Annotated in this window: 54 protein-coding genes and 2 riboswitches (2 of these 56 running past the window's edge); of the genes, 32 read left to right on the forward strand and 22 right to left on the reverse strand. The window is 74.0% G+C overall.

Translation table 11 applies throughout. From position 1 onward, the window contains the following. From WAB14_RS01215 to WAB14_RS01230, 4 genes are all read left to right on the forward strand, one after another. Positions 1–1,902 carry the 3' portion of an ATP-binding protein gene (locus WAB14_RS01215; protein ID WP_340266574.1) on the forward strand. The gene continues 1,542 nt to the left of window position 1, outside the view, so 1,902 of the gene's 3,444 nt are visible here — the last part of the coding sequence; its start codon lies off the left edge, out of view; it ends in the stop codon at positions 1,900–1,902. Continuing rightward, a complete protein-coding gene (locus WAB14_RS01220) occupies positions 1,899–3,092 on the forward strand; it encodes a Wadjet anti-phage system protein JetD domain-containing protein (protein ID WP_340266575.1) in 1,194 nt (397 codons plus the stop codon). Before WAB14_RS01215 ends, WAB14_RS01220 begins: the two co-directional genes overlap by 4 nt. 111 nt (positions 3,093–3,203) lie before the next feature. Then, the gene (locus WAB14_RS01225) at positions 3,204–4,121 is read left to right on the forward strand and encodes a nuclease-related domain-containing DEAD/DEAH box helicase (protein WP_340266576.1); all 918 of its coding nucleotides are present in this window, start codon (positions 3,204–3,206) and stop codon (positions 4,119–4,121) included. An 86-nt stretch (positions 4,122–4,207) separates the two neighbouring features. Continuing rightward, positions 4,208–4,867: a DUF7669 domain-containing protein gene (locus tag WAB14_RS01230; RefSeq protein ID WP_340266577.1), complete on the forward strand. Its 660-nt coding sequence runs from the start codon at positions 4,208–4,210 to the stop codon at positions 4,865–4,867. Between the two features lie 252 nt (positions 4,868–5,119). Here WAB14_RS01230 and WAB14_RS01235 read toward each other — a convergent pair whose 3' ends face one another. Next, complete coding sequence (locus tag WAB14_RS01235) at positions 5,120–6,175, reverse strand: DUF4190 domain-containing protein (protein ID WP_340266578.1); 1,056 nt, start codon at positions 6,173–6,175, stop codon at positions 5,120–5,122. Between the two features lie 289 nt (positions 6,176–6,464). Between WAB14_RS01235 and WAB14_RS01240 the strand changes: the two genes are divergently transcribed. Both WAB14_RS01240 and WAB14_RS01245 read left to right on the forward strand, forming a co-directional pair. Further along, positions 6,465–7,304 carry a nuclease-related domain-containing protein gene (locus WAB14_RS01240; RefSeq protein WP_340266580.1) on the forward strand — a complete coding sequence of 280 codons (840 nt, stop codon included), beginning with the start codon at positions 6,465–6,467 and terminating at the stop codon, positions 7,302–7,304. Beyond that, a complete protein-coding gene (locus WAB14_RS01245; protein WP_340266582.1) occupies positions 7,304–8,083 on the forward strand; it encodes an NYN domain-containing protein in 780 nt (259 codons plus the stop codon). The genes WAB14_RS01240 and WAB14_RS01245 overlap by 1 nt, the downstream gene beginning before the upstream one ends. Before the next feature lie 771 nt (positions 8,084–8,854). On the opposite strand, the gene WAB14_RS01250 is transcribed toward WAB14_RS01245, so the two are convergent. Further along, positions 8,855–9,529 carry a hypothetical protein gene (locus WAB14_RS01250; protein ID WP_340266583.1) on the reverse strand — a complete coding sequence of 225 codons (675 nt, stop codon included), beginning with the start codon at positions 9,527–9,529 and terminating at the stop codon, positions 8,855–8,857. Positions 9,530–9,855: 326 nt separating this feature from the next. Here WAB14_RS01250 and WAB14_RS01255 point away from each other — a divergent pair, with 326 nt between their 5' ends. Then, positions 9,856–13,974 (forward strand): nSTAND1 domain-containing NTPase, encoded by a 4,119-nt coding sequence (locus tag WAB14_RS01255; protein WP_340266584.1) that lies wholly within the window; start codon positions 9,856–9,858, stop codon positions 13,972–13,974. A gap of 67 nt (positions 13,975–14,041) precedes the next feature. Here the strand turns inward: WAB14_RS01255 and WAB14_RS01260 are convergent, their stop codons facing one another. Further along, positions 14,042–14,752, reverse strand: a complete 711-nt coding sequence (locus WAB14_RS01260) for a hypothetical protein (RefSeq protein ID WP_340266586.1) — start codon at positions 14,750–14,752, stop codon at positions 14,042–14,044. Positions 14,753–14,937: 185 nt separating this feature from the next. Between WAB14_RS01260 and WAB14_RS01265 the strand changes: the two genes are divergently transcribed. After that, positions 14,938–16,104, forward strand: a complete 1,167-nt coding sequence (locus tag WAB14_RS01265; protein WP_340266588.1) for a sensor histidine kinase — start codon at positions 14,938–14,940, stop codon at positions 16,102–16,104. Beyond that, entirely contained in the window at positions 16,101–16,781 is a 681-nt protein-coding gene (locus WAB14_RS01270; protein WP_340266590.1) for a response regulator, read from the forward strand. The genes WAB14_RS01265 and WAB14_RS01270 overlap by 4 nt, the downstream gene beginning before the upstream one ends. Here WAB14_RS01270 and WAB14_RS01275 read toward each other — a convergent pair. Next, on the reverse strand, positions 16,726–17,226 hold the full coding sequence (locus tag WAB14_RS01275) for a GNAT family N-acetyltransferase (protein ID WP_340266592.1): 501 nt from the start codon (positions 17,224–17,226) through the stop codon (positions 16,726–16,728). The genes WAB14_RS01270 and WAB14_RS01275 overlap by 56 nt on opposite strands. 119 nt (positions 17,227–17,345) lie before the next feature. On the opposite strand from WAB14_RS01275, the gene WAB14_RS01280 reads away from it, so the two are divergent. From WAB14_RS01280 to WAB14_RS01290, 3 genes are all read left to right on the forward strand, one after another. Further along, a complete protein-coding gene (locus WAB14_RS01280) occupies positions 17,346–18,890 on the forward strand; it encodes an HNH endonuclease signature motif containing protein (RefSeq protein ID WP_340266594.1) in 1,545 nt (514 codons plus the stop codon). A gap of 59 nt (positions 18,891–18,949) precedes the next feature. Beyond that, a riboswitch (guanidine-I (ykkC/yxkD leader) is annotated at positions 18,950–19,055 on the forward strand. 48 nt (positions 19,056–19,103) lie between these two features. Beyond that, positions 19,104–20,270: an agmatinase family protein gene (locus tag WAB14_RS01285; protein WP_340266596.1), complete on the forward strand. Its 1,167-nt coding sequence runs from the start codon at positions 19,104–19,106 to the stop codon at positions 20,268–20,270. 48 nt (positions 20,271–20,318) lie between these two features. Next, positions 20,319–21,842, forward strand: a complete 1,524-nt coding sequence (locus tag WAB14_RS01290; RefSeq protein WP_340266598.1) for a high affinity choline transporter 1 — start codon at positions 20,319–20,321, stop codon at positions 21,840–21,842. Between the two features lie 7 nt (positions 21,843–21,849). Here WAB14_RS01290 and WAB14_RS01295 read toward each other — a convergent pair whose 3' ends face one another. From WAB14_RS01295 to WAB14_RS01310, 4 genes are all read right to left on the reverse strand, one after another. Continuing rightward, on the reverse strand, positions 21,850–23,172 hold the full coding sequence (locus WAB14_RS01295) for an LLM class flavin-dependent oxidoreductase (RefSeq protein ID WP_340266599.1): 1,323 nt from the start codon (positions 23,170–23,172) through the stop codon (positions 21,850–21,852). A 17-nt stretch (positions 23,173–23,189) separates the two neighbouring features. Then, positions 23,190–24,545, reverse strand: a complete 1,356-nt coding sequence (locus WAB14_RS01300) for an O-acetylhomoserine aminocarboxypropyltransferase/cysteine synthase family protein (protein ID WP_340266601.1) — start codon at positions 24,543–24,545, stop codon at positions 23,190–23,192. A 206-nt stretch (positions 24,546–24,751) separates the two neighbouring features. Continuing rightward, positions 24,752–24,840: riboswitch (SAM riboswitch) on the reverse strand. Between the two features lie 102 nt (positions 24,841–24,942). Then, a complete protein-coding gene (locus WAB14_RS01305) occupies positions 24,943–25,065 on the reverse strand; it encodes a hypothetical protein (RefSeq protein ID WP_340266603.1) in 123 nt (40 codons plus the stop codon). A gap of 2 nt (positions 25,066–25,067) precedes the next feature. Next, positions 25,068–25,223, reverse strand: a complete 156-nt coding sequence (locus tag WAB14_RS01310) for a hypothetical protein (RefSeq protein WP_340266605.1) — start codon at positions 25,221–25,223, stop codon at positions 25,068–25,070. Positions 25,224–25,369: 146 nt separating this feature from the next. Between WAB14_RS01310 and WAB14_RS01315 the strand changes: the two genes are divergently transcribed. Beyond that, a complete protein-coding gene (locus tag WAB14_RS01315; RefSeq protein WP_340266607.1) occupies positions 25,370–26,020 on the forward strand; it encodes an HhH-GDP family DNA glycosylase in 651 nt (216 codons plus the stop codon). Positions 26,021–26,030: 10 nt separating this feature from the next. Here WAB14_RS01315 and WAB14_RS01320 read toward each other — a convergent pair whose 3' ends face one another. Genes WAB14_RS01320 through WAB14_RS01345 form a run of 6 tightly spaced genes read right to left on the reverse strand, consistent with a single transcriptional unit; the run spans position 26,031 to position 30,768 of the window. Beyond that, entirely contained in the window at positions 26,031–27,467 is a 1,437-nt protein-coding gene (locus WAB14_RS01320; protein ID WP_340266609.1) for a dihydrolipoyl dehydrogenase family protein, read from the reverse strand. Beyond that, the gene (locus tag WAB14_RS01325) at positions 27,464–28,069 is read right to left on the reverse strand and encodes a hypothetical protein (RefSeq protein ID WP_340266611.1); all 606 of its coding nucleotides are present in this window, start codon (positions 28,067–28,069) and stop codon (positions 27,464–27,466) included. Before WAB14_RS01325 ends, WAB14_RS01320 begins: the two co-directional genes overlap by 4 nt. Beyond that, entirely contained in the window at positions 28,062–28,607 is a 546-nt protein-coding gene (locus tag WAB14_RS01330) for a redoxin domain-containing protein (protein ID WP_340266613.1), read from the reverse strand. Before WAB14_RS01330 ends, WAB14_RS01325 begins: the two co-directional genes overlap by 8 nt. Further along, the gene (locus tag WAB14_RS01335; RefSeq protein WP_340266615.1) at positions 28,604–29,830 is read right to left on the reverse strand and encodes a cation:proton antiporter; all 1,227 of its coding nucleotides are present in this window, start codon (positions 29,828–29,830) and stop codon (positions 28,604–28,606) included. The genes WAB14_RS01330 and WAB14_RS01335 overlap by 4 nt, the downstream gene beginning before the upstream one ends. Positions 29,831–29,860: 30 nt before the next feature. Next, entirely contained in the window at positions 29,861–30,127 is a 267-nt protein-coding gene (locus tag WAB14_RS01340; protein ID WP_340266617.1) for an anti-sigma factor family protein, read from the reverse strand. Then, positions 30,124–30,768, reverse strand: coding sequence for an RNA polymerase sigma factor (locus WAB14_RS01345; protein ID WP_340266619.1), 645 nt, complete (start codon positions 30,766–30,768; stop codon positions 30,124–30,126). The genes WAB14_RS01340 and WAB14_RS01345 overlap by 4 nt, the downstream gene beginning before the upstream one ends. A gap of 76 nt (positions 30,769–30,844) precedes the next feature. On the opposite strand from WAB14_RS01345, the gene WAB14_RS01350 reads away from it, so the two are divergent. Next, entirely contained in the window at positions 30,845–31,564 is a 720-nt protein-coding gene (locus WAB14_RS01350) for a flavodoxin family protein (RefSeq protein WP_340266621.1), read from the forward strand. A 61-nt stretch (positions 31,565–31,625) separates the two neighbouring features. On the opposite strand, the gene WAB14_RS01355 is transcribed toward WAB14_RS01350, so the two are convergent. From WAB14_RS01355 to WAB14_RS01365, 3 genes are all read right to left on the reverse strand, one after another. Then, on the reverse strand, positions 31,626–33,404 hold the full coding sequence (locus WAB14_RS01355) for a bifunctional metallophosphatase/5'-nucleotidase (RefSeq protein WP_340266623.1): 1,779 nt from the start codon (positions 33,402–33,404) through the stop codon (positions 31,626–31,628). Between the two features lie 120 nt (positions 33,405–33,524). Continuing rightward, entirely contained in the window at positions 33,525–34,733 is a 1,209-nt protein-coding gene (locus tag WAB14_RS01360; RefSeq protein WP_340266625.1) for a metal-dependent hydrolase family protein, read from the reverse strand. Between the two features lie 23 nt (positions 34,734–34,756). Beyond that, positions 34,757–35,218 carry a YdeI/OmpD-associated family protein gene (locus WAB14_RS01365; RefSeq protein WP_340266627.1) on the reverse strand — a complete coding sequence of 154 codons (462 nt, stop codon included), beginning with the start codon at positions 35,216–35,218 and terminating at the stop codon, positions 34,757–34,759. 168 nt (positions 35,219–35,386) lie between these two features. On the opposite strand from WAB14_RS01365, the gene WAB14_RS01370 reads away from it, so the two are divergent. Beyond that, positions 35,387–35,554, forward strand: coding sequence for a zinc transporter permease (locus WAB14_RS01370; protein ID WP_340266628.1), 168 nt, complete (start codon positions 35,387–35,389; stop codon positions 35,552–35,554). Positions 35,555–35,602: 48 nt separating this feature from the next. Here WAB14_RS01370 and WAB14_RS01375 read toward each other — a convergent pair whose 3' ends face one another. The 4 genes from WAB14_RS01375 to WAB14_RS01390 form a co-directional block, all read right to left on the reverse strand. Continuing rightward, positions 35,603–36,115 (reverse strand): DsrE/DsrF/DrsH-like family protein, encoded by a 513-nt coding sequence (locus WAB14_RS01375; RefSeq protein WP_340266629.1) that lies wholly within the window; start codon positions 36,113–36,115, stop codon positions 35,603–35,605. A gap of 20 nt (positions 36,116–36,135) precedes the next feature. Then, positions 36,136–36,450 carry a TusE/DsrC/DsvC family sulfur relay protein gene (locus WAB14_RS01380; protein WP_340266631.1) on the reverse strand — a complete coding sequence of 105 codons (315 nt, stop codon included), beginning with the start codon at positions 36,448–36,450 and terminating at the stop codon, positions 36,136–36,138. Between the two features lie 3 nt (positions 36,451–36,453). Further along, positions 36,454–37,710: a type III sulfide quinone reductase, selenoprotein subtype gene (sqr, locus tag WAB14_RS01385; protein WP_340266632.1), complete on the reverse strand. Its 1,257-nt coding sequence runs from the start codon at positions 37,708–37,710 to the stop codon at positions 36,454–36,456. A 78-nt stretch (positions 37,711–37,788) separates the two neighbouring features. Next, positions 37,789–39,291, reverse strand: a complete 1,503-nt coding sequence (locus tag WAB14_RS01390) for a helix-turn-helix domain-containing protein (protein ID WP_340266634.1) — start codon at positions 39,289–39,291, stop codon at positions 37,789–37,791. Between the two features lie 180 nt (positions 39,292–39,471). Between WAB14_RS01390 and WAB14_RS01395 the strand changes: the two genes are divergently transcribed. The 15 genes from WAB14_RS01395 to WAB14_RS01465 all read left to right on the forward strand — a co-directional run bounded on the left by WAB14_RS01395 (position 39,472) and on the right by WAB14_RS01465 (position 54,497). Then, a complete protein-coding gene (locus tag WAB14_RS01395; RefSeq protein WP_340266636.1) occupies positions 39,472–40,509 on the forward strand; it encodes an amidohydrolase family protein in 1,038 nt (345 codons plus the stop codon). Further along, a complete protein-coding gene (locus tag WAB14_RS01400) occupies positions 40,509–41,345 on the forward strand; it encodes a metal-sulfur cluster assembly factor (RefSeq protein WP_340266638.1) in 837 nt (278 codons plus the stop codon). The genes WAB14_RS01395 and WAB14_RS01400 overlap by 1 nt, the downstream gene beginning before the upstream one ends. Beyond that, entirely contained in the window at positions 41,342–42,376 is a 1,035-nt protein-coding gene (locus tag WAB14_RS01405; RefSeq protein ID WP_340266640.1) for an NAD(P)-dependent alcohol dehydrogenase, read from the forward strand. The genes WAB14_RS01400 and WAB14_RS01405 overlap by 4 nt, the downstream gene beginning before the upstream one ends. Positions 42,377–42,467: 91 nt before the next feature. Next, on the forward strand, positions 42,468–43,544 hold the full coding sequence (locus tag WAB14_RS01410) for an alpha/beta fold hydrolase (RefSeq protein WP_340266642.1): 1,077 nt from the start codon (positions 42,468–42,470) through the stop codon (positions 43,542–43,544). A gap of 31 nt (positions 43,545–43,575) precedes the next feature. Then, on the forward strand, positions 43,576–43,902 hold the full coding sequence (locus tag WAB14_RS01415) for a putative quinol monooxygenase (protein ID WP_340266644.1): 327 nt from the start codon (positions 43,576–43,578) through the stop codon (positions 43,900–43,902). A 35-nt stretch (positions 43,903–43,937) separates the two neighbouring features. Then, positions 43,938–45,275 carry an FAD-binding oxidoreductase gene (locus tag WAB14_RS01420; RefSeq protein ID WP_340267383.1) on the forward strand — a complete coding sequence of 446 codons (1,338 nt, stop codon included), beginning with the start codon at positions 43,938–43,940 and terminating at the stop codon, positions 45,273–45,275. 104 nt (positions 45,276–45,379) lie between these two features. Continuing rightward, positions 45,380–46,054 carry a GntR family transcriptional regulator gene (locus tag WAB14_RS01425; RefSeq protein WP_340266646.1) on the forward strand — a complete coding sequence of 225 codons (675 nt, stop codon included), beginning with the start codon at positions 45,380–45,382 and terminating at the stop codon, positions 46,052–46,054. 94 nt (positions 46,055–46,148) lie between these two features. Next, the gene (locus WAB14_RS01430; protein ID WP_340266648.1) at positions 46,149–47,177 is read left to right on the forward strand and encodes an ABC transporter substrate-binding protein; all 1,029 of its coding nucleotides are present in this window, start codon (positions 46,149–46,151) and stop codon (positions 47,175–47,177) included. Between the two features lie 10 nt (positions 47,178–47,187). Then, on the forward strand, positions 47,188–48,054 hold the full coding sequence (locus tag WAB14_RS01435) for an ABC transporter permease (RefSeq protein WP_340266650.1): 867 nt from the start codon (positions 47,188–47,190) through the stop codon (positions 48,052–48,054). After that, complete coding sequence (locus WAB14_RS01440; protein ID WP_340266653.1) at positions 48,051–48,851, forward strand: ABC transporter permease; 801 nt, start codon at positions 48,051–48,053, stop codon at positions 48,849–48,851. Before WAB14_RS01435 ends, WAB14_RS01440 begins: the two co-directional genes overlap by 4 nt. A 28-nt stretch (positions 48,852–48,879) precedes the next feature. Next, positions 48,880–49,632 (forward strand): ABC transporter ATP-binding protein, encoded by a 753-nt coding sequence (locus WAB14_RS01445; protein ID WP_340266655.1) that lies wholly within the window; start codon positions 48,880–48,882, stop codon positions 49,630–49,632. A gap of 36 nt (positions 49,633–49,668) precedes the next feature. Next, positions 49,669–51,204 carry an aldehyde dehydrogenase gene (locus WAB14_RS01450; RefSeq protein ID WP_340266657.1) on the forward strand — a complete coding sequence of 512 codons (1,536 nt, stop codon included), beginning with the start codon at positions 49,669–49,671 and terminating at the stop codon, positions 51,202–51,204. Next, positions 51,204–51,935, forward strand: a complete 732-nt coding sequence (locus WAB14_RS01455) for an enoyl-CoA hydratase/isomerase family protein (RefSeq protein ID WP_340266659.1) — start codon at positions 51,204–51,206, stop codon at positions 51,933–51,935. Before WAB14_RS01450 ends, WAB14_RS01455 begins: the two co-directional genes overlap by 1 nt. Then, positions 51,928–52,950 carry an amidohydrolase family protein gene (locus tag WAB14_RS01460; RefSeq protein ID WP_340266661.1) on the forward strand — a complete coding sequence of 341 codons (1,023 nt, stop codon included), beginning with the start codon at positions 51,928–51,930 and terminating at the stop codon, positions 52,948–52,950. Before WAB14_RS01455 ends, WAB14_RS01460 begins: the two co-directional genes overlap by 8 nt. Then, positions 52,947–54,497: a CoA-acylating methylmalonate-semialdehyde dehydrogenase gene (locus WAB14_RS01465; RefSeq protein WP_340266663.1), complete on the forward strand. Its 1,551-nt coding sequence runs from the start codon at positions 52,947–52,949 to the stop codon at positions 54,495–54,497. Before WAB14_RS01460 ends, WAB14_RS01465 begins: the two co-directional genes overlap by 4 nt. Before the next feature lie 86 nt (positions 54,498–54,583). Here the strand turns inward: WAB14_RS01465 and WAB14_RS01470 are convergent, their stop codons facing one another. After that, on the reverse strand, positions 54,584–55,327 hold the full coding sequence (locus WAB14_RS01470; protein ID WP_340266665.1) for a GntR family transcriptional regulator: 744 nt from the start codon (positions 55,325–55,327) through the stop codon (positions 54,584–54,586). Between the two features lie 79 nt (positions 55,328–55,406). Between WAB14_RS01470 and WAB14_RS01475 the strand changes: the two genes are divergently transcribed. Both WAB14_RS01475 and WAB14_RS01480 read left to right on the forward strand, forming a co-directional pair. Then, positions 55,407–55,721 carry a rhodanese-like domain-containing protein gene (locus tag WAB14_RS01475; protein WP_340266667.1) on the forward strand — a complete coding sequence of 105 codons (315 nt, stop codon included), beginning with the start codon at positions 55,407–55,409 and terminating at the stop codon, positions 55,719–55,721. Continuing rightward, positions 55,718–56,431, forward strand: partial view of an MBL fold metallo-hydrolase gene (locus WAB14_RS01480; protein ID WP_340266669.1) — the 5' portion only. Its footprint extends 657 nt past the window's final position; 714 of the gene's 1,371 nt are visible here — the first part of the coding sequence; its start codon is at positions 55,718–55,720; its stop codon lies off the right edge, out of view. The genes WAB14_RS01475 and WAB14_RS01480 overlap by 4 nt, the downstream gene beginning before the upstream one ends.

The following is a 56,431-nucleotide window of genomic DNA, read 5'->3' on the forward strand; positions in this document are numbered from 1 at the left end:
CACGCCTACCAGCGGGTCGCGCGCTGGGTCGACGCAACGGACCTGCGGGGACGGCTCGTCTACCTACGGGTGCCCGAGCGGGCCGAATCCAGGCCACTGCCCGAGGCCGACGACGGTCACGGCGCGGTCCGACTGTGGCAGCAGCTCGAGGTGCGTCGCGACGGACCTGGCGGAGGGTCGCTCGGCGAGTGGGTCCAGGGCGAGCTCGCACGCCGCGCGTCGCACGTCTGCGTGGCCGACGCGGCGGAGTTCCGCGCGCACGAGCGTGCCATCACCGCTCGCGGTCAGGTCAAGCATGACCGCACGCGGCACGAGAAGGACGACCGCCGCGGCATCGGCCAGCGCAGCAGTTATGTGCTCGGCTGGTCCAACCGGCGCAAGATGGACGCCCTGCTGGAAGAGCATCAACGGCTGCGCGGCCTCCTCGACGCATGCAAGGAGGAACAGCTCGGCCTCGGCAGGCGGGACCGCGGCCTCCGCGAGCGCGAGGATGCGTGTGCCCGGCTGAGGCCGGTGCGGGTCGACGACATCGACTGGTGGTCGGCCGTCCGGCGCATCGACGAGCTGGAGCGGGAGGCCGAGCGGCTCCGGGCCGCCTCCACCGAGCTCAGGCGGGTCGATGAGGAGCTCGCGGTGTGCCGAGCGGCCCTGGCGGACCTCGACGAGCGCCGCTCCACGCTGGACCGCGAGCACGGCCAGGTGGAGCAGGCGCGAGGCCAGGCCGAGCGTGACATGGACGCCGCCGATCGTGTGCTCCAGCGGTCCGGAGCGGAGGCGGCCCGCGGCGTGTTCGCAGAGCTCGACGAGGCGGCTGCCCGCGCGGGAGCGGATCTGGCCGACGATCGGGATCCTGCCGACCTGTGCAGTGCCATCGAGGACGCAGGAGCGGCGCTGGGCGTGGCCTACGCCGAGGCCCTCGACCGCCGCCTCAAGCGGCAGAGCAGCCTCACCGCGACCCTGGTCCGTCAGATGGGCGACTTCCGCCGCACCTACCCGCAGGCCACGGAGGAGCTCGACGACTCCGCTGCGGCGGTGCCCGGCTACCGCGAGCTGCACGTGCGGCTCCGCGACGACGATCTCCCACGCTTCGAGCAGCAGTTCCGCAGCTACCTCACAACCAACGCGATCCGGGAGATCGCCGGCTTCCACTCCAGGCTGCGCCAGCACGAAGAGCTGCTCCGCGACCGAGTCGGGCTCATCAACGACTCCCTCGCGGGCATCGAGTACAACCCCGGCCGCTACATACGCCTGCTCGTCGAGCGCACCCCGAATACCGAGGTCCGGCAGTTCCTCGAGGATCTCCGGGCCTGCACCGACGGCGCCCTCGACGACGACGGCGGCCAGGAGTACGCCGAGCGAGCCTTCGAGCAGGTGCGGCTCATCGTCGAGCGCTTCCGCGGCCGCGAAGGGCACACCGAGGCCGACCGCGCCTGGACTCAGCGGGTCACCGACGTCCGCAACTGGTGCGTCTTCGCCGCGTCCGAGCGATGGCGCGACGACGACAGCGAGCACGAGCACTACACCGACTCCGGCGGGAAGTCTGGCGGCCAGAAGGAGAAGCTCGCCTACACGATCCTGGCGGCCTCCCTCGCATACCAGTTCGCGATCGAGTGGGGCGCCGCGACGTCTCCTGGGTTTCGGTTCGTCGTCATCGACGAGGCCTTCGGACGCGGCTCGGACGAGTCCACCCGGTATGCCCTGCGGCTGTTCGCCCGGCTGGGGCTCCAGCTGCTGGTGGTCACGCCGCTGCAGAAGATTCACGTGATCGAGCCGCACGTGTCCGTGGTGGGCCTCGTCGACAACATCGAGGGCCGCCAGTCGCGGCTGCGCACCATGACCATCGAGGAGTACCGCAGCGAGCGCGAGGCCCACCGGCAGCGGCAGGGCGTCGTCGCCGGGTGAGCGCCGCGGCCCGCTGGACCACGCGCGCCGACGTCGTCGCCGCCCTGCGGCGCCGGTGGGACCGGGGTGAGTGGTTGCTCGCCGCGGTCGATGAGGCGCCCTTCGCGCCTGTCGCGATCCCCTTGCGGAGGCCCACGGCGACGCAGGTTCGCGACCGCTTTGACGAGTGCCTCGAGTGGGTCGAGGGCTGGCGCGACGAGCGCGCCCGCCCGCTTCGCATCGACAGGTCGCCGGTCGGGGGACGGGTGTCGGGGGTGCAGCATCTCCCGGCCCACGCAACTCTGGACTCGGTCGCCGACCTGGTCAGGCTCCTCGGCCGCGGGCCCGAGGTGCAGGCCTTCCGTGGCGTGCTCGACGCCACTCGCGAGCACGACCCCGAAGTGCTGCCGTGGGTCTGTGCCCGGGGCCGGGCACTGCTCCCGCACGCCGAGGAGTGGCCATCGGTTCTGCGCGCCCTCGCCTGGCTGCGCGATCCCGTCAACGCTGGCCGCTACCTCCGCGAGATCCAGGCGCCGGGTGTGGACACCAAACTGGTGGAGCGGCACCGCCCCGTGCTGGCCGCCCTGCTCGAAGCCACCCTGCCGCGGGAGCGGATCGACCGGTCGGCCCCGAGGGCCGACATCGCGACCCGGTTCGGGTTCGCGCGCCGGCCGGTGCTCGTGCGCTGGCGGTGGCTGTCGCCCCCGCCGCCTGGCTGGTCCTACGGGGACCAGGCCATCCGCGCCGATGAGCTGGCGGCCGCGCCGCCCCCGGCTCGGACCATCGTCGTGGTCGAGAACGAGGTGACGTTCCTCGCTCTCCCCGCGCTGCCGAACACGGCGGCCGTGTGGGGCAAGGGCTACTCGCTGGACGGCCTCCGCGAGCAGCGCTGGCTGGCCGACAGGCGCGTCCTGTACGCAGGCGACCTCGACACCCACGGCTTCGCCATTCTCGACCGGCTCCGCTCGTGGTTCCCCGACGTGGTGTCCGTCGCCATGAACGAGCGGACTCTCTTGGCCCACCGGGACCGATGGGGTCAGGAGCCCAGCCCCTCGCGCGCCGAGCTCACACACCTGAGCCGCGAGGAGGTCGCCCTGTACCGGGACCTGCGCGACGACCGCATGGGACCCGCCGTCAGGCTCGAGCAGGAGCGCATCGACTTCGGTTGGCTATTGGCCGAACTTCGAGCCGCGATAGGCAGGTCGTTGTGACCCTCGCTTTCTCCGCTCCGCGAACCGAACCCGTGCCGAATGGGCACTTTGCCTGCAACGCTTACCGGCGTCGAGTCGCACTGACCGCCATGCCGGTGGGGGTGTGGTGACGTGGCAGCCCGGTGCATCCCGGAACAGCCGTCGTTCGCCTCGGACGCGGAGCGGGTGGTGTGGGAACGCCTGCGCGAGCAGCTGCCGGACGACGCCGTGCTCTTCGCGAACCGTCGCCTCACCGACCGCGACGGCGACTGCGAGGCCGACCTCGTCGTCGCATGGCCCGACGTCGGCCTCGCGCTGGTCGAGGTGAAGGGCGGGCACGTCGCGCTCGACGTCGACGGGCGCTGGCACCAGACCGACCGGCACGACGACCGCTCCGTCGACCCGGTCCTCCAGGCGCAGCGCTGCCGGTACGCACTGCGCGAGTACCTCGACCAGCACCCGCGCTGGTCGGCCGGGCACGTGCGCGCCCAGCACGTCGTCGCGTTCCCGTGGACCCGCGTGCCCGAGGACCGCGTGACGACCGACTGCCCCCGGTGGCGGGTCCTCGACCAGGACGACCTCGCGCACGCGGCCCGGCAGGTGGCCGCCGCCGTCGCGCAGGTCGGTCACGAAAGGGTGCCCGACGCAGGCGACGTCGCGCTGCTCGTCGAGTGTCTCGTGGGGCGTGGCGTGAGCCAGCGGGAGCTTCTGGCTGGCGAGGTCGACGCACACGAGACGCAGGTGGACCTGCTGACCGAGCAGCAGGCGAAGGTCCTCGACTACATCGCTGCGCTGCGACGGGTCGAGGTCCGCGGCGGCGCCGGCAGCGGCAAGACGTGGCTCGCCGTGGAGAAGGCGCGTCGGCTCGCGAAGGACAAGCAGCGCGTCGCACTGCTGTCGTACTCCCGCGGGCTCGCGATGTACCTGCGGGCGCGCTGCGACCAGCTGCCCCAGCGGGAGCGACCTGCCTACGTCGGCACCTTCCACGAGCTGGCGCTCACGTGGGGCGCCGAGCGCGGCCCCGACGACGACCCGCAGTACCCGACGTAGAGCTTCTCAAGTACCCGAAGGCCGCCTGGTCCGGTGTCGTCCGCGGCGAGTGGTTCGAGCTCCCCACGACAGGCGCGGCGCCGCTCGTGCGTCACGACGTCGTGAAGGACGTCGGTCGTCTCGAGCGGTGGGTGTCGGCCGCCGAGGACCGGGACGGCGCCGTCGTCGTCGTGACCAACGACTCGTACCTGTGGCGCATCGCGTCGCACGAGCGCGGCGGCATCGACACCGACTTCCGCATCCACGAAGGTGCGACGCTGAGCGGGCGCAGACAGTGGGGACCCTGCGCCGGCGCGACGACCACGGCGAAGCGCGAGGCGCCGATCGATCTGGTCGGTCAATACGCCGCTCGCTGGCGGCCGTTCTCGACGCTGCCCGGAGATGGCAACACCGAGATGCGGGTGCTCGTGCTGCCGGTCGACGTGCCGCCCGGCTCCGCCCCGCCGCCGGCCGTCGCTGTCGCCGACGAACGGCTCGACCGGGGACACCGTGGTGCCGCAGGGACCCGAGTGACGACCGGGACGATCTGGCAGAAGCTCGAGCGTTGCGTCTCGGTCCTGCCCGAGCCGTTCACGCGTCAGGAGATCGTCTCGTGGTTCCGGCGTCACGAGCCGGACGTCAAGGAGCAGTCGCTGTCGCCGCACATCCAGATGGCCACGGCGGGGAAGGGCACCGGCATCTACGCCGGGCGCACGCCCCTGGTGGAGCGCATCGGCCACGGGCTCTACCGGCGGTACCGAGACTGAGGCACTTGGCCGTTCAGGGTGTGGCTGGAGCATTCACATCGCGTGGCGGGTGCGCCGCGGGTGGCTCGAGGCGTACCGATCCTCTGCATCGGGCTCGCCATCGTCAGCCGGGGGGCTGCTTTTCCGTCGCCCGAGCAGCCGTGGCGACTACATCGGCGGACTACGGGACGGTCACGGCATTCGTGCGGTCCCTGACCGACGCCGTGCTACCGGTTGGGGCGCGAGCCGACCCGCGCCCCAACCGTCACCACGTCAGTAGTCGTACCGGTCCACCGAGGCGATACGGAGGGTCGCGTCATCGGGGAGGTCGTCGAAGAAGCTGGCCGTCACCGTCGTGGACTGACCGGGGGCGAGGTTGTCCGCTGAGGCATAGGTCGTCTCGTACTGCGTCGCGCCGTCCTCGCTTTCCGCGACGACGTCCACGCTGTAGTTATACTCGACGTCGCCGCTGTTGGTGATGGTCACCTCGACCTCCGCGCCGCCGTACTCGCCGGCCTCGAGGTCGCCGAGCGTGACGTCGCCCGAGAGGTCCGCGAGGCCGACGTTCTCGATCGACACCGCCGTCACGGACGGGACGCTGTTCGAGCCGCCGACGAGCGTGTCGTAGTCGAGGACGCCCTCGACGACGCCCTCGACACGAAGCACGTCGCCCTCGGCCAGCTGGCTGCCCGCATCGCCGCTCAGCTGCACGAAGACCGTGTCCTGGAACTCGAACTCCGTCGTCGGCTGGGTGTAGCCCGCGTTCGCGAGGAAGGCATTCGTTCCGGTGTTCGTGTCGAACTGGAACACCTCGGCGAAGAAGACCACGCCGTCGCCGGCCCTGGTCTCCGGCTCGCGCAGCAGAGCGGCCCAGTCCTCCGCCGTCAACTCGCTGAACTCCGTCACCTCGGGGTCGACGGGACCAGCCTCGACGGAAGGCTCGGCAGGAGCGGCACCCTCCTCCACCGCGGCCTCGTCGCTGTCGTCGTTGTCCGCCGCCGCGCCCTCGACACCGGCGTCCTGAGCCGCGGAATCGACGACCACGGTCTCCTCGTCCGCGCTCGACCCGAGCGCGACGATGCCGATGAGCAGCAGCGCGCCTGCGAGGGTGCCGAGCGCGCCGATGACGGCTCCTGCGACAGCGAGACCTCGGCCCTTCGCCTTTCCTGGGCCGGTCCGCCCGAGAGCGATGACGGACAAGACGAGGCCGATCAGCGGAGCCAGGAAGGCGAGCACCAGACCGGCCACGGCCAGTCCGCTCGTCGGCTGCTGAGGCGCAGGCTGCGCGGGCGGTCCGAACTGGTCCTGCACGGTCGGTGGGGTGGTCATGCGGCCTCTCCGTCGTCTCGTCGGTCGCCGCCGCGGTCGGCGGCAGAGGGAACCTATGGGGCGCATCGGCCTCCGATGACCGATTCGTCTGCGCCTTGACCGAATCCACCCCTTCGTCGGAGCGTCGCCTCCACCAAACGTCCGATCCGTGTTCCCTTGACATCAGCTCTGCCGGCGCCGGACGGACCGGGCTACGGATGCGCGTGTCGTGCACCCGAATGGCGGACACCGGCGAGAATTCGGCACCACGGTCTCCGATCATCGCCACCCTCTCGACGGGAGGGATGCCATGAACGCGGGGGCAGGGGCGCAGGAACAGGCCCGACGACACGAGGAGCGCGTCGCCGCGCTCACGGCGCAGCGCGCCGCCATCGACGCGCGCATCGAGGCGGCGAGCAGGCAGCAGCAGGCGTGGCAGGCCGGCGCGGACGGGGAGCAGCGCGTCGGCGCCCTGCTCGACGCCCTCGGCCCGGGGTGGCAGGTGCTGCACGACGTGCATTGGCCCGGTCGGCAGAAGGCGAACCTCGACCACGTCGTCGTCGGACCGACCGGGGTCTGGGTCGTCGACACGAAGAACTGGTCGGGCGCGGTGTCCCTTCGCGACGGCGTCCTGCGCTGCGGCGGCTACCGCAAGGGCCGGGAGGCCGACGCGGTGATGGACGCCGCGGCGGCGCTTGCCGCGACGCTCCCGCCGCACCAGCGCGGCGCCGTCCGCGGGCTCCTGTGCCTCGCCGGCTCTGGCGCCGATCTCGACGTGGCGGCGGTCGGCGGCGGCACGCTCGTCGTCGGGGCCGCGAGTCTCGTGGAGCTCGTGACGAGCGGCCCACCCGTCCTCGGCCCGCAGCAGCTCGACGAGGTGGCGGACACGCTCGTCGCCACGACGGCGGTGCCGCCCCGCCGCACCGGAAAGGCGCGTACCGCCGGCACGAGGCGGGTGCAGTCGGGTCTGCGGTCGGCGCTCCTGCAGCTGTTGAAGGTCGCGGTCGTCCTGCTCGGGATGTGGGCCCTCGTCGAGTTCATGCCCTACTGGGCGCCGCTGCTGCAGGACCTCATCGCGACGACCGTCACCGGACCGGCGCTCGAGCGGATCCAGGACGCCGCGACCGTCGCTCCGGCGCCCGCCGGCTGATGGGGTCGCGCGCGGCGCAGGTCGCCGTCTTCATCGACGCGGAGAACCTCGCCGTCGGGGCCCACGCAGCGCTGCCCGGCCGGGAGAACCCCGTGCCGTACGAGGCGCTCGAGCTCCTGTGCCGCGACTACGGCGACGCCGTCATCCGCCGCGCCTACGCCGACTGGTCGCGTCCGCAGTCCGGCCGCTACCAGGAGGACCTCGCCCTCAACGGGGTCGACCTCGTGCAGGTCGCCCGCTTCGGGACGCAGCAGAAGAACGCTGCGGACGTCCGCATGGCCGTCGACGCCATGGAGACGCTCATCGCCCACCCCGACGTCGCGACGTTCGTGCTCGTCGCGGGCGACGGGGACTACTCCCCGCTCGTGCAGAAGCTCCGCGAGTTCGGCAAGCGAGTCGTCGGCGTCGGGACCGAGGCGTCGGCGAGCAAGCGGCTGGTGTCGGTCTGCTCGGAGTACAAGTACTGGGCGACGCTCGTCGCCGCCGTGGACCCGACCGCGCGGCCCACGGTCGACTCGGCGTTCCGTCTCGCAGAGGCGCGACCGCTGCTCGTCGCGGCGCTGGAGCGGTCGAGCAGCTCGTCGGGGCTGGCATCGTGGGTCAAGAACTCGATGCTGTCGCTCGACCCGTCCTTCGACGAGCGGAACTACGGCTGCCGCAGCTTCCGGGACTTCCTCGACCGCTTCCCGGCGCACGTCGTGGTGGAGCAGGGGGAGGCCGACGTCCGCGTCACGCTCCGACGGCCGACGCGCACCGGCAGATCGACGGCGACGGCCTGACGACGGCTGTCCAACAGAACCCCGCGCGCCCAGGCACGTGGGCGGTCGCGATCGACGAGGCGCAGCAGGTCAGCGTCACCCCGCCGCGGTGGGTCGACCCGCAACGACGACCCCGACCCGCGTGGCGGCAACGCGCGAGTCGACTGTGGCGCGACACCGCTCCGCCGGACGAGCCGCCGAGATCCTTCGAGGGCGGCGCCGACGACGGGGGTGATACGTGCGACGAGACCGACGTGTTCGGCGTGCGCGAGGTGTTCGACGTGTTCGACGTGCACGACGTGTTCGGCGTGGACGAACGCGGCACTGCGTCCTGTGGGCGTGCGGCTACGGCGACGAGAACCTGACCGCCCGGGCACGCCTCCGACACCACCGGTCGGCGCCGTCCCACGGCGACCCGCCCCGACCCACGCCGACCCACACCGACCCACAGCGGTGGCGCGCACCTCGGGCTGCACAAGATGTCGAGTTGTCACCCTGAGCGCGCCGGGCCTGCCCGGAACTGCCGCACATGGCTGCCTCGGCTGGCGAAGTGCGTTCACCGGGCACGGCGGAGAGTTTGAGCCGCCGAGCCCCGCCGAGAGCGCAAGCGGGCGCCACGAGGACATCGCGGACCCGCTCTCGGCGCTCGAGGTGAACGGTCGACGGGTCCGTGGTGTCGGTGTGGCTGCGCCGCCGCCGAGAGGCCGGCCCGAGCCACCGCCCGGTCGTGGCGCCCGGCGAGGAAATCGCGCACGACCTCGTCGCCCGCCGATTACCGACGCCGCGTGCCGGTCAGCCCGCACCCACCGCCTCGCAGACCGTCGCGACGAACTGCTCCTCGCCGAAGACTACGTCGAGCGGCGCGTCGACCCACCGGGTCGTGACGCCGTCGACGGTCGAGTGACCCGTGAACGTGCCCGGTGCGTCCGGCGGCTCCACGAGCGTGCCGACGACCCGCGCCAGGGGCGGGCCACCGACCAGTGCGATCTCGCCGATGGTCCCCGTCGTGATGACTGTCACCGTGGAGACGTCGCCGGGGACGGCGAACGGCTCGGCGAAGCGCCCGTGGGTCGTGATCGTCGCCTGCGCCGGCCCCTCCGGCGACGTGCTGAGGTGGTCGACGTCGTGGATGCGCACCCGCCGGTCGTAGTTGAGGTAGTCGTGGTCGTAGAAGCGCGTGGACTGACGGGAGGAGTCGGTGCGCGAGTAGACCGTGACGTCGTCGCACGGGAAGTCGAAGACGCCCCAGTCCGTGTGGACGACCCGCTCGCCCGTGCACACGGGCCCGGTCACCTTCAGCTTGCAGTCGAACGGCGCGAAGGACGAGTCGAGGGTGCTGGGAACGAGGAGGCTCTGGTCGACCTCCTTGTGGTCCGACGCGACGGCGGGGGCGCCGGTGGTGCCGACGACGAGTGCGGCTGCGGCCACGGCGGCCACTGCGGCTGCTGTACGGGACGGCGTGGGCATGGGGTCCTCCTCCGGTCTCGGGTCGCGTGGTGCGCCGGCCGTTCCGGCCACCCTCGGTCGACCCGGTATCCAGGACGCCCGGCGGCGGTATCCGTGCGGTATCGAGCCCGTTGACCCGGCCCCGGTCCGGCCGGACACTCGGGCATGACCGTGCGGGTCCTCGGCCCGGTGGAGGTCGGCGGGGTCGCTGCGGAGACTCCGCTCGGGCCGCGTGAGCGACTCGTGCTGACCGCGCTCGCAGTGCGGCGGGGCCACGCCGTCACACCGGAGGAGCTGGCGGTCGCCGTCTGGGGCGACGACCCGCCCGTCTCACCTGGCAGAAGCAGGTGCAGATCTGCGTCGCGCGGCTCCGCAAGGCGCTCGGCCGTCGGGCCGTCGAGACAGTCCGCGGGGGATACCGCGTCGACGCCGGCGTGCTCGACCTCGACGTCGACGACTTCGAGGAGCTCCTCCGCCGCGGTCGGGACCTGGCGGACGCCGGCGAGGCGGACCGTGCGGTCGTGCTCTTCGACCGGGCCCTCGGGGTGTGGCGGGGCGACCCGTTCCCTGGGCTCGACGGCTGGCTGCCGGCCCTCGCCGAGTCCGCGCGCCTCCAGGAGCTGCACCGCAGCACCGAGGAGGCGCTCCTCGACGCCCGGCTCGCCGTCGGCCAGCACCGCGAGGTCGCCGCCGATGCCGAGACCCTCGTCGCGGAGCAGCCGCTCCGGGAACGCCGGTGGGTGCTCCTGGCCCTCGCCCAGTACCGCTGCGGCCGCCAGGCCGACGCCCTCGCGACGCTGCGACGCGCCCGGCGGCTGCTGCGCGACGAGCTGGGCGTCGACGCCGGCGAGGACATCACGGCCCTGGAGACCGCGGTCCTGCGGCAGGACGCCGCGCTGCGGGTGCTCCCGCGGCCGCGACCGGTCGCCGAGCACTGCCCGTACAAGGGGCTCGCCCACCACGACGTCGGTGACGACCTGTTCGGTCGCGACGCCGACGTCGCCGCCTGCCTCGCACGGCTGCGGGAGACACCGGTCCTCGTCGTCACGGGGCCCTCCGGCTGCGGCAAGTCGTCGCTGCTGCGGGCGGGACTGGTGCCGGCGCTGCGGCGGTCGGGGAGCCAGGTCGACGTCCTCGCCCCTGGGACGGACGGTGTGCTCGCCGTGCCCGCGACAGGGCCGGCGACCCGGAAGGGCACGGCGCACGTCCTCGTCGTCGACCAGCTCGAGGAGGCCGTCGGACCGGGTGCGACAGGGGACGGTGTGACGGAGACGCTCGCCCGGCTCGTCGAGCACGTCCGCGGCGGCGGGTCCGTCGTCGTCGCCGTGCGCGTGGACCGCCTCGCCGCACTCACCGGGTACCCGCCGTTCGGTCGTCTCGCCGAGCGCGGCCTCCACCTGCTCACCCCCCTCGACGGCGACGCCCTGCGCGAGGTCATCGTCCGCCCGGCCGCCGAGGTGGGGCTGCGGCTCGAGCCGGGCCTCGTCGAGCTGCTGGTCCGCGACGTCGAGGGCGAGCCGGGCGCCCTGCCGCTGCTGTCGCACGCCCTCGTCGAGACGTGGCGGCTGCGCGACGGACCCGTCCTGACCGTCGCCGCCTACCGCGCGAGCGGCGGGATCCGCGGGGCCGTCGCGCGATCGGCGGACACCCTGTTCGAGGGCCTGACGGCGTCGCAGCGGACAGCGCTGCGGGCCGTGCTCCTCCGACTCGTCGGCCCGTCCCCGGACGGCGACCCCGTTCGCCGCCGGATCCCCCTCGACAGCGTGAACGGTGACGGGGACCGCGAGCACGTGGTCTCGCTGCTCGTCCGCGCACGCTTGCTGACGGTGGAGGACGGCACCGTCGAGATGTCGCACGAGTCGCTCGCACGCGAGTGGCCGAGGCTGCGCACGTGGCTGGAGGAGCACGAGACCGGCAGCCGGACCCTGCGCCACCTCGGCGTCGCGGCGGACGGGTGGGAGTCCCTCGGCCGTCCCGACACCGAGCTGTACCGGGGCGGTCGCCTCGAGACCGTTCTCGAGTACTGCGACTCGGCGCGGCCGGCGTTGAGCGCCGTCGAACGGGACTTCCTCGACGCCTCCCGTGCCCACGCGGAGTCCGAGCGCCGCGTGCTGCAGCGGCGGGCGCTGGAGGACGCTCGTCGCGCGGGTCGCCTGCGCCTCCTCCTCGCCGGGACGTCCGGGCTGCTCGTCGTGGCGCTCGTGGCCGGCGTGCTCGCTGTGACGAGCGCGCGCGAGGCGCGGGAGCAACGCGACACCGCCGTCGCCGCCCGGTCGGAGGCGGCGCTGCAGGGGCTCGTCACCGCTTCGGGTGCGCTGCGGAGCTCCGAGCGCGACGTGGCGGCGCTGCTCGCGGTCGAGGCCTTCCGCCGGTGGCCCGACGACGTGCGGGCGCGCGACGCCCTCCTCGGCACCTTCACCGCCGATCCCGGGTTCCTCGGCAACCGGTACCTGCCGGCGCGCGGGAGCGTGCTCGGTGCCGTGCACCCGGCCGCGGCGCAGGCGGCGGTCGTCGTCGTCGACGGGGAGACCCCGGTACGGCTCGACCTCGGCAGCGGGGACCTGGCGCCACTCGGACCGGCGACGGGCGGGCCGTCGCCCGAGGTGCCGGGACCCACCGAGCGGCTCGCCGTGAGCGGGGACGGGCGTCGCGTCGCCGTGCTCGGTCCCGGCGACGCCGGCGCCGACTGCGACCTCGCGAGCGGCAGGGACTCGGGGTGCGGGCGGGCGGTCGTGCTCGACGCGACGAGCGGGCGGCTGCTCCTCGGGCCCCTCACGCTCCCGTTCGCCGCCGGCCAGGCCGCGCTCGACCACGACGGCGCGCTGCTGGCCGTCGCCGGCGGCACCGACGGCGGCCTCGTCGTCCACCGCGTGGCGGACGGGGCGCGGACGGGCGCGGTCGACGGGTCCGTCCCGGTCGACGACGACCCCTGGCTGGGCGACGCCGCCGCCGTCGCCTTCGACGCCGACGGCAGGATCTGGCTGGGCTCCCTCGGGACGCGGCTGCGGGTGCTGGACGCGGAGGCCCTCGAGGTCGTGCGGACCGTCGACGTGCCCCCGCGCACGACGAACCAGCACCTCGTGGTGCTCGGGGAGGTCGTCGTCGGCGGTGGGAACGCCGGTCTCGTCGCGGTCGACGGGGCCGGGGTGCGGTGGCAGCAGGACCTCCGCGGCACCCACCCGGACCCCTGCCCGGCGCTCACCGCGTCCGAGGCGCACACCGCCGTCTGGTGCGGGAGCCACTTCGGACGGATCGAGCAGTTCGACCTCGGGACCGGGGCGCCGACCGGTGCGGACCTCGACCCGCAGCTCGGCGCCGTCGCGTCGCTCGGGGTCACCGCCGACGCCCGTGAGCTCGTCGCGTTCGGCGGCGAGGTGCCCGTCGTCTCCCGCTGGCGTCTCGACGGCAGCGGTCCCGTGGCATCGCTCGTCGCCGAGGGTCACGCGCTCGCCGACGGCTACGACCCCTCCGGTGCGCCCGCCCTGCTGGTGTCGGACCGGGACAGCGGTACGGACTCAAGCAGCGACTTCCGCCTCTTCTCCCTGTGGGACCCCGGCGCGGACCGCGAGGTCAGTCGGCTCGACGTGGTCCGCGCCGCGTCCATGGAGGGCGTCGGCTGGCTCGGGCGGGGGACGCTGGCCGGTATGCGGCTGCCGCAGCTGCGTTTCGGCTGGATCGACGTGGAGACGGGCGAGCTCGCGCCCGGCGAGGAGATCGGCCCCGAGTGCGACCACCTATGGGCCTCCGGCGACGGGCACCGCGGGTACTGCGGCTTCCTCGACGGCGACGTGTGGACCCTCGACGCCGCCACGCGGCGCCGCACGGGACCGGTCATCTCCTCCCACGGCGAGGTGCGGTCGGTCTCCGCCACCGCAGGGGGCGACCTCGTCGTCGTCACGGCAGTCACGAGCGAGGGAGCGACGACGACCGTCCACGACGGGCCGAGCGGTCGCGTCGTCGCCGGACCGTCCGTCGGTCCGAGCCTCACGAGCGTGAGCCCGCGCGGGCTGCTCGCAGGCGCCACCGGTGGTGACGTCGGCCTCTACGACCTGCGCACCCTCGAGCGCCTCGCCGACCTCCCCGGTGCCCGCGGCGAGGTCAACAGCCTCCAGTTCAGCCGCGACGGCGCGATCCTCCTCGCGACGTCGAACGACCAGACGGTGTCGGTGTACGACGTCGCGACCGGTCGTCGGCTGGGGGACCCGATCCCGACGGACGCCCCGCTCAGCTACCCCGGGTACCTCCGTCCGGACGGCCGGGCGATCGCGGTGACCGACGAGCGCGGGGTGGTCGTGTGGGACCTCGACCCGGCACGGCACCGCGCGGCCGCGTGCCAGGTGGCCGGGCGCAACCTCACGCGCGCCGAGTGGGCGGCGCACCTCGGTGCGGTCGGGCCCTACCGCGCCACGTGTCCCGGACTGCCGGTGGACCCCTCGCCCGGTGAGGGCGTCGACGCACGACCGTGACGGGACGATCGAGGACGGCGCAGGCAGGCCGCCGCCGAGCGACGACCTGCCTGCGCGAGCGGCCGTGTCAGCCGCGGGCCTCCGCGTCCCGCACGTCCGCGCGGGCACGGCGGACGAGCCGGTATCCGGTCAGCACCATGGGCGCCCAGCACACCGCGCCGAGGGCGAGGCCGAGCGGGCCCGGCACGACGAACGGCACGATCATCGCGCCGAGCGAGCCGGGCACGAGCCACCACGGCAGCACGCCGGCCCGGGCGAGACCCGCGAAGAGCACCGGCATGCCGAGCAGGGGCAGCAGCCGGCCGCTCTGCAGCCACGTCAGCATCCACACGTCCGTCCCGACGGCCTCGAAGACGCGGACGGCGTCGGTCACGGGCAGCTCGGCGCCGAGGGCGGCGAGGTACCAGTCGGACAGCAGGAGGCCGCCGATCTGGAAGGCCCCGACGGCCGTCATGAGAGCGCCGACGGTGGTGAGCGCCCGCCCGCGCCGGCCGCGGACGAGCGTGAGGGCCGCGAGGGCGCCGAAGGCGATGAACAGCCAGCCGTAGTGGAACAGCCCGGCCGACAGGGCGGTCAGCGCGGGGTCCGCCGCGAGCGACTCGATGTACGCGGCGGGGCTGTCGTCGGCCTGCGGCGGGGACGTCGCCGTCGCGCCGAGCATGAGGAGCGGGGCGAGGAGCAGGCCGGCGCCGCCGGGCGGCGCGAGCCGGGCGAGGGCGCCCTGCGGTCGTGCGGTGGCCCGCTCGTCGCGGACGCTGGGCATCGAGGTGGTGCTCACGAGGAACCTCCTGGGTCGGTGCCGCTCCGGTCGGTGCGGCGTCGGGGACGACTCTGTCCGCGCCCGTCTCGCGGCGGATCGGACGCGGAGCCCGACCTGGCTCGTCCCCGGACACGACCCCGCCGACCGGCGGGTCCTCCCGGGGGAGGACCCGGACGTGGCCCGTCGGGCCCTACCGTCACGGCGTGCCCCCCGCCGTCCTCGCCCGCCCGTCGGTGCGACGCGCCCTCGCCGTCCTCCTGCCCCTCGCAGCGGTCGCGGTCGCCCTCGTGGAGTCGGCCGCCGACCAGCGGGTCACCGCGCTGGGGCCTGGCAGCGTGCTCGTCGCGCTCGCCCTCGGCGCGGGTGTCGCGGTCGCCGTCGTCCTGCCGGTGGTCGGAGCGTTGCTGCAGGTCGCCCTCTTCCCCGTCCCCTCGCTGCTCCTCGACTCGCCCGGACCCGGCGGCGCACAGCTCATCGTGCTGCTCGCCTGCCTGCTGTGGGCGGGCTACCGCGCCACGGTGCGGCGTTCCGCGGTCGTGTACGGCCTCGCGGTGCTCGTCCCCGCCGTCACGCTCGTCGTCGCGGGGGAGTCGGCGTGGGAGTTCCTCTTCTTCGCCGTCATCCTCGGCCTCGGCTGGGGCATGGGCCTGCTGCTTCGGCGCGAGCGCGCGCGGAGCCTGCAGCTGGCGGACCTCACCGCCCAGCTGCGTGCGGAACGCGCCCACCGCGAGCGGCAGGTCGTCGAGGAGGAGCGCGCCCGCATCTCCCGGGAGCTGCACGACGCCGTCGCGCACACGATGAGCGTCATGACGCTGCAGGTCGGCGTCGTCCGGCGCCGGCTCGCGGACCGGCCCGTCGAGCGGGACGCGCTCGCGGGCGTCGAGGACCTCGGTCGCCGCGGCGTGGAGGAGCTCCGCCGGGTCGTCGGGCTCGTCCGCACCGGCGACGCCGACGCGCTCGCCCCCGCACCGTCCCTGTCCCGGCTCGACGACCTCGTCGCGGAGCTGCGCGCCACCGGGACCGACGTCCGCGTCGCCGTCGAGGGGGAGCCGGCGCGCTCGCTGCCGCCCGCCCTCGACGCGTCGGCGTTCCGGGTGCTGCAGGAGGCGACGCACAACGCGCTCCGCCACGCCCCGGGCTCGCCCATCGGGGTCGTTGTGCGCTGGGATGGCGACGGCCTGTGCCTCGAGGTCGTCGACGACGGACCGGCCCGGCCGCTGCCGGGCGGGTCGCGGGCCTCCGACGGTTCCGGTGGGCACGGGCTCGTCGGGATGCGCGAGCGGGTGGCCCTCTTCGGCGGCCGCCTGGAGGCCGGACCGCGCCGCGACGGCGGGTTCGCCGTCCGCGCCTCCCTGCCGGTGCCCTCGTGACCGGCGAGGGGCGGACGGTCCGCGTCGTCGTGTGCGACGACGAGGCGATGGTGCGCGCCGGGCTGCGCATGCTCCTCGACGGCGAGGACGACATCGAGGTCGTCGGGGAGGCGGTCGACGGTCTGCAGGCCGTCGAGGTCGTGACGCGCCTGCGTCCGGACGTCGTCCTCATGGACGTGCGGATGCCGCGTCTCGACGGACTCGCGGCCGCCGCCCGGCTGCGGGCCGAGGGGTCCGCCGCGCGGATCGTCATCCTCACGACCTTCGACGACGACCCGGTCGTCGACGCCGCCCTCCGCCAGCTCGTCACCGGCTTCCTCCTCAAGTCGTCCTCGCCCGAGCGGCTGCTCGAGGCCGTCCGCGAGGCGGCCGCCGGCAGGGGCGTGCTCGACCCCGCCGTCGTGCCGCGGGTCGTCGAGGCCTACGCAGCGCGGCCCGCCGCCGCGCCCGCGTCACCCCTGCTCGAGCGGCTGACACCCCGGGAGACCGACGTCCTGCGCCTCGTGGCGCGCGGCCTGTCGAACGCGGAGGTGGCCGCCCGGCTCTACCTCGGCGAGACGACGGTGAAGACCCATCTGGGACGGGTGCTCGACAAGCTCGGCGCGCGCGACCGCCCGCAGGTCATCGCGCTGGCGTACGAGCACGGGCTCGTCCGGGCCGGGGAGCCGAGGGAGTGAGCCGGTAGCGCGTCACCCACAGCCTGGGGAGCACCTCGACGTCGTCGACGCGTGCGAAGCCGAGGCGCTCGTACAGTGCGCGGGCGGGGGCGTTGCCGCTGCCGGTGGAGACGCTGACGTCGCGGCTGCCGGCGAGGTCGATGACGTGGCTCACGAGTCGGGTGCCGATGCCGCCACGGTGCGCGGCGGGGGAGACGACGAGGCGGTCGACGTCGACGAGCGCGTCCGTGGCCGACCAGGCGACGGCGCCGAGGAGGTGGTCGTCACCCAGTGCGCCGAGCCAGTGGAGCGGGGCCGCGCGGAGGGCGTCGAGGCACTCGTGGAGCGCGGGGATGCGGTCGTCGCCGAGGAGCTGCGCCTCGACGGCGTAGGCCTCGCGCTGGAGCACGAGCAGGCTGTGGGCGACTGCCTCGTCGGTGGTGGGCCGGAGCTCCCGCAGGTGCACGGCGGTCAGTATCGGGGCCGGCCGTTGAGGGGGTGCGGACGTCGTCCACATCGTCCAGTGTCCCCCTCGCAATCGAACGTATGTTCGAGTAGAGTGGTCGCAGGAGCAAGGGGGTCGACATGGGTCCGTGCGAGGGCGAGGAGTCGCAGTCGACGCTGCGTGCGCGCCTCGGGCGGCTCCGTTCGGCTCTTGTCGACCTCGCCGACGCGGTGGAGGAGGGTGCGGCGTGGCAGGTGACGGACCGCGAGGTGCTCGATGCGATCCCCGAGCTCGCGCGGTCGCGGGCGTTGCTGGAGTCGGTGCACCTGCGCCTGGTGCGCGAGGTGGACCAGCGGGGGGTGGCGGAGGCGTCACCGGTGGCGACGTCGCCGGAGGGGTTCCTGCGGACGGCGTGCCTGGTTGGTCCTTCGCAGGCTCGTCGGGACGTGGCGGCCGCGCGGGCGCTGGCGCCGGGGGAGCCGTTGGCGCCGTTCGCTGGTGCCCTGGCGGAGGGTCGCTGCACGCGGGCGCACGTCGACACGGCGGTGCGGTGCCTGGACCGGATCCCGCAGCACGTGCTGGACCGCGAGGGCGCCGGCGAGAAGGTGGCCGCCTACCTCCTGCTCGCGACGAGCGACGCGAGCCCGTTGGACCTCGAGCGCGCGTGCCGGCACCTGCTGGCGACGCTGGCGCCGGAGCGGGCGGATGCCTTCGACGCGGAGTCGGTGAACCGGCGCTTCCTCGACCTCGCCACCGACGCCACCGGGATGACGGTGGGTCGGTTCCAGCTGGACCCGGTCACCGGGGCGGCGCTGCGCGCGGCGTTGAACCGCTGGTCCGGCCCCGACCCGACGGGTGAGGCGGGCGACGGTCCTCGGCGGGCGTCGGTGCCGGGGCGCGGCGAGTGCGCGGACGGGTGCCTGCCGGGTGCGGACGGGGAGCGGGACCGGCGCCAGCCGCGGCAACGCCGCGCGGACGCCCTCGCGCACCTGGTGGAGACGGCGCTCGGCGTCGCGCACCCGCGCCGCGGGGAGCGCCCCCGGGTCGTCGTGCACGTCACCCCCGAGCAGCTCGCCGACCACCGCCACCGTGCCTCGGCCGGCCCGGTCGGGCTCGCCGAGGTGGAGGGCGGGGACCCGATCCCGCCGTGGGCGACCCGCCGGCTCGCGTGCGACGCAGTGTTGCAGCGGATCGTCGACAGCCCGAGCGCCGGGCCGCTCGACGTGGGCCAGGAGGAGCGCCTCGCAACCCTCACCCAGCGTCGGGCGCTCGCCGGCCGCGACCAGGGGTGCGTGATCCCCGGCTGCGGCGCGGCGCCGGCGATCTGCGACGCCCATCACGTCGTGCACTGGGCCGACGGCGGCCCGACTGACCTCGCGAACCTGCTCCTGCTGTGCCCGGGCCACCACACCGCGGTGCACGCCGGCACGTGGGCGGTCGCGATCGACGAGGCCCAGCAGGTGACCGTCACCCCACCCCGGTGGGTCGACCCGCAACGACGACCCCGACCCGCGTGGCGGCAACGCGCGAGCCGCCTCTGGCGCGACACCGCTCCGCCGGACCGGCCGCCGAACGAACCTGACCGTGGCACCTCTGGTGACGTCGTGGACGACGACGACATGTTCGGCGTGCACGAGCACACGTGGCCTGCCGGTGTGCGCGAGGCGACGGCAACGCGAACGTAACGATCCCGAGACGCCGGTGACACCGCCGGCCGCTTGGCTGGCGCCGACCCACCCCCACGGTGGGGCGCTCCTAGGGTTCCGCTCCCCGCCGGGAGGCTGGTCCGAGAGGGGCACGTGACGCCGGCCGCCGGCGCCGCGCCACGGCGGGACAAAAGCCCGGGAGACCCGAAGGACGCGACGGACGAGGTCCGCCGCCGACGCGAGGAGTCTCCTGTGGGCGCCTTCCACCGCCACCACCCGCACCCCGACGGCCACCACCCCGGCGCCGCACCCGGCCACGAGCACTACGGCCCCGAGGCGCGCTACGCGGTCGAGGCCGAGTCGACGCTGCCGCTCAGCAAGTGGCAGGAGGAGATCGACCGCGGGCTCGAGCTCGGGCTGCCCGGCGCCGACTCCATCGTCGACAAGCGCATCCCCACGTTCTCCCGCGGCGAGCTGCCCCACTTCGCCGGCATCAACACGTTCCTCAAGGCCCCGTACGTGGAGGACGTCCGCCGTGCCGGCGACTACGACGTCGCCGTCCTCGGGGTTCCCTTCGACGGCGGCACCACCTACCGCCCCGGCACGCGGTTCGGACCGCAGGGCATCCGCAGGATCTCCGCCCTCTACGGCCCGTACAGCTTCGAGCTCGGCGTCGACCTGCGCGAGACCATCACCATCGGCGACCTCGGGGACGTCTTCACCATCCCGGGCAACATCGAGAAGACGTTCGACCAGGTGTCGAAGGCCGTCGGGCACGTCTTCGCCTCCGGGGCGTTCCCCGTCGTGCTCGGCGGCGACCACTCCATCGGCTACCCGACGACCCGGGGCGTCGCGGAGCACCTCGGCGGCAACCTCGGGATCATCCACTTCGACCGCCACGTCGACACCCAGGAGACCGACCTCGACGAGCGGATGCACACCACCCCGTGGTTCCACGCCACGGACATCCCCAACGTGCCGCCGAAGAACCTCGTCCAGATCGGCATCGGCGGCTGGCAGGCCCCCCGCCCCGGGGTGCAGGTCGGCCGGGAGCGCGGTACGACGATCATGACCCTCACCGACGCCGTCGACATGGGTATCGAGGCCGCCGCCGAGCGCGCGCTCGAGGTCGCGTGGGACGGCGCCGAGGCCGTGTGGCTGTCGTTCGACGTCGACTGCCTCGACGCCGCGTTCGTGCCCGGCACCGGCTGGCCCGAGCCCGGCGGGTTCCTCCCCCGCGAGGTCCTGAAGTTCATCCAGATCATCGCCGACGCCCGGCCGCTGGCCGGGATCGAGGTCGTGGAGTGCTCCCCGCCCTACGACAACGCCGAGATCACCGCGCTGATCTCCACCCGGGTCATCTGCGACACGTTGGGCTGCCTCGTGCGCTCCGGCCACCTCCCCAAGGGCCGCGCCTAGACCCCTCCTCCCACCCCGGCGCCACCGACCGCGCAAGGAGTCATCGTCATGATCATCCTCGGAGTCGCGCTCACGGTCGTGGCCGTCCTCGTCGTCGGGCTCGTCGTGGCCCGACGCGTCGACGGCGACACCACCAACTTCCTCGTCGCCGGCCGGGCCCTGCCCCTGCCGCTGGCGGCGGCCGGGCTCATGGGCCAGGCCGTCGACTCGAACGCGACGCTGGGCAACACCGACCTCACGGCGTCGTTCGGGTTCTGGGCCGGCGCGTCCCTGCCGCTCGGGCTCGCGCTGTGCCTGCTGCTCACCGGCATCTTCTTCGCGCCGCGCATGAACCGCATGCGCCTGTACACCCTCGGCGACTTCTACCGGCGCCGCTACGGCCGCCTCGTGGAGGTCCTCAGCTCCGTCCTCATGGTCGTGAGCTTCGGCATCCTCCTCGCGGGCAACCTCGTGGCGGGCGGGCTCATCCTCGACCGGTTCCTCGGCACGGGCTACGCGCTCGGCGTCGTCCTGCTCGTCGCGGTGATCCTCACCTACACCGTCGCCGGCGGCATGATCTCCGACGCGTACACCGCCGCCCTGCAGATGATCATCACGCTGGTCGCGGTGGTCGCGCTCTTCCTGTGGGTCGCCACGACGTACGGCATCTCGATCCCCGAGGGCATGGGGCCGTTCGACCTCGGCCAGCTCACCGACCCCGCGCAGGGCGCCCCCATCAACTGGGGGACGCTGTTCGCGCTCGCGCTCGGCGACATCGTCGCGCTCGACTTCATGCAGCGGATCTTCTCCGCGGGCAGCCCGTCGATCGCCCGTCGCGCGTGCTTCGTCGGGGCTGCCGGGACTGCGTTCGTCGGCGTCCTCTACGCCCTCATCGCGCTGTCCGCGGGCACCGCCGTGGACCCCGCCGACGGCCCGGTCCTCTTCACGATCATCACGGACGCGGCGCCGATCGGTCTCGCCATCCTCGTCCTGTCCGGGATCATCGCCGCGTCGTGCTCGACGGCGAACGGGGCCGTGCTCGGTACCGCGTCCGTCATCACGCGCAACATCGTCGGCCAGCGCCGCCTCGGCACCGGCCACGGGCACACCGACACCCAGCTCCGCCTCGTGCGGCTGTTCATGCTCCCGGTCGTCGGGATCGGCATCCTGCTCGCCATCCAGGTGCCGCAGACCGGGATCCTCCTCACCCTCGCGTTCGACGTCATGGGCGCGTGCCTGCTCGTTCCGTTCGCGCTGGGGGTCTACTGGGCCCGCTCGACGCCCGCGGCCGCCCTCGCGGCGATCCTCACCGGGGCGGTCGTGCGCCTCACGACGTTCGTCCTCACCCCGACGATCTACGGGGCACCGAACGACCTGCTGTACGTGCCGAACTCGTTCGTCACGGCCGGGTTCGACGGCTACCCGGTCTTCCTCGCCACGGGCGCCTCGCTCGTCGTCTTCGTCGTGACGGCGCTGCTCACCACGCCCCGGCCGGAGCTGCACGACGTCGAGGGCATCGGCGCGCGCGAGGAGATCGACCTGCGGGTGCCCGCCGCGCGGCAGGCGGAGGGCGTGCCGGCCGGGCAGGCGTGAGCACCCCTCAGAAGTCGAAGAGGTTCGCCCGCACCCCGCCGTCCCCGTACTCGCTCCGCAGCACGCCGCGGCGCCGCAGCACCGGCACGAGGTCGTCGAGCATCCGGTGGACGGTCGTCGGGTGGAGGTCGCCGGACAGGATCCAGCCGTTGTTGCCGGCGTCGTCGCCCATCCCCTCGACGTAGTCGGCGAGCTCCTCCGCCGTGCCGACGAACCCCGTCCGGTCCGCCAGGCGGCCCTTCCGCGCCTTCCGGGTCAGCACCTCGCGGAGCGTGTCCCGACCCAGCTCGCCGTCCCTGCCGAGCAGCCCGCGGATCGTGCCCTGCGACACGTGGTCCCCGAACGCCGACGCGGGCACCGGCTCGTCGAGCGGCAGGCGCGTCAGGTCGGTCTCGAGGTCGCTCGACTGCCCGACGGCGATGCGGAGCAGGTCCGCCTCGCTCGGGTGCCGGGACGCCTCGACGACGCGGTCCGCCTCCTCCGGGCTCGCCACGATCTCCGGCTTCACGACGAACAGGACGCGGATGTCCTTGTCGCTGCGCCCGGCGGCCGCGGCGGCGTCGAGGACACGGCGCCGGTAGGCGCGGACGCTGTCGACGTCGAGCGGGGCGAGGGCGAGCTGCACGTCGGAGTGGGCGCCGGCGAACGCGAGCCCGCGCGGTGACCCGCCGGGAGAGACCACCACCGGGTCGTCGCCGTCCGCGAACGGCACGGCGTTGAGCGGGCCGGCGACGTCGAAGTACTCGCCGCTGTGCCGGAACGCGTCGATCCGGTCGCCGTCGGCGAACCGCCACGTCCCCTCGTCGGCGACCAAGGCGCCGTCGCCCCACGAGTGCCACAACCGCCTGACGACGCCGACCCACTCCTCGGCCCGGTCGTAGGCGGCGTCGTGCGGCAGCGGGGCGGCGCCGACGTGCCGGGCGCTGCCGACGTCGGTGACGACGTTGAGCCCGAACCGGTACCCCGACAGGTGCTGCAGCGTCGCCGCCTGCCGCGCCGCGAGGTACGGCGGGGTGATGCCGGCGTTCACCGTCGGTGCGAGGCCGATGTGCGAGGTGACGTCGAAAAGGTACGGCGCGAGCAGCAGCGGGTCGTGCTTCGGTCCGCCGTAGGCCTCGCGGACCCGCAGGTCGAGGGTCTCCGGGTTCCCGAGCGACACCGCGTCCTCCATGATCACGAGGTCGAGCCCCGCCTGCTCGAGCTCGCGGACCGCCTGCTGGTACAGCCGCGGCTCCTGCCAGCGGTACCCCCAGCGGTGGTCCTCGCGGCCCCAGCCCTGCGGGCCGAACCCGCGGGAGAAGAACCAGCCGAGGTGCTGCAGTCGTCCCATGCTCCTGCTCCTGGGGGTCAGGCCGCGGGCGCGGCGGTGAGGGCGTCGCGGACGGCGGCGAGGCCGCGGGCGAGGTCGGCGACGACGTCCGCGACGTCCTCGATCCCGACGGACAGCCGCAGCGTCCCGTCGTGGACGCCGGCCGCGGCCCGCTCCGCCGACGTGCGGTGCGCGTGGGTGGTCGACGCCGGGTGCAGGACGAGCGTGCGCACGTCCCCGAGGTGCGTCATGTGGCTGACGAGCGCGAGGGCGTCGACGAACGCCCGCGCGGCGTCGGTGCCGCCGGCGAGCGTGACGGTGAACACCGAGCCCGCCCCCCGCGGCAGGTACTGCTGCGCGAGCGCGTGCGACGGGTGACCCGGCAGGCCCGGGTAGCCGACGTCGACGACGTCGGGTTGCGCGTGCAGCCACTGCGCGACGGCGAGCGCGTTGCGGCTGTGCTGCGCGACCCGCAGCGACAGCGTCTCGACGCCCTGCTGGAGGAGGAACGCGTGGACGGGCGAGATCGTCGGGCCGAGGCGGGCGGCGACGAGGTCGCGCGTGAAGCGGGCGTAGGCCGCGTCGCCGTGCGCGTCGGTCCACGAGGAACCGCGCAGCAGCGCCGACGGCTCGTGCAGGTGCGGGTGCATGTCCGCCCGGCGCGCCCACGCGTGGTCGCCACCGACGACGACGACCCCGCCGAGCGAGGCGCCGTGCCCGGCGAGGAACTTGCTCGCGGAGTGCACGACGACGTCGGCGCCGTGCTCGAGCGGGCGCAGCAGGTACGGCGTCGCGAGGGTGTTGTCGACGACGAGGGGGAGCCCGTGCTCGTGGGCGAGGTCGGCGAGCGCGGCGAGGTCGTGGAGGTCGTTCGACGGGTTGGGGATCGACTCGACGAAGAGCGCCCGGGTCGTCGGCCGGATCGCCCGTCGCCACGCCTCGACGTCGGTGGGGGTGTCGACGAAGTCGGTACCGATGCCGAAGCGGGAGAAGTTGTCACGGAACAGCCCCCGCGAGCCCTCGTAGAGGCTCGCGCTGCTCAGCAGGCGGTCGCCGGCGGCGAGGACGCCGAGGAGGGCGACGGTGACGGCGGCCTGCCCGGACCCGACGAGGATCGCGTCGTCGCCGCCCTCGAGGGCAGCGAGACGTCGCTCGAGAGCGGTGTGGGAGGGGTTGCCGACGCGGGAGTACGTGTAGCCGTCGTCGTCGCCGGCGAACCGGGCGGCGGCGGTGTCGAAGCTGTCGAAGACGAAGCCCGCGGTGAGGTGGATGGGCGGGATGCGCGCGCCGGACGCGGCGTCCGGGTCGGCGCCGGCGTGGACCTGGTCGGTCGCGAAGCCGCGCGGCTGGGGACGAGGCGAGGGGAGCGGTCGGGGACGGGGGGACTCGGGCACGGATGGGCCTTCCACGGGGCGCGGGCACGACGACGGTGCCGCAGCGCAGGTCTGCGAGGGACGGGTCGGCGACAGCGCGCGGCTGGGGCCGCGGTGCCGGCAGGCGGCTCAGGCCTGACAGGACTCCGTCGCCCGCATCGCCGCCTCGACCCGCACCCGGTGCGACGTGCGGGTGGTGACGACCTCGGTCGTGGTGCGCATGGACTCCTCCATCGGCCGTGGCGGGAGCACCTTCCCCGGAGGGTGGTTGCTGCGGCGTCGACGAGCCACGTCTCTCGGCCGCTCTGGATGGGTGCGACGAGGGAACCGCACGGTCCGGGCGGGTGTCAACGGGCGCGTGGCGCACGTCACCCGCCCGGGCGCCCGCCCAGCCGCCCGGCGTGTGTCGTCCCGGTCGTCAGGCAGGGACGGGCACCGGTCGCGACCCCTCGAGCGTGATGACGTGGACCCCGAGCAGGCGCGTGCCGGAGGCGCAGGCGGCGACGGCCGCGCGAGCCCACAGCTCGTCGTCGGCCCGCACGCTCAGGCCCTCGGGCTCCGTGTGCGCTCGGCGAGCGTGAGCCCGGGCGGGATGTCACCGACGACGACGGGCACGCGCAGCCGCGCGTCGTCGTCGCACAGCAGCACCGCGATCGCGCCGCCGTGCCGGTCGCGCTCGAGCACGACGAGGTCGAGCACGTCGGCGACGAGGGTGGGCTCGGTGAGCGAGCGCTCGTCGACGTCCGGGGGCAGGTCCTCGAATCCCGTGCCGGGAGCCTGGCCACAGTTCGTCCGACGACGTGCGAGGACCTGCGTCCGACGCCCGACGCGACCACGATGACCGGGTGAGCAGCCCCACCCGCACCGACCTCGTCCGTGCGCTCCTCGACGCCCACGGCACGACGTACGCGGCCGAGGCGGGCATCCGGCTCAAGGACACGCCGTCGCCCTTGTTCCGGCTCCTCGTCCTCGCGAACCTCCTGTCGGCGCGGATCGACGCCGGCATCGCCGTCGCGTCCGCACGGGCCCTGTCCTCGGCGGGCATGAGGACACCGAAGGCGATGGCGGAGGCGACGTGGCAGGAACGCGTCGACGCTCTGGGCGAGGGTGGGTACCGCCGCTACGACGAACGCACCGCGACGATGCTCGGCGACACCGCCGAGCTCGTGCAGGAGCGCTGGCGCGGCGACCTGCGCCGCATGCACGGCTCCGCCGACGACGTCCAGGGACTGCGTCGGCTGCTCGAGGAGGTGCCCGGCATCGGCCCGACCGGCTCGGCCATCTACTGCCGCGAGGTGCAGGGCGTCCGGCCCGAGGTCGCCCCGTTCCTCGACGACCGCGTCCTCGACGGCGCCCGCGCGGTCGGGCTCCCCGACGACGCGGACGCCCTGGCCGGGCTCGTGTCCCCCGACGACCTGCCGCGGCTCGCCGCCGCGTGCACCCGCGTCACGCTCGACGACGGCGCCGCGGACCGGGTGCGCGACGCCGCCGCGTGAGCCCGCCGGCTCAGACCCCGGCCTCCTCGAGCAGCCGAAGCCACACCTCGCTCATCGTGGGGAACGACGGCACCGCGTGCCGCAGCCGCGACAGGGGAACCTCGCCGACGACCGCGACGGTGGCGGAGTGGAGGAGGTCGGCGACGTCCTGGCCGACGAACGTCGCGCCGAGCACGACGTCACGGGCGGCGTCGACCACGAGGACGGCGCCGCCGCGGTAGCCGGCGGGGGAGTGCAGGTAGCTGCCGGCGGTCGACATGTCGTGCTCGAGCACGCGGACCTCGTGCCCGGCGTCGCGGGCCTGTGCCGCCGTGAGGCCGACGGCGGCGACCTCGGGGTCGGTGACGACCACCTGCGGGACGGCGGCGTGGTCGGCCCACGCGGTCGTCGGCGGCTCCCCGCCCCGGGCGCGGGCGACGATCGCGTCGGCGGCGACACCGCCCTGGTACTTGCCCTGGTGGGTGAGGAGCACGCGGCCGTTGACGTCACCGATCGCGTACAGCCACGGTGCCCGCTCGCTGCGGAGGGTGTCGTCGACGGGCACCGCCAGGCCGGGTTCGAGACCGACGACCTCGAGGCCGAGCGCGTCGGTGCGCGGCCGTCGTCCAGCGGCGACGAGGACCTCGTCGGCGACGACCTCCCCGTCGGCGAGGGTCACGGTGACCGTCCCGTCGGCATCGCGCGCGACCCGACGGACATCGGCCCCGAAGCGGACGTCGACGCCGTCCTCCGTGAGCGCCTCGGTGAGCAGCCGCCCGGCGACCGGCTCCAGGCGCGGGAGGAGGGCGTCGCCCCGCTCGAGGAGGGTGACCGACGACCCGAGCCGCGTGAACGCCTGCGTCATCTCGAGCCCGACGACGCCCGCGCCGATGACGACGAGCCGTTCGGGCACGCGGCGTGCGGACGTCACGTCACGGCTCGTCCACGGGGCGGCGTCCCGCAGGCCCGGCACGTCCGGGACGGCGGCCGCCGAGCCGGTCGCGAGGACGACGGCGTGCCGGGCGGTGAGACGCGTCGTCCCGCCGTCGCTCCCGCGCACCTCGACGACGCGTTCACCGACGAGACGGCCCTCGCCGCGCACGAGCCGCACCCCCTTGCCGTCGAGCCACGGCACCTGCCCCGAGTCGTCGTAGCCGGACACGGCCTCGTCGCGGAAGGCGAGGACGGCGTCCGCGTCGAGCGGTCCCGTCACGGCCTGCGCCGCACCTGGCACCCGCAGGGCCGCGTGCCGGGCGTGGCCGGGGCGCAGCAGCGCCTTGCTCGGGATGCACGCCCAGAACGAGCAGTCCCCGCCGACCCGCTCGACCTCGACGACGGCGGTCTCCATGCCGTGGTCGGCGAGCCTGCCGGCCGCGACCTCCCCGGCGGGGCCGGCCCCGACCACGACGCAGTCGACCTCGACGTCTGCCTCCGCCCCTGCCTCGTCCTGCTCTCGCCCGTCCGTCATCGTCGTCCTCCTGTCGTCGGGTCCCCGGCGGTCGCGAACGTGCCGGCCGGCCAGGGTGCCCCGGCCCGGCGCTGCAGGCCCGGGGCGGGCGGCAGCGCCCGTGGTCGGAGGACACCAGGCGGCACGCCGAGCACGCACGTCGGGGCGAGTCCTCGCCACGGGTCGAGCGACCGCCACCCCGGCCAGGCAGCGGCGACGTCCTCGGTGACCGCGCTCAGCCCGCCGGCCCAGTGGACCGTGTCCGCCACGGCGGCCGTGCACAACGCCAGGCCGCCGCCGTCGCGCAGCGCCCGCCGCGTCGCCGCCACGACGGCCGGGTCGTCGTGCAGGGGCCGTGCCCGTCGCATGGGCACGGTCCACGCGACGACGAGCGACGGTCCCTCGTCGGGTGTGGCCCCGTCGGCCAGCACGTCGGGGTCGACGCGGACCGCGTCCGCGGACGGGCGCCGCCAGTACGCGGCGTCCGGCGCCCCGCCGCCCAGCACGACGTGCCACGCGCACAGCCACGTGAGGCGACCGGCCCCGTCGGACACGGGCACCGCGCGACTCGCCGAGGCCGGCGGCTCGTCGAGGAGCGCGAGCCACGCGACGGCGTCAGGCACGGGTCCCCGCGGGCCGCTCGACGACCCAGTCGCGGCGCACCTGCCGGGTCACCTCGCGCAGCGACCGGCGCAGCTCGTCCGCGCCGGGTCGCCCGAGGTACCAGTAGCCGTTCCACGTCTCGTGGACGATGCCGTCGGGACGCACGACCGCGACCGTCGGCACGTACGGGTCGTGGACGGTGTCCGTCCACTCGCGGAGGTCGAGCGTGGTCTGCAGCACGCGTGTCGGGTCCGCGAGGAACGTCCACGTCGCGTCGAGCCCCGCGCGGTAGGCCGCCTGCACCTCCGGCGGTTCGACGCTGACGGACACCAGCCGCGCGTACGCGACCCCGAGCTCCCCGGCGAACGGCAGGAGCACCCGGCGCAGGTAGGTCCGGTCCTTCGGGCAGAACCAGCCGCGGTGCAGGTGGAGGACGAGCGGGTCCCCGCCCGGCAGGTCGAGCAGGCGCCGCGGGTACCCGTCGGAGTCGAGGAGCGTGAGGTCGGGCAGGCGCGCCCCGGGCCGCAGGGCGCCGGTGTCGGACGACGGTGTGGTCACACGTGCTCCTTCGCGAGGGGGACGGCGGCGGGGGAGGACCGGTCGGCCGGGGCGGGGACGGGCAGGAGGCGCAGCGCCACCGGTGGGACGGCGAGCACGGTGAGGAGGCCCCCGAGGGTGAGGGCCGCGGCCTGGGCGCCGTCGAGGAGCCCCGACTCCTGCCCGAGGGTCCCGGCGACGACGAGCAGCGGGAGCGACACCGCCTGCAGGAGCCCGGCGGCGACGCGCTCGCGCGGCGCGAGGTCGGTGCGCAGGAGCGCCGGCACGGTGCGCACGAGCAGGAGCCCGACGACGACGACCGGCACGAGCACGGCGGCGGACGGGTCGACGGCGAGCCCGCGGACGTCGAGCGACGCCCCGGCGGCCACGAAGAAGACCGGGGCGAGCAGACCCTGCGCGAGCGCCCGGAGCCCCGACGGCAGCACGGGTCCCTCCCGCATCCCGTGCGGCAGCGCCGCGCGCAGCACGAGCCCGGCGACGAAGGCGCCGAGCACGGCCTCGAAACCCAGCCGGGTCGCGAGCACGACGAGGACGAGCAGGAGCACGACGAGCAGCCGCACCGCCGTCTCGGCGCCGGCCGCAGGCCCCGCCGTCACCGCGCGCCGAAGCGGCGGGACCCGGGCGCCGACCGCCGTCGCGGCGAGCACGACGACGGCGATCGCGGCGAAGGCGACGAGGAGGGTGGCACGCCCCGCGGGACCGCCTCCGCCCATGCCGAAGAGCAGGGACAGCCCGAGGACGGCGGTGATCTCGCCGAGGGACGAGCCGACGAACGCCGCCTGGGCGGCGGGTGTCCCGGCGCGGCCGGCGTCGACCACGACGAGGACGACGAGGCCGAGGGCGGTGCCGGTGAGCGTCACGGCCAGGAGCAGGGCGGCCGGCCCGGCCACGACGCCCGATGCCGCGAGCCCCGCCCCGAGGCTGGCGGCGAGGCCCACGCCGACCCCGGCCGCGAGGAGGGCGCGACGCCCCGTCGGGCCCCGCAGCGTCGTCGGGTCGACCTCGGAACCGGCGAGCAGGAGGAGCACCGCGAGGCCGAGCAGGGACAGGGTCCGTACCGCGTCGTCGACCACGAGGAGCCCGAGGAGCGACGGACCGAGCGCGATGCCGGCGACGAGCTCGAGGACGGGACCCGGCACGAGCCGCGCCGGCACGACCGCGCGCGCGAGCCCGGCGAGCGCCGCCACGACCATGACGACGAGCAGGCCGCTGAGGTCCTCCACGCACGAGGGTGCGGCGAGGACCGCGCGGCGTTACGGACGTCGGGGGTGCCGGGCGGAGAACCGCTCGGTGAGCGCGTCGACCAGCGCCGGGGGAAGGCGGTCGGCGGGCCCGTCCGGCAGGTGCTCGAGGTCGCCGCAGACACGCCGGACCTGGGCGACGTACGTCGCGCAGTCCTCGCACTCGGCGAGGTGCGCCCGCAGGGTGGCAGCCTCGTCCGGGGGCAGCGCCCCCACGAGGTAGTCGGTGACGGCCTCGACGACGTCCTGGCACTCGTCGAGCGCCCACGGCCTCGTCATGACGCCTCCTTCGTCCGGGTCGGCCCGACAGGCCGGGTCTCGAGGATGGCACGCAGCGCGGCCCGCGCCCGGTGCAGGAGCACGCGCTGGTTGGCGGCGGACACCTGGAGCACGGCGCACGCCTCCTCCGCGGTGAGGCCCTCCACGTCGCGGAGCAGGACGACGAGCCGCTGCCGCGGTGGCAGCTGCGACAGAGCCTGGGCGAGCACGGCGCGCGTCTCGGCGCGCTCGGCGGCGTCCTCGGGGTCCTCGTGCCACGGCCGGGGTGCGCCGGCGTCCGTCCAGTGCCGTCGCCACGGGTCCTCGGTGCGGAAGCGGGCCGGGTCGACGCTCGGGCCGCCGTCCTGCTCCGGCAGCAGGACGGTCCGCGCCTCGGTCGTGCCGCGTCGGCGTGCCGTGTAGAGGACGATCCGGAACACCCACGTCCGCAGGCTCGCCTCCGCCCGGAAGCCGTCGAGGCCCTCGACGACGGCGAGCCACGCGTCCTGCACGACGTCCCGGGCGCTCTCGTCGGTCCGCACGCACGTGCGGGCCAGCCTCAGCATGCCCGGCGACCACTGCTCGACGAGGGCGCGGAACGCGGCCTCGTCGCCCGCGAGCAGCCGCTCGACGAGCTCGGCGTCCGGCCGGACGGTGGGCACGTGCTCACGGTAGGTCCGCGGGCGCCACGACGGGAGCCCCCGCGTAACGCCGGCGTCGCCCGCGACACCGGACAGCATGTCGCCCGACGAGACCGTCCAGGCGCGCGACCTGCGCGCGTGCGTCATGAACTGCACCCTCAAGCCGAGCCCCGAGCGCTCGCACACCGCGGGCCTGCTCGCGGTCCCGGTCGGCATCCTGCGGGACCAGGGGGTCGTCGTCGACGAGATCCGCGCCGTCGACCACGACATCGCCCCCGGCGTGTGGCCGGACATGCGCGAGCACGGCGCCCGCAGCGACGACTGGCCGCTGCTCGCCGAGCGCGTGCTGGCCGCCGACATCCTCGTCGTCGGCTCCCCGATCTGGCTGGGGGACAAGTCGAGCGTCGCGACCCGCGTCGTCGAGCGCCTCTACGCCATGTCCGGGCAGCTCAACGCCGCCGGTCAGTACGCCTACTACGGGCGCGTCGCCGGGTGCGTCGTGACGGGCAACGAGGACGGCGCCAAGCACGTCGCGATGAACGTCCTGTACTCCCTCCAGCACCTCGGCTACACGATCCCGCCGCAGGCCGACGCCGCGTGGCTCGGGGAGGCCGGCCCCGGCCCGTCGTACCTCGACGAGGGCTCCGGCGGCCCGGAGAACGACTTCACCCAGCGCAACGCGACGTTCATGGCGTGGAACCTGCTCCACCTCGCGCTGCTGCTGCGACGCAGCGGTGGCTTCCCCGTCGGGGGCAACAGCAGGTCGGCGTGGGACGCCGGGGAGCGGGCCGGGCACCCCAACCCCGAGTACCGCTGACGGAACGGAGCCCGGCCACCCACGCGGGGTGACCGGGCTCCGGTCGCGTGCCGGGACCCGCTCAGGGGAGCAGGCGCTCGCCCTCGCGCACGAGCCACCACGACTCGTCGGCGAAGTCGGCGGGGTCGATGACCCCGCGCGCCTGCGCCCACTCGATGAGCAGCTGGCGGATCTCCTGCTGCTCGTTGTAGACCACCGGGGCCGTCGACACGTGCGGGAAGTTGCCGCCGCCGGAGCGGCGGTAGTTGTTGACGGCGACGACGAAGACGTCGTCGTCGGCGACGGGCGTCCCGTCCGGGTGGACGAGGCGGGTGACGCGCTCACCGACCGGACGGCTGACGTCGAGGTCGTACTCGACGCCCGCGAGCTGGTCGTAGTTGTAGTCCGGCGTGCCGCCGGCGTTCGTGATCGCCTCCGGGTCGACGGCACCGGTCGCGGGGACCTGCGTGAAGTACTTCGCGGAGTACTCGAGGTAGTCCCGCACCTGCGCGCCGGTCATCTCGACGGCCTCGAGGGTGTTGTCGTAGATGTAGAGGCCCGCGATGTCGCGGATCGTGACGTCGCCGGCGGGGAACACGGCCTCGCGGCTGAACGGAGCGGCGATCGACAGCACCGGGGTGTCGTCGTAGGCGGTGCCGTCGAGGGCGGCGTCGACGGTCTCGGTCTGCACCTGCTGGATGAAGTCGAGGATGGCGGTGTCCTCGTAGCGGCTCGTCACCGCGGAGAGCTCCTCGGTCGAGGTCGCGACGACCTGGTTGACGTAGTCGACGGCGGTCTCGTGGTACTCCTGCGTGGCGGCGAGGACGGCCGGGTGCTCCGGGTAGTCGCGGGTGCGCAGCGCGGTCGCGTCCTTCGCGACGACGTCCCACTGGCCGCGGACCTTCTCCAGCGCGATGTCGACGCGGGAGACGGTGGCGCCCCACCGGTAGGGCTGGGTGAGGAGGACCTCCTCGCCGCTCACCTCGTTGACGACGACCTGCGAGGGCGCGTCGCGGTGGGTGTGGCCGACGACCATCATGTCGATGCCGGGGACGGTCCGGGCCACGACGTCGGAGGGGTTCTCCGCGGGCAGCTCGGGGCCGTAGGACGACCCGCCGCCGGTGCCGGCGTGGGAGAGGACGACGACGACGTCGGCCTGGGCGTCGACGACCGGCACCCAGCGCTGCGCGGTCTCGATTATGTCGAGGAACTCGACGCGGCCCTCGACGTTGCCCTTGTCCCAGATCGCCGAGCCGGGCGTCGTGAGCCCGAGGACGCCGACGGTGACGGGCTTGTGGCCGGGCACCTGCACGCGCTGCAGCGTGTAGGGCTGGTGGTACGGCTCGCCGGTCGCGGCGTCGACGACGTTCGCGCCCAGCACGGGGTGCTCCGCGTCGTCCTCGTACGCCTGGAGGAGGTCGAGGCCGTAGTTGTACTCGTGGTTGCCGACGACCTGGGCGTCGTAGCCGATGGCGTCGTAGGCGGCGGCCATCGGGTGCTCGAGGCCGGTCCCGGTGACGGGCTGCTGCTTGGCGTAGAAGTACGTGAGCGGCGTGCCCTGGAGGAAGTCGCCGTTGTCGACGACGAGGACGCGGTCCTCGCCCTGCTCGGCGCGCACCGCCTCGACGACGGAGGCGACGCGGGCGAGGCCCGTCGCGTCGCCGGAGCGCTCGGAGTAGGGGGCGTTGCGGAAGTAGTCCCAGTCCTGGACCCGGCCGTGGAGGTCGGTCGTCGCGAGGACGGTGAGCTCGAGCTCGTGGGCGCCGGAGCGGCCCGGGCTCGCCGCCGCGTGGAGCGGCGCGACCGCCGTGACCGCGAGGGCGGCGACGGCGATCGAGGCGGTGGTGACGGAACGACGCATGTGGTCGGGGACCCCGTTCTTCGGTAGGCGTGGGTGGAGCCGCCGAGAATGTAGGTCACCCGAACGCGTGGTCGGGAATCCGTGCGTGACGCGCAGGTGAACAGTCGTCGACGGCGGCTGTCAGCCCCCGACGACGCGGACGCCGTCCTTCCACACCTCGCGGATGCGCGACCGCAGGCCGTCGAGAACCAGCGCGTCACCGGCCACGACGACCAGGTCCGCGCGCATGCCGGGTGCGAGCCGGCCGATCTCGTCCTGGAGCCCGAGCAGCTCCGCCGCGCTGGACGTCGTGGCCGCGAGGACCCGCTCCGGGCTCATGCCACCGGCGGCCATGAGCGGCAGCTCGTCGAGGTTCGTGCCGTGCGGGACGACGGCCGCGTCGGTACCCATGGCGATCCGCACGCCCGCCTCGACGGCGGCGGCGAACGACCGCTGGTGGACGTCGACGACCTCGCGGGCCTTCGCCATGCTCGCTTCCGGGATCGACGCGCCCGCGTCGGCCGCGCGGATGACGGCGAGCGGAGCGGACAGCGTCGGCACGAGCCACGTGCCGCGCTCGAGCATGAGGTCGATCGCCTCGTCGTCGAGGTAGATGCCGTGCTCGATGCTGCGGATGCCCGCCCGGACGGCGTTCGTGATGCCGGCGGCGCCCTGCGCGTGCGCCATGACGGGGCGGCCCTGTGTCGTGGCCTCGGCGACCATGACGTCGAGCTCGGCGGGGGAGAAGTGCGCGTGACGGGGGTCGTCGGTCGGCGACAGGACCCCGCCCGTGGTGTGGACCTTGATGACGTCGGCGCCCGCGCGCAGCATCTGCCGGACGCCCCGGCGCACCTCGTCGGGGCCGTCGACGAGGCCCGACGGGCGGCCCGGGTGCGGGACGAAGAACTCCAGGTGCGTGCCGGACGGGACCCATTCGTCGCCGTGCCCGCCCGTGATGCTGAGCGGCGCGACGGAGATGTGCATGCGGGGCCCGACGACGAGCCCGTCGTCGACGGCCTGCTTCACCCCGAGGTCGGCGCCGCCGGCGTCCCGGACGGTCGTGATCCCCGCCGCCAGCGTCAGCTGCAGGTTCCGCGCCGCCTCGTAGAACGCGTAGCTGAACGGGGTGTACGCCATCCGCAGGGAGTCGACGCTGCTCAGCATGACGTGGACGTGGCAGTCGACGAGCCCGGGCAGCACGGTCGTGCCCGCGCAGTCGACGGCGACGTCGCCGTCGAGACCGGGTCCGACGTCGACGACGCGACCGCCCTCGACGACGACGTCCGCTGCCGCGGGCGGCGCCCCGGTGCCGTCGAACACGGTGCCGCCGGTGAAGAGGGTGCGTGTCATGCGCCCACCCTCGCGCGAGAGGCTCAGCGCTGCCGTCCGGCGAGGAAGAGCTCGACCGCCTTCGCGATGCGCCGCTGCCGGGTCTCGTCCGTCTTCGCGCCGTTCACCTGGTCGACGTGGTAGCGCTGCAGGCTGTTCGACAGGCCCGCGAAGAACGCCGCCGCCGCCGGCCGCGCCGCGAGCGCGGCGGCGAGGTCCGCGGGCACGTCCACCTCGCGCGGGGTGTCGGCCACGCGGAGCGTGACGTCGATCACGTCCCCGGCGGTGAGCCCTGCGGCCTCCCGCACGGCCGCGCTGACGCTGATCATCGCGCGGCCACCCATCGAGCCGACGGTGCTGCGGTACTCGTAGCCGTCGACCGTGACGTGCACGGGCGGGCGCTTCCCCGCGCCCAGTCGGTCGAGGACCTCCGGCGGCACGACGATGCCGGTGTTCCTCCCGGTCGCGTGCAGCGTCGTCGAGTACGTCACCTCGGTGCCGCCCATGGCTCTCCTCCCGCCGTGCCCCGGATCTGTGGCGGCACTCTCCCACCAGGACGCGGCGCTCCGCAGCGACCGTGCCGCACAGCCTTGCCGCGCCCGCGGGCCGGTGGTTCCGTGGGACGACGCCCGCAGCGGGTGTCCGGTGCGGGCCCGCCGACAGAGGAGGCAGGGATGACCACCACCGACGAGCGCCACGAGCACGGCGCCGAGCACACGGTCGAGGAGCACCGACACGGCGAGGGCTGCGGCCACGAGACCGTCGAGCACGAGGGTCACGTCGACTACGTCCACGACGGGCACCGGCACGCCGAGCACGAGGGCCACTACGACGAGCACTGACCGGACGACGAGCACGACCGGCGGCGCCGGTGACGGCGCCGCCGGGCCTCACACGAAGATGACCTGCGCGCCGTCCGTCTTCTCGATGAAGTCGGCCGCGCTGATGATCGCGTCGACGCCGTCCCACAGGTCGTCCTCGGTGAGGTGCTGCATGTCGGCGGACATCCGGCACGCCCACAGGTGGGCGCCGGAGTCCTTGACCTGCTGGAGGAACTCGGGGATCTCGGGCACGCCGATCTCGGCGATCGACTTCCTCATCCGCGCGGTCGCGAGCGCCGTCATGCCGGGGAGCCCGCCGAGGCCCTGCGGCATGTGGGTGGCGGTGTTGCCGAGCGGCGTGAACTTGAGGTCGTCCATCGTCGCCTTGTTGATGAGGTCGAAGCCCCAGAACGTGAAGAACAGATGGGTCTCGACCCCCTCACCGAGGGCCGCGTTGGCGAGGACCAGGCCCGGGTAGGCCATGTCGAGGGAGCCCTTCGAGCAGATGATCGCCAGCTTCCGGCCCGTGTCCTCCTCGTCGTCGAACGACGGGACGAGCGGTGCGGCGAGTGTCTCGGTCATGGTGCTGCCTCCTCGGCTGCTCAGACGCAGCCGCGGGGCTTCGGCAGCCCGGCGACGTACGCCATCTTCTTGGCGGGCTTTGTCGGGAAGAGGGTGAAGAGCTCCTTCGTGGGGAAGCCGCCGACGGTCGAGACGCGGCGCAGGGTCGCGGTCTCGCCCCTCTCGACGAAGTCCCGGCGCAGGAAGTCGACGACGGCGCGGTGCCGGTCGGTGAGGTCGATCCCGATCGCCTCGGCGAGGGACCCGGCGAGCTCGGGGGTCCACTCGTCGTAGCTCGTGAGGAAGCCCTCGGCGTCGACGTGGACCGACGATCCGTTGATGGTGGTGACGGGCATGGCTCAGACCTCCACGGTCTCGTGCGACGGTTCAGGGTGCTTGCCGGCCATCGACATGTGCGCCGGCAACGGCAGCGGGCGGCCCGGCAGCAGGACGTTCCAGTACAGGTGGCGGAACGCGAGCTTGCCGAGGTGGTTGACGCGGGTCTCCTCCAGCAGCCGGAAGGGGCCCACGCGCGGCACGGGGTACGTGCCGGTCAGCGGCTGGGTGTCGTAGTTGAAGTCGATGAGCATCGCCTTGCCGTGCCCGGACTCGACGTAGCAGTTGGCGTGGCCGTCGAAGGCGTGCGTCATCGGTTCGCCGGCGACGTGCTGGAGGAAGTTCTCGACGAACACCTCGACGGAGAAGTGCGCGACCGAACCGGCCTTCGACGTCGGCAGGTCCGCGGCGTCCCCGAGCGCCCACACGTTCGGCCAGTCGGGGGACTGCGACGTGTGCCGGTCGACGTGGACGTAGTGGAGCTCGTCGCCGAGGCCGGAGCGGGCGACGAAGTCGGCGCCCATGTTGAGCGGCACGGTGACGAGGAGGTCGAAGGGCAGTTCCCGCTCGTCGAAGGACACGAGGCGCTTGCGCTCCGCGTCGACCCGCTCGACGACGAAGTCCGTCTCGAGTGCGATGCCGCGGCGCTCGAGCATGTGGCCGAGCTCGCGGGCCGCGACCGGCTGCGTGAACGCCGCCGACAGGGGCGTGACGTACGTGATGTCGACCCGGTCGCGGATGCCGAGGTCGTCGAAGAACGCGTCGGCGAGGAACGTGAACTCCAGCGGCGCCACCGGGCACTTGATCGGCATCTCCGTGATGTGGACGAGCAGGCGCCCGCCGTGGAAGCCGCGGAGCGCCTCGCGCAGCGCGAGCGCGCCGGGCAGCGTGTAGAACTCGTGGACGCTGCGGTGCCACTCGCCGCCGTCGAGCATGCCGGGGGTCTGGTCCGGGCGCGGGGTCGTCCCGGTCGCGATGACGAGCTCGTCGTAGGGCAGGCGCCGCCCGTCGGTGAGCTCGACGGTGTCCGCCTCGGGCACGACCCGCTCGACCTCGCCCCGCACCCGGTGGATGCCCTGGTGGAGCGTGCTGTGCGTGGGGCGCTTGAGGTCGGCGGTGTCGTAGCGGCCGAACGGCAGGAACAGCAGCCCGGGCTGGTAGAGGTGCGCGCCGCTCGGCTCGACGACCGTCACCTCCCAGTCGTCGTCGAGACGCCTGTGCAGCACGTTCGCCGCCATCGTGCCCGCGGTCCCCGCCCCCAGGATGAGCAGCCGTCGCATGTCGACCTCCTGTGATCGTCCTGCTGACGACGCTAGGAGGCGGACGCGGCCCCGGCTCCGGACCTAGGTCCCGGCGGCCTACCGGCCCGGGACGCGGATCCCGTACTGCCCGACCTTCCGGTACAGGGTGGCCCGGCTCATGCCGAGCTCCTCGGCGGCCTCGCGCATCGTGAGCTCGGACCGCGACAGCACCCGGACGATCTCGTCGCGCTCGAACCGCTCGATGCGGGACAGCCGGTGCGCGCTGCCGCTGAACAGGTCGGCGGGCAGGTGCGCGACGTCGACGATGTCGGCGCGGACGGCGGCGTCGCGCACCACCCGGACGAGCTCCGCGACCCCGCCGGGCCACGCGTACCCGCGCAGCCCCGTCGCAGCCGCGGCGGTGATGGTGACGTCCCGCCCCCGGGCGGCCCGGGCGGCGTGGTGGGCGAGGGGGAGGACGTCGTCGGGGCGCTCGCGCAGCGGCGCGAGCGGCACGACGGTGTCGACGAGCGCCGCCAGGGGCTCCGGGACGTCGTCGTAGCGGGTCGCCGTCATGGCGAACGGCAGCACGTCGCCCGTGGCCCCGCCGCGCTCGGAGCGGGCCCGGACCACGAGGTCGCGCAGGCGCTCCGCCGCCCACAGCGGGAGGGTGTCGACGTCGCGGACGACGACGGCCGTGTGGTCGTGGCGCAGCTCCGGCGCCCACAGGTCGAGCCACGTCTCGACGTCCTTCGGCGCGGGCGGTGCCGCCGACAGGATCCGGTCGTGACGACGCAGGCGGCGCTCCGCCTGTGCGAGGAGCGTCGCCCGGCCGTTCCCCGGCTCGCCGACCGCCACCACCACCCGGTCGTGCCCGAGCGCGGCGGCGGCGCCCGCGACGGCGTCCGTCCACGCTGTCGACAGCTCGTCGAGCGACCCGGACCCGGGCTCCAGCCGGCCCGGCTCCACCCGGAACACGCGACCGGGCGGCGCCGGTCGCGGCGTGCGGCCGCCGGCGCGCGCGAGCATGAGGGCGGCGGTGTTCCCCGCCGCCGACTGGGCGAGGGCGAGCAGGAGGTCCGAGCGGGTGTCGGACCACGTCGTGAGGTTGACGGCGCCCTCGACCCGGCCCGTCCGGGGGTCGAGGACGGGGGCCGCGGCGCACGTGTACGTGCATAGGCTCACCGCGTAGTGCTCGCTCGCCCGGACCAGGGTCGGCACGCGGTCGGCGAGCGCGAGCCCGAGGCCGTTCGTGCCGGCCTCGCGCTCCGCGTAGCTGAACCCGGGCGCGAGGTGGACGGCGTCGAGGGAGCGCAGGAGGGAGGTGTCCCCGGACAGGCGGTTGAGGACGAGCCCGTCGGGGTCGGTGAGCATGAGCGACACCGGCTCGCCCACGAGGGTCGCGTGGAGGTCGGCGAGCACCTGTGCGCCGCAGCGGAAGAACAGCGACTCCGTGTCGTAGGTGCCGGAGAAGACCGGGTCGACGCTGTCGAGCGAGACGCCGTAGTCCTCGCTGCGCTGCCACGACGCGAGCAGGCGGCCGGAGACCGGGGACGGCGCGTCGTCGTGCGACACCTCGGCGTGGATCGCGGTCCGGCGGGGCAGCGTCCCGTCCGCCATCGCCACCTCCTCGTGACGCCTCGTCGGCGAGGCGCAACCCACGGTACGGCGCCGTGTCGGGCCTGCACAGGCGTCGGTGTCTCGAAGTGAGACACCGACCCCGGTGACTGCCCGGCCGTGGCGTCCCTACCGTCGCCGCACCCGGACGGCAGAGCAGCCGCGGGGGACTGGGAGGTCCGTATGTACAGCAAGGACGGCGAGGACTACTTCATCGTCGACGCGCACGTGGCCCTGTGGGACGGCCGGCCGGAGAACCAGCGGAACGTCCACGGCAAGCAGTTCATCGACTGCTTCTACGACTACCACCGCAACCTGTCGCCGGAGCACGCCCAGTGGTCGTACGAGGAGTACCTCTACCAGGGCGGCGAGCGCCTCATGAAGGACCTCTTCGAGGACGGCTACGTCGACCACGCGATCTTCCAGCCCGCCTACCTCTTCGAGTTCTACCACCGCGGGTTCGGGCAGACCGACGAGGCGTCGGCGCTGGCGGCGGCGCACCCGGACAGGCTGACGTACAACCACTACTGGGACCCGCGCAACGGCGAGCGGGGCCTCGCCCAGCTGCGCGAGGACGCCGAGCGGTTCGGCCTCAAGGGCGTCAAGCTCTACACCGCCGAGTGGTACGGCGACTCCCGCGGCTGGAAGCTCGACGACCCGTGGTCCTACCGCTACCTCGAGGCCGCGCAGGAGCTCGGCATCCGCAACATCCACATCCACAAGGGCCCGACGATCCGCCCGCTCGACCGGGACGCCTTCGACGTCGCCGACATCGACAAGGCCGCGACCGACTTCACCGAGCTGAACTTCGTCGTCGAGCACTGCGGGCTGCCGCGCCTGGAGGACTTCTGCTGGATCGCGACGCAGGAGCCGAACGTCCACGCCGGCCTCGCCGTCGCGATGCCGTTCATCCACACCCGCCCGCGCTACTTCGCGCAGATCATGGGCGAGCTCCTCTACTGGGTCGGTGAGGACCGGATCCAGTTCTCCTCCGACTACGCCCTCTGGACGCCCAGGTGGCTCGTCGAGTCCTTCGTCGACTTCCGGATCCCGGAGGACATGACGGAGTACGCCGCCATCACGACGGAGCAGAAGAAGAAGATCCTCGGCCTCAACGCCGCGAAGATGTACGACATCCCCGTGCCGGCGGAGCTGCGGCTGCCCGACGCCGACGAGACCGAGACCGGCCCCCGCGGCGCCGACGACCTGGTCCCCGCCTGATGGCGGTCGCCCTGCTCGAGGAGCGCACGGCGACGGCGCGGGAGCGGGAGGCGTTCGACGCGCTCGGGGCGGTCATGGACCCCGAGCTCGACGAGCCCGTCACCGACCTCGGCTTCGTGCGGTCGGTCGACGTGCTGGGCGCCGGCGCGCCGGCGACGGTCGTCGTGCACCTGCGGCTGCCGACGTCGTTCTGCTCCCCGAACTTCGCCTACCTCATGGCGTCGGACGCCAAGGACGCCCTGCGGGCGCTGCCGTGGGCGGAGCACGTCGTCGTCGAGCTCGACGACCACCACGACTCCGACCTCATCAACGCCGGGCTCGCCGCCGACGCCGGGTACAAGGGCACGTTCCGCCACGAGGCCGAGCACGACCTCGCCGAGCTGCGCGAGACGTTCCGTCGCAAGGCCCACACCGCCGCCATGGAGCGGTGCCTCACGGCGCTGCTGCGGGCGGAGCCGACCCGGGGCGTGGAGTCGCTCGCCGACGTCACCCTCGCCGACCTGCCCGCCGGCCGGTACACCGACGCGCTCCTGCGCCGTCGCGGGGCCCTCGGACTGCCCGCCGACGCCGTCGTCGACCCCGACGCGCGCGTCATGGTCGACCACACCGGGGCCGGCTGCGCCCCCGCCGACGCGGGCCTGCTCCTGCGGAAGGCGCGCGCGACGCGGGTGTCCATCGACGGCAACGCCCACTTCTGCCGCGGCCTGCTCCGCACCCGCTACGACGGCTCCGGCGCCGACCAGGTCGAGCGGAGCGACGGCGCGGAACCCGCCGACGCGCGCTACGCGCGGGCCCTCCCCCTCACCGTGATCCGTTCCGGAAAGGACACCCCATGAGCACGATGCGCGCCGTCCGGGTGGTCGGCTACCACCAGAAGCTCGAGATGACGGAGGTCCCGGTGCCGGAGCCGACCGGCCCGTTCGATGTCGTCGTGAAGATCGGCGGAGCCGGGGTCTGCCGCACCGACCTCCACATCCTCGAGGGGCAGTGGGCCGAGAAGTCGCAGGTCGCCCTGCCGTACACGATCGGGCACGAGAACGCGGGCTGGGTCGCGGCCGTCGGCTCGGCCGTGACGAACGTCGCCGAGGGCGACACCGTCATCGTCCACCCGCTCGTCACGTGCGGGCTGTGCCGCGCGTGCCGCTCCGGCGACGACGTCCACTGCGAGTCCTCCGCCTTCCCCGGCATCGACACGGACGGTGGCTACGCGGACCACCTGAAGACGTCCGCGCGGTCCGTCGTGAAGATCGACCCGAGGCTCGAGCCGTCGGACGTCGCCGCGCTCGCCGACGCCGGCCTCACCGCGTACCACGCGGCGGCGAAGGCGGCGAAGCGGCTGACCCCGCGCGACACCGTCGTCGTCATCGGCGCCGGGGGCCTTGGGCACATCGGCATCCAGGTCCTCAAGGCCCTGACGGCGTCGAGGGTCGTCGTCGTCGACCGCAACCCCGACGCCGTCGCGCTCGCCGTCGCCATCGGCGCCGACCAGGGCATCACCGCCGACGGCAGCCACGTCGAGCAGGTGCTCGAGGCCACGCACGGGAACGGCGCGGAGGTCGTCATCGACTTCGTCGGCGAGGGCGGGGCGACCGCCGAGGGCGTGCGGATGCTGCGCCGGCACGGCGACTACCACGTCGTCGGGTACGGGGAGACGATCGCGGTCCCGACGATCGACATCATCTCGACCGAGATCAGCATCGTCGGCGACCTCGTCGGGTCCTACAACGACCTCTGCGACCTCATGGAGCTCGCCGCCCGCGGCCTCGTCACGCTCCACACGCAGAAGTACGCCCTCGACGACTTCCAGACGGCGATCAGCGACCTGGACGCCGGCGCCGTGCGCGGCCGCGCCATCCTCGTCCCCTGACAGGCTCCCCGCGGGGCGAGGACGCACCTCGCCCCGCGGGGTCGACCCCTGCTCCGTGACCCCTGCACTCCCGACGACGTGAGGAGCTCTCGTGTACGACAACCCCTTCTACACACCCGAGGCCCAAGGCCCCTACCGGATGCACCGCATCGGGCCGTTCGACCTGGAGGAGGGCGGCCACATCGCCGACCTCGAGCTCGCGTACGCGACCTACGGCGAGCTCAACGAGGCCAAGGACAACGCGATCGTCATCCCGACGTGGTTCTCCGGCACCCACCAGACGTGGGAGCAGGTCTACATCGGGGAGGGGCGGGCGCTCGACCCGACGCGGTACTTCGTCGTCGTCATCAACCAGATCGGCAACGGGCTGTCGACGTCGCCCCACACGACGAGCGACCCGTCGATCGCGATGTCGAGGTTCCCGAAGGTCCGCATCGGCGACGACGTGCGAGCCCAGCACCGGCTCGTCACCGAGCTGTTCGGGCTCACGGAGATCGCCCTCGTCGTCGGTGGGTCGATGGGCGCGCAGCAGACGTACGAGTGGGCCGTCGCGTACCCCGACATGGTGAAGCGGGCGGCGCCGATCGCCGGGACCGCGCAGAACACGCCGCACGACTTCCTCTTCACCCAGAGCCTGATGGACGCCGTCACGAGCGACCCGGGCTGGGCCGGCGGGGAGTACGCGAGCAACACCGACGTCGCCGACGGCCTCGCGCGCCACGCCGGGGTGTGGGCCGTCGTCGGGCTGTCCACGGAGTTCTGGAAGACGGAGTTCTGGCGCGGGCTCGAGCCGCTCGACGGCGGCCCGCCGTACGCCGACTTTGTCGAGTTCCACCGGCGCTTCCACGAGTGGCTGTTCCAGCTCATGGACCCCAACGCGCTGCTGACCATGGGCTGGAAGTGGCAGCGGGGCGACGTCGCGCGGCACACCGGCGGCGACCTCGCGGCGGCGCTCGGCCGGATCACCGCGAAGACGGTCGTCCTGCCCATCGACGAGGACATGTTCTTCCCGCCGCGCGACTGCGAGGCGGAGCAGCGCCTCGTCCCGGGTGCCGAGCTGCGTGTGCTCCACAGCGTCGCGGGCCACTTCGGCCTGTTCGGGTTCGAGAAGACGTACCTCGACGAGCTCGACCAGCACCTCGGCGAGCTCCTCGCCACCCCGGCGTGAGCGGCCGGTCTCGGGACGGGAGGATGGCCTCATGATCTTCATCACCGCCAAGTTCCCCGTCAAGCCCGAGCACGCGGAGGAGTGGCCTGCGCTCTCACGGGCCTTCACCGAGGCGACGCGCGCCGAGGAGGGCTGCCTGTGGTTCGAGTGGTCCCGCTCGCTCGACGACCCGACGGAGTACGTGCTTGTCGAGGCGTTCCGCGACGGCGACGCCGGCGGCGCGCACGTCGGGTCGCAGCACTTCCGCGACGCCCAGGCGGAGCTGCCCCGGTACCTGCAGCGGACCCCGCAGATCGTGAGCCAGAGCGTCGAGCAGGACGGCTGGTCCGAGCTCGGCGAGATGCGGGTCGACGGCTGAGCGCACACCCGCTGCTCGACGAGCTGAGGGCGGCGCTGCCCGCGGGCGGCGCCGTCCTCGACTCCGCGACCTCGACCGAGAGGTACCGCCACGACCAGGCGGCGTGGGCCGAGGCCGGGGTGCCGCTCGCCGTCGTTCGTCCGTCGACGCCGGAGCAGGTGCGTGACGTCGTCGTCTCGTGCCGCCGTCACGGCGTGCCGGTCGTGCCCCGCGGCGCGGGCTCGGGGCTCGCGGGCGGCGCGAACGCGGTCGACGGCGGGGTCGTCGTCAGCACCGAGCGGCTGCTGGGGATCGCGGTCGACCCCGTCGAGCGGCTCGCCGTCGTCGGGCCGGGCGTCCTCAACGCCGACCTGCGCGCCACGGCCGCGGAGCACGGCCTCTGGTACGCCCCGGACCCCGCGAGCGCCGCCATCTCGAGCATCGGCGGGAACGTCGCGACGAACGCCGGTGGGCTGTGCTGCGTGAAGTACGGCGTCACACGCGACCACGTCCTCGCCGTCCAGCTCGTCACCGGGGCGGGAGACCTCGTCCGGCTCGGGCGGCGCACCGCCAAGGGGGTCGCCGGCCTCGACCTGCTCGGGGCGGTCGTCGGCTCCGAGGGGACGCTCGGCGTCGTCACGGAGGTGACGGTGCGGCTGCGGCCGGCGCGGCCGCCCGAGCGGACGGTCGCCGGGTTCTTCGGCTCCCTCGTCGACGCCGGTGAGGCCGTCGCCGCGGTCGCCCGCGCGGGCGTCGTGCCGTCGGCGCTCGAGCTCATGGACTCCCACTGCCTGCGCGCCGTCGACGCGTGGAAGCGGACGGGTCTGGCCGACGAGGCCGACACCGTGCTCCTCGCCCGGCTCGACGCGCCGGGGGACGCGGGCGAGGCGGAGGCGGCGACGGTGGAGGCGTGCTTCGCCGCCGCGGGCGCCACGTGGGCCGGCCGCTCGAGCGACGAGGCGGAGGCCGAGGCCCTGTTCGACGCGCGCCGGCTCGTGTGGCCCGCCGTCGATCGGCTCGGGCCGCTGCTGACCGAGGACGTGTGCGTGCCGGTCGGCGTGCTGCCGCGGATGCTCGAGCGGGTGCAGGCCGTCGCCCGCGAGCACCGGCTCACCATCGCGACGTTGGCGCACGTCGGCGACGGCAACCTCCACCCGCTCGTCGTCGTCCCGCGCGAGAGGGACGGCGAGGCGCGGGCCGCCGCCGCGTTCGAGCAGATCATGGACGACGCGCTCGTGCTGGGCGGCACCATCACGGGCGAGCACGGCGTCGGCCGTCTCAAGCGGGAGGGGCTGGTCCGTGAGCTCGACGCGACCGTCCTCGACCTCCAGCGGCGCGTGAAGGCGGCCTTCGACCCCGACGGGATCATGAACCCCGGAGTGATGTGGCGCTGACCTCCGGGGGTGCCTGAGTTTCTTCCTGCGACACCCTGGACACGTCCTGGCTACGCCTGTATACAGGTGTCTGCACGACGACGACGTCGTATCCAGGAGGACCGATGACCGACACCGCCGCCACCAGGGTGGCCGACGCGCTCCGAGAGGTGATCCTCGACGGGCAGCTGGCGCCGGGGTCGCCCTTGTCCCAGGTGCGGCTCGCGGAGCAGTACGGCGTCAGCCGGATCCCGGTGCGGGACGCCCTGCAGGTCCTGTCCGCGGAGGGGCTCGTCGACCTCGTGTCAGGTGCGACCGCGGTCGTCCGCGGCATGTCGATCGACGAGCTCCAGGAGCTCTACGAGATGCGCGTCGCCATCGAGCCGGTCGCCACGCGGCTGGGAGTGCCCAACATGGGCCGGGCCGCGCACCTGCGGATGCGCCAGCAGTTCGACGTCATGGAGACGGCGACCGAGGCCCGTACCTGGCTGCAGGCCAACGCCGCCTTCCACGCGTGCGTCTACATGCAGGCCAACCGCCCGCGGATGGTGGAGCTCGTCGAACGGCTCCGGAAGCTCGTCGACCGCTACCTCCACCTCCACCTCAAGGTCATCGGTCACACCGGCCACCTGCAGGAGGAGCACGCGCGGATCCTCGAGGCCGTCGAGCGCGGCGACGCCGCCGAGGCCGAGGCCGTGACGAGGACCCACCTGGAGACCTCGCACGAGTTCATCCTGCGCTACCTGCTGGAGAACGCCGTGAGCCCCGACGGCGTGAAGGTCACCAGCCCCCAGGACTGACCCACCACCCCTGCCCAGCCCCGCCGACCGGCTCCGACCAGGAGCCCGTCGTTCTCGATGAGGAGGACACCCCATGCACCCTCGTAGGACGTCCATGGCCGTCGCGGCCGCCGCCGCCACGCTCGCCGTCACCGCTGCCGCGTGCGGCGGTGCCGGAGCGGGAGGCGAGGCCGCCGCCGCAGGCGGTGAGGCCGACTCCGGCGTCGTCCGGTTCACCTTCGCCCCTGACCCCGTCTGGGACTACATCACCGACGAGGGGATTCTCGCGGAGATGGAGGAGGAGCGCGGGATGCGCGTCATCGCCTCCTCGACGTGGGACGAGTTCGGCATCTTCGCCGGCGGCCACGCCGACGTCGTCTCGACCGCCTCCTACGAGATCCCCATCATCGAGGAGCAGACCGGGCGAGACACCCTCACGATCGGCCGCTACAACAAGGACCGATCGGTCATCATCACCCGCGCCGACAACCCGGCCGAGACGCTCGAGGACCTCCAGGGCGAGGACATCAGCGTCTTCACCGCCGTCTCCGCGACCCTCGTGTGGGGCGCGTACGCGGAGAAGATGCACGGCGTCGACTTCCGCACGGGCGGCGGGGACTACAACCTCGTCGTCGCCGACCCGCAGAACCAGGCCGACCTCGTCGAGCGCGGCGAGGTCGCCGCCTGCGTCTGCCTGCCGGAGTTCGCCGCGCCGGGCCTGCGCAGCGGCGAGCTCAAGGTCCTCTACGACGGCAAGTCGTCCAGCGACATCTACAGCGACGTCGTCGTCGACGGCCACGAGGGCCCGATGATCAACGTGTTCCTCGCCGGCAAGGACTGGGCGGAGTCGCACCCGGAGGAGGTCGAGTTCTTCCTCGACGTGTGGCAGCGCGGCCTCGAGGAGTGGGAGGCCAACCAGGCGCAGATCATCGAGACGTACCCGCAGCACTTCGCGGTCGAGGACCCCGCCGACGTCGAGTTCGTCCAGGAGTACGTCGCCGAGCACGACTGGTTCGTCGACGACGTCCGCTTCGAGCAGGACTGGGTCGAGGGCGAGTCGCAGATCTTCGGGCTGCTGCAGGAGACCGGCTTCATGGAGGAGGGCCAGGAAGCGCCCGACTTCATGACGAGCGCGGCGGGCTGAGGCGAGCCGCATGACCGTCACCTCCGACCGCCCGAGCGCGGGCGCCGCAGGCACCCGACCCCGGGGAGGCAGGTCGGCACCGCCGGCCGCGGCCCCCCGGGGCCGGGGCCCGGGCCGCGACCGGGTCCGGCGGGTCCTCCTCGCGCTCGCCGGCTACGTCGCCCTGCTGGCCGTGTGGACGTTCGTCTCGCTCGTCCTCCTCAACCCCTTCATCCTCCCGCCGCCGTGGACCGTCGCCGCCGAGATGTGGCACCTGGTCTCGACCGGCGCGGCGTTCGTCCAGTTCGGCAGCTCGATCGGCAAGATCACCGCCGGCTTCGCCCTCGGCGCGCTCCTCGGCGCGCCCGTCGGCCTCCTCATGGGCCGCAGCCGGTACTGGACGAACTTCTTCACCCAGCCGGTGCTCGTCCTCGGCAACGTGCCCGGCCTCACCTACGCGGTGTTCGCGCTCGTCCTCTTCGGCATCGGCGCCGTCGGCCCGGTCGTCGCGGTCGCGCTCGTCTCCATGCCGTACGTCGCGCTCAACGTCGCCGAGGGCGTGCGCAGCGTCGACCCGCAGCTCGTCCAGATGAGCCGGGTCTACGGCCGCAGCCGCGGCGAGGTCGTCCGGCGCGTCGTCGTCCCGACCGTCCTGCCGTTCCTCTTCGCGGCCCTGCGCTACGGCTTCGCGATGGCGTGGAAGGTCGAGGCCCTCACCGAGGTGTTCGGTGGCCGCAGCGGCATCGGGTTCCAGATCCGTGCCGAGTACCAGGAGTTCTCCGTGACCGGGGTGCTCGCGTGGACCGCGTTCTTCGTCATCTTCATGCTGCTCGTCGAGCGGGTGCTCCTCGCACGCCTCGAGCAGCGGCTGTTCGCCTGGAGGGGGACCCGCTCGTGAACGCCACCCGTCTGCGCCTGTTCCTCACCGGACCCGTCGGCGCCAGCCTCACCGCATTCGTCGCGTTCCTCCTCGGGTGGGTCGTGCTCGGCGTCGCCAGCGCGACCTTCCCCGGCCCCGGCGAGGTCGTCCGCGCCCTGTGGCTGGAGACGGTCGAGGGGCAGGTGTGGGAGAACTTCGCCGTCAGCATGCGCCGTTTCGGCATCGGCATGGCGATCTCCGTCGTCGCGGGTGCCGCGCTCGGCATCCTCATCGGCTCCTCGCAGGTGGGCCGGGACGTGCTCGGCGACATCAACCTCACGGGGCTCGCGATCCCGGCCATCATCTGGGCGCTGCTGTGCGTCATGTGGTTCGGCTTCGGCGACCTCGCGCCCATCGTCACCGTCGTGCTGTCGGCCGTGCCGTTCGTCGCGGTGAACGTCGCCGCCGGCGCCGCAGCGGTACCGCGGCCGCTCACGCAGATGTCCGACAGCTTCGGCGTCCCACGGCGGCACCACATGCGCCACGTCGTCCTGCCGGCGGTGTCGGCGTACCTGTTCACGGGCATCCGCTTCGCCGTCATGTCCGGCTGGAACGGCCTGCTGCTGTCGGAGTGGTTCGGCGCCTCCGAGGGCGTCGGCTTCCGCGCCCGCTACTGGTACGACGCGAACCGCATGCCCGGGTTCCTCGCCTGGGTCGTCCTCTTCATCGTCTTCATGCTCGTCGTCGACCGGCTCGTGCTCGAGCGCATCAGCCGCCGGGCCTTCGCCTGGCGCGACGCGACCGACGCCCAGCCCGTGTCCCGCGCCGCCGCCTGAGCGCCGCCCCCACAGAAGGAGTGCCGTCATGGCCACCGTCACCGTCGACCACCTCACCAAGACCTTCGTCTCCGCCGGCGGGGAGCAGACCGTCCTCGACGACGTCAGCTTCGAGATCGCCGACCGCTCGTTCGTGTCCCTCGTGGGGCCGTCCGGCTGCGGCAAGACGACCCTGCTCAACATCATCAGTGGCGTCGAGCACGCCACCCGTGGCTCCGTGCGCCACGTCGCCGGTGACCACGAGGCGAAGCTCGCCTACGTGTTCCAGGAGCCGCGCCTGCTGCCGTGGCGGACCATCCACGACAACCTCATGTACGTGCAGCCGCGCGGCGACGCCGACGCGCACGACCGCGTGATGGAGGCCCTCGAGCTCGTCGGGCTCGCGGACTCCGCCCGCAAGTGGCCCTCCCAGCTGTCCGGCGGGCAGCAGCAGCGGATCGGCATCGCCCGCGCCTTCAGCGTGCAACCCGACGTGCTGCTCATGGACGAGCCCTTCAGCCACCTCGACGCCATCACCGCCCGTGGCCTGCGCGAGCACCTGCAGGAGCTGTGGGGCCGCACGCGCAAGACCGTCGTCTTCGTCACCCACGACGTCGGCGAGGCCGTCGAGCTGTCCGACCGGATCATCATGCTCGCCGGCGGCCACGTCGTGGAGGACCTGCAGATCGACCTCGCCCGCCCCCGTCGCGCCTCCGACCCCGACGTCGCCGTGCTCGAGTCCACCGTCCTGCGCCGGTTCGAGGAGCTCGAGGCCGCCCGCCGCCAGCCCGCGACCGTCTGAGCCGCCCGCCGCACCAGGAGCCGAGGAGCCCGCACCATGACCACGACCGCCAGCCGACCGGACACGACGTCCGCCGCCGCGCTGCCCTACCACCGGATGCTCGTCGACGGCCGCGAGGTCGACGGCCACGGCGACGTCCTCGACATCGTCAACCCCGCCACCGGCGCGGTCTTCGCGCGCGCCGCCTGCGCCGACGCGGACGACGTCGACGTCGCCGTCCGGGCCGCCCGCGCCGCGTTCGAGCGCGGCCTGTGGCGGGACCTCCCGATCCACGAGCGCGCGCGGGTGCTCAACCGCTTCGCCGACCTGCTCGCCGACAACATGGAGGAGCTGTACCGCCTGGAGGCGGTCAACAACGGCCGCCCCATCACCGAGACGAAGGCGCAGATCACGCGCCTGCCCGAGTGGTACCGGTACAACGCCGCGCTGCTGCTCGCCGACCGCGGCGCGGTGGTGCCGATGAGCGGGGAGTACCACTCCTACACGTCGCGTTTCCCGATCGGGGTGGTCGGCATCCTGTCGAGCTTCAACCACCCGCTCATGATCGCCTCGAAGAGCCTCGCGCCCGCTCTCGCGACGGGCAACAGCGTGGTCCTCAAGCCGTCGGAGCAGACGCCGCTGACGGCGCTGCTCGTCGGCAGGCTCGCCCTCGACGCGGGCATCCCCGCCGGCGTGCTCAACGTCGTGCCGGCGCTCGGCCCGGTCGGCGGTGCCGCCCTCGTGGAGCACCCCCTCGTCGCCAAGGCCGTCTTCACCGGCGGCACGGAGCCGGGCCGTGCCGTGGCCGTCGCCACCGCGCGCCGCTTCGCGAAGTCGACGGTCGAGCTCGGCGGCAAGAGCCCGGTGCTCGTCTTCGACGACATGGACGTCGACGTCGCCGCCCGCGGCACCGCCTTCGGCGGGTTCATCGGCGCCGGCCAGACGTGCATCGCCGGGACGCGCCTGCTCGTGCAGCGCACGATCCACGACGCGTTCGTCGAGCGCCTCGTCGACCAGGCGGAGCGCATCGTCGTCGGCGACCCGCGGGAGGCGAGCACCCAGCTGGGCCCCGTGATCTCCGAGCGGGCCCGCACGCGCATCCTCGACTACGTCGCGACCGGTGTCGCCGAGGGCGCCACGGTGGCGACCGGTGGGCACGCGGTCGACGTGCCGGGTCTGCCCGGCGGCTTCTTCGTCGCCCCCACCGTGCTCACGGGCGTGCGGAACTCCATGCGGGTCGCGCAGGAGGAGATCTTCGGGCCGGTCCTCGTCGTCATCCCGTTCGACGACGAGGACGAGGCGGTCGCCATCGCGAACGACTCGCCGTTCGGGCTCGGCTCGGGCATCTGGACCCGCGACGTCGCGCGGGCGCACCGGGTCGCCTCCCGGCTCGAGCACGGCATCGTGTGGGTGAACGACCACCACCGCCTCGACCCCTCGAGCCCGTGGGGCGGGGTCAAGGACTCCGGCCACGGCCGCGAGGGCGGGTGGGAGTCCTTCCACGACTTCACGCACGTCCGGGCGGTCACCGTCCGGACGGCTGCCGACGACGTCGACTGGTACGCGGGACGCGCGACGGGACGGCTGAACTGATGACCGTGACCGAGGCCCGCGACCTCGGCCTGTCCGGCGACGGGCTCGAGGTCGCACTCGACGGGGCAGTGCTCACCGTCGTGCTCGACCTGCCCGACGGGCTGCTGCCGCTCGCGGCCGCCGACCGCCTCGCCAGGCTCCTGCGGGAGCCCCCCGAGGGGGCGCACGTGCTCGTGCTGCGCTCGGCCGGCTCGGCGTTCTGCCTCGGCCGCGAGCGGACCGCGGCCACCGCGCACGAGCTCCCCGGCGAGGTCGACAGCCTCGTCGCCGTCAACGACGCCCTCAGCCGCAGCCGGCTCGTGAGCGTCGCCGTCGTCGCCGGGGACGCCGCCGGCTTCGGTGTGGGGCTTGCGGCGCTGTGCGACGTCGCCGTCGCGTCCGACGAGGTCCGGCTGTGGTTCCCCGAGGTCGGGATCGGCCTCGCGCCGACGCTGGTGCTCGCGTGGCTCGCGCGGGTCGTGGGGCGGCGTCAGGCGTTCTGGCTGACAGCCACCGGCGAGGCGCTCGACGCCCGGCGCGGGGTCGAGCTCGACCTGCTCAACGAGGCCGTGCCGGCGGAGCGGCTCGAGGACGTCGTGGCGGCACGTGTCGCCGCACTTCTGGCACGGCCGCCGCGGGTGCACGCGGAGATCCGGGACATGTTGCGGGTGGCGGCCTCCCTCACCGAGCAGCAGGCGCACGAGCTCGCGCGGGACCGCCTCGTCGTCGGCTCCCTCCGCCGCGGTGCCTGAGCGGCTGCCCCCGGGCCGGCCGCCCGTCGTCGACACCCACGCCCACCTCCTGCCGAGGGAGGTGTGGCACGTGCCGGGCGTGGCGGGCGGGGTCCGCGACGTCGACGGGTGGGCGCACCTCGGTGACTTCCCCATGGCCGTCGAGGTCACGGCGCTCGCCGACGTCGAGGTGCTGCTCGCGGACATGGACCGGCAGGGCATCGACGTCCGGGTCGTCTCGCCCCCGCCGTACGCCTTCCAGCTCGGAGCGCCCGAGGCGGGGGCCGGGCAGTGGTGCGCAGAGGTCACAGCCGCGCTCGTCCGGGCGTGCCGCGCAGCCCCGCACCGGCTCGTGCCCTTCGGGACCGTGCCCGTCGTCGACGAGGCTGCCGCCGTGTCCGGAGTGCGGTCAGCGGTCGCCGCCGGCGCGCGCGGCATCGCCCTGCCACCGCTCGTCGGTGACGTGCCCGTCGGTGAGGGTGCCGGTCGCGCGGCCCTGCTCGCCGCCGCGGCCGCGGCCGTGCCCGTCCTCCTCCACCCGGTGCAGGCGCCCGGGCCCGGCCTCGGTCGGCACTACCTCCGCAACCTCCTCGGCAACCCGGTGGAGACCGCCGTCGGCGTGGCGTCGCTGCTGTTCGAGGAACTCACCGGCACGCCGGGCCTGCGGGTGCTCGCCGTCCACGGCGGCGGCTGCGTGCCCGCCGTCGTAGGGCGATGGGACCACGGGTGGCGCGTGCGCCCCGAGACCGGGCCGGCCCTCGCCGACGCGCCCTCCCGGCTCCTGCGCGCCCACGAGGTGTACGCGGACCTGCTGACCCACGACCCCGCGACCGCCGCTGCGACGACCCGGGCCTTCGGCGCCGCCCACGTCGTCCTCGGCAGCGACTACCCCTTCGACATGGGCTGCGTCGACCCCGTCGGTGCCGCCCGCACCGCAGGTGCCGACCTCGCCGCGACCTCGACGAACGCCCTGCGCTGGCTCCACGGCAGCGCACCCGCCCCCCGACCCCACACGCCCCAGGAGGCTCTCGCATGACCAGCTCCCTCACCGACACCCGTCCCGGCTCGACATCCGACGGTGCCCCCGGGCAGGTCCGCAGCATCGGCCACTGGCTCTCCGGCGCCGAGGTCCGGGGCCGATCCGGTCGGACGCACCCGGTGACGGACCCCGCCACCGGCGAGGTGACGGGGCACGTCGACCTCGCCGACCCCGACGAGGTCGACGACGTCGTGAACGCCGCGGCGGCCGCAGGGGCCGCGTGGGGGCGGCTCTCGCTCGGGCGACGCACCAAGGTCCTGTTCCGCTTCCGCGAGCTGCTCGAGTCGCGCGCGGAGGAGGTGGCCGCCGTCATCACCGCCGAGCACGGCAAGGTGCTGTCCGACGCGCTCGGCGAGGTGAGCCGCGGCCTCGAGGTCGTCGAGTTCGCGTGCGGGCTGCCCCACCTCCTCAAGGGTGAGGCGAACGAGAACGTCTCCACGCGTGTCGACATCCGCTCGCTGCGGCAGCCGCTCGGTGTCGTCGCCGTCATCACCCCGTTCAACTTCCCCGCCATGGTCCCGCTGTGGTTCGTGCCCGTCGCCCTCGCCGCGGGCAACGCCGTGATCCTCAAGCCGAGCGAACGGGACCCGAGCGCGTCCCTGCTCCTGGCCCGGATGTGGGAGGAGGCCGGGCTGCCGGCCGGCGTCCTCAGCGTGCTCAACGGCGACGTCACGACCGTCAACGCGCTGCTCGACCACCCCGGCGTCGCGGCGGCCTCCTTCGTCGGCTCCACGCCGGTCGCCAAGGCCGTCTACGAGCGCGGGACTGCGGCGGGCAAGCGGGTGCAGGCGCTCGGCGGGGCGAAGAACCACATGGTCGTGCTCCCGGACGCCGACCTCGACCTCGCCGCGGACGCCGCGGTCAACGCCGGCTTCGGGTCGGCGGGGGAGCGGTGCATGGCGATCTCCGCCGTCGTCGCGGTCGGCGGCGTCGCGGACGCGCTGGTCGACAAGATCGCCGAGCGCGCGCGGGGGCTGCGCACGGGCGACGGGCGGCGCGGCTGCGACATGGGTCCGCTCGTCACGGCCCAGCACCGCGACCGGGTGCGCGGCTACGTCGACGCCGGCGAGGCGGCGGGGGCGCGGCTCGTCGTCGACGGGCGCGACCCCGAGGTCGACGGCGCACGCGACGGCTTCTGGCTCGGCCCGACGCTCTTCGACCACGTCACACCGGACATGACGATCTACACGGACGAGATCTTCGGCCCGGTCCTGTCCGTGGTGCGGGTGGAGTCCTTCGACGACGCCCTCGCCCTCGTCAACGCCAACCCCTACGGCAACGGCACCGCGATCTTCACCAACGACGGCGGGGCGTCGCGGCGGTACAGCGAGGAGGTCGAGGTCGGCATGGTCGGCGTCAACGTGCCCATCCCGATCCCCATGGCGTACTACTCCTTCGGCGGGTGGAAGGCGTCGCTGTTCGGCGACAGCCACGCCCACGGCCTCGACGGGTTCCGGTTCTACACGCGGACCAAGGTCGTGACGACCCGCTGGCTCGACCCCAGCCACGCCGGGCTCGACCTGGGGTTCCCGACGACCAGCTGAGCTGTCGTGCGATCTCGAAAGGGGGATCTGTCCCGCCGGGTACGGCGTGTCGCGGGACGGATCCCCCTTTCAGCGTCGAGCGGCGCTCAGCGGGCGAGCTGGTAGCCGTCCCGGGCGGAGAACTCGGCCCCGAGGACGAACCGGTCCCCGCGCACGAGGGTGCGGCGCACCTCGAAGGGGCGGCCGTCGACGAGCCCGACCCGCTCGACCTCGACGACGGCCGAGGGGTCGGGCAGGTCGAGCGCCTCGCGTGTCGCGGCGTCGGCGAGACCGGCGCTGATCTGCTCGGACCCGCCGGAGATCGTGATGCCGCACCGCGTGCGCAGCTCGTCGTAGAGCGCCGTGTGCGTGAAGTCCACCTCGAGCAGCGCGCGGGTGCGGGCGGCGGGGACCCAGGCGTCGTCGACGGCGAGCGGGTCCCCGTCGGCGAGGCGGACGCGGGCGAGGTGGAGCAGCTCCAGGCGCGGACTGCGACCGAGCCGTGCCGCGACCTCGGGGTCGGTGACGACCTCGAGCGCCCGCACGACGCTCGTCTGTCGCCGCCCGCTGCTCTCGACCGAGCGGAAGAGGCTGTAGAGCGCGCCGAGCGGCTGGTGGAGGACCCCGTCCTCGGCCACGCGCGGCGAGCGCCCGCGCGCCGCGCTCACGAGCCCCTCGCCGCGCAGCTCGCGCAGCGCCTCGCGCACCGTGTGACGGCTCACGTCGTACTCGGCGGCGAGCGCGAGCTCGCCGGGGAAGCCGTCGCTGAACTCCCCGGCGGTGATGCGACGGCGCACGTCGTCCTGCAGTCGTCGCCACAGCGGTCCCGCTCCTGGCCCCAGCGCTCCCACGCCCCTCACCCTACGACTGGACATCGCGCCACAATGTACGTACATTTGCGTCGTGCCTTTGTTCCGTTGGAGGAGACCGATGACACCCCAGACCGACATCCCCGACCTCGCCCGCGCCCGTCGCGACGGCGCCGTCGTCGTCGACGTCCGCGAGCCGTCGGAGTACGTCGCCGGCCACGTGCCCGGCGCGCTCAACGTCCCGCTGTCCACCGTCGCGAGCCGCGCCGGCGGGCTGCCCGACGGCCGCCTCTACGTCGTGTGCGCGAGCGGCGGCCGGAGCAAGGCCGCCACGGACGTGCTGCGACGGGCCGGGCGTGACGCCGTGTCCGTCGCCGGCGGCACCCAGGGCTGGGTCGCCGCCGGCAACCCCGTCACCGCAGGGAGCCAGCCGTGATCGACGTCGTCACCATCGAGACCCCGAGCCTCGGCGACCGCAGCTACGTCGTCACCGACGGCACCGTCGCGGTCGCCGTCGACCCGCAGCGCGACCACGACCGCGTCCTCGACGTGCTGCAGGCGCGCGGGCTCCGCCTCACGCACGTCCTCGAGACGCACATCCACAACGACTACGTGACCGGCGGGTACGCCCTCGCGCAGGCGACGGGGGCGCAGTACTGCGTCAACGGCGAGGACGAGGTGTCGTACGAGCGCACGCCCGTGCGCGACGGGGACGAGTGGACGACGGGCGCGCTCCGCGTCCGCGCGCTCGCCACGCCCGGGCACACCTTCACGCACCTGTCCTACGCCGTGGACGCGCCGGGTGACGACGACGGACCTGTCGTCTTCACCGGGGGCTCGCTCCTCCACGGCTCGACGGGCCGGCCCGACCTGCTCGGACCGGACCACACGCAGGCCCTCGCCCGTCACCAGCACGCCTCCGCCCGTCGTCTCGTCGACGAGCTGCCCGACGCCACCGAGATCTACCCGACGCACGGCTTCGGCAGCTTCTGCGCCGCCACCCCCACCTCGGGCGACGCCTCGACGATCGGCAGCCAGCGCGACAGCAACCCCGCGCTGCAGCAGGACGTCGAGGAGTGGGTGGAGCAGACGCTCGCCTCGCTCACCGCCTACCCCGCCTACTACGTCCACATGGCGCCGGCCAAC

The organism is Aquipuribacter nitratireducens, assembly GCF_037860835.1.
GTDB lineage: Bacteria > Actinomycetota > Actinomycetes > Actinomycetales > JBBAYJ01 > Aquipuribacter > Aquipuribacter nitratireducens.

What these genes read in the sequence shown, in the direction of transcription:
- WAB14_RS01245 (WP_340266582.1), top strand. Translation starts at nt 7,304, where the DNA reads ATGGGGTCGCGCGCGGCGCAGGTCGCCGTCTTCATCGACGCGGAGAAC.
- WAB14_RS01435 (WP_340266650.1), top strand. Translation starts at nt 47,188, where the DNA reads ATGACCGTCACCTCCGACCGCCCGAGCGCGGGCGCCGCAGGCACCCGA.
- WAB14_RS01400 (WP_340266638.1), top strand. Translation starts at nt 40,509, where the DNA reads ATGGCGGTCGCCCTGCTCGAGGAGCGCACGGCGACGGCGCGGGAGCGG.
- WAB14_RS01475 (WP_340266667.1), top strand. Translation starts at nt 55,407, where the DNA reads ATGACACCCCAGACCGACATCCCCGACCTCGCCCGCGCCCGTCGCGAC.
- WAB14_RS01415 (WP_340266644.1), top strand. Translation starts at nt 43,576, where the DNA reads ATGATCTTCATCACCGCCAAGTTCCCCGTCAAGCCCGAGCACGCGGAG.
- WAB14_RS01250 (WP_340266583.1), bottom strand. Translation starts at nt 9,529, where the DNA reads ATGCCCACGCCGTCCCGTACAGCAGCCGCAGTGGCCGCCGTGGCCGCA.
- WAB14_RS01465 (WP_340266663.1), top strand. Translation starts at nt 52,947, where the DNA reads ATGACCAGCTCCCTCACCGACACCCGTCCCGGCTCGACATCCGACGGT.
- WAB14_RS01295 (WP_340266599.1), bottom strand. Translation starts at nt 23,172, where the DNA reads ATGGGACGACTGCAGCACCTCGGCTGGTTCTTCTCCCGCGGGTTCGGC.
- WAB14_RS01340 (WP_340266617.1), bottom strand. Translation starts at nt 30,127, where the DNA reads ATGACGAGGCCGTGGGCGCTCGACGAGTGCCAGGACGTCGTCGAGGCC.
- WAB14_RS01360 (WP_340266625.1), bottom strand. Translation starts at nt 34,733, where the DNA reads ATGACACGCACCCTCTTCACCGGCGGCACCGTGTTCGACGGCACCGGG.
- WAB14_RS01390 (WP_340266634.1), bottom strand. Translation starts at nt 39,291, where the DNA reads ATGGCGGACGGGACGCTGCCCCGCCGGACCGCGATCCACGCCGAGGTG.
- WAB14_RS01445 (WP_340266655.1), top strand. Translation starts at nt 48,880, where the DNA reads ATGGCCACCGTCACCGTCGACCACCTCACCAAGACCTTCGTCTCCGCC.
- sqr (WP_340266632.1), bottom strand. Translation starts at nt 37,710, where the DNA reads ATGCGACGGCTGCTCATCCTGGGGGCGGGGACCGCGGGCACGATGGCG.
- WAB14_RS01280 (WP_340266594.1), top strand. Translation starts at nt 17,346, where the DNA reads ATGGGTCCGTGCGAGGGCGAGGAGTCGCAGTCGACGCTGCGTGCGCGC.
- WAB14_RS01320 (WP_340266609.1), bottom strand. Translation starts at nt 27,467, where the DNA reads ATGACGGACGGGCGAGAGCAGGACGAGGCAGGGGCGGAGGCAGACGTC.
- WAB14_RS01365 (WP_340266627.1), bottom strand. Translation starts at nt 35,218, where the DNA reads ATGGGCGGCACCGAGGTGACGTACTCGACGACGCTGCACGCGACCGGG.
- WAB14_RS01380 (WP_340266631.1), bottom strand. Translation starts at nt 36,450, where the DNA reads ATGCCCGTCACCACCATCAACGGATCGTCGGTCCACGTCGACGCCGAG.
- WAB14_RS01405 (WP_340266640.1), top strand. Translation starts at nt 41,342, where the DNA reads ATGAGCACGATGCGCGCCGTCCGGGTGGTCGGCTACCACCAGAAGCTC.
- WAB14_RS01370 (WP_340266628.1), top strand. Translation starts at nt 35,387, where the DNA reads ATGACCACCACCGACGAGCGCCACGAGCACGGCGCCGAGCACACGGTC.
- WAB14_RS01375 (WP_340266629.1), bottom strand. Translation starts at nt 36,115, where the DNA reads ATGACCGAGACACTCGCCGCACCGCTCGTCCCGTCGTTCGACGACGAG.
- WAB14_RS01450 (WP_340266657.1), top strand. Translation starts at nt 49,669, where the DNA reads ATGACCACGACCGCCAGCCGACCGGACACGACGTCCGCCGCCGCGCTG.
- WAB14_RS01235 (WP_340266578.1), bottom strand. Translation starts at nt 6,175, where the DNA reads ATGACCACCCCACCGACCGTGCAGGACCAGTTCGGACCGCCCGCGCAG.
- WAB14_RS01350 (WP_340266621.1), top strand. Translation starts at nt 30,845, where the DNA reads ATGTCGCCCGACGAGACCGTCCAGGCGCGCGACCTGCGCGCGTGCGTC.
- WAB14_RS01455 (WP_340266659.1), top strand. Translation starts at nt 51,204, where the DNA reads ATGACCGTGACCGAGGCCCGCGACCTCGGCCTGTCCGGCGACGGGCTC.
- WAB14_RS01425 (WP_340266646.1), top strand. Translation starts at nt 45,380, where the DNA reads ATGACCGACACCGCCGCCACCAGGGTGGCCGACGCGCTCCGAGAGGTG.
- WAB14_RS01290 (WP_340266598.1), top strand. Translation starts at nt 20,319, where the DNA reads ATGATCATCCTCGGAGTCGCGCTCACGGTCGTGGCCGTCCTCGTCGTC.
- WAB14_RS01430 (WP_340266648.1), top strand. Translation starts at nt 46,149, where the DNA reads ATGGCCGTCGCGGCCGCCGCCGCCACGCTCGCCGTCACCGCTGCCGCG.
- WAB14_RS01355 (WP_340266623.1), bottom strand. Translation starts at nt 33,404, where the DNA reads ATGCGTCGTTCCGTCACCACCGCCTCGATCGCCGTCGCCGCCCTCGCG.
- WAB14_RS01240 (WP_340266580.1), top strand. Translation starts at nt 6,465, where the DNA reads ATGAACGCGGGGGCAGGGGCGCAGGAACAGGCCCGACGACACGAGGAG.
- WAB14_RS01395 (WP_340266636.1), top strand. Translation starts at nt 39,472, where the DNA reads ATGTACAGCAAGGACGGCGAGGACTACTTCATCGTCGACGCGCACGTG.